Here is a 56484-nt window from a genome sequence, read left to right on the forward strand (position 1 = left end):
GAGTGCGCTGGACGTTTTCCATGATCTGCAGGCGCGTCGTTACTATGTGCAGAACCTTGATAACGAGGAAGCGGAGACTGTCGATTTTGCACAACCGGTGCCGGAGGATGCGTATTTCATGCCGTCGGCGTTGCGGCAGCGTGGGACGCGGTAATGACTGAAGTCTAAGTCCACCGCTGACAGAAAAAGCCCGAAGCCACTGATACATTTGGCTTCGGGTTTGTTCTGTTGAGCTAAAAATATCTGCTTTAAAGATATCTGTATTTGAGATAATTTTTCCGCATGTAGGGATACCAGAACCGAAAATTGTATGAGAGTGATCACAAAAGCGGCGGTTGCGCGGGCCATTGAGACTCATGGCCAGTGGAGAGATCCTCTCACCTTGTGGCTAACCATCTTCGACAGAGCATCGCTGCGTTTCGAGTCATTTGAGAAGCTTCGTCAAGACTGGACCAGCGCCTCAGGTTGGAACGTCGATCATATCCCTCACTCGAAGCTGAGGCTGACGAGCAAGAAAGGCCCGCTTGATATTTACGTTTTTGATATCAAGAAAAACGAGTGCCGTGTCATTACGTGGATCAATACGAAGACTGGCACTCTCTATATCAAGGACATTCTTCCCCATCCCGGATATGACAAATGGTGGAAGGGTGATGTCAAGTAGTTGGCCAGAATGAAATACGCTATTTATGTTTAACGAAAATACAGGTGATCTCAATGAAGCGTAATAAAGTCGAAGCGACAGGACTGGATTCCTTCATAGCCGATATTTCACCCATGCTTGAGGGACTGGGCGATCAGCTAGCGACTTTGTCCAAGTTGTTGTCTGCCTGCCATGATCCGATAAAAAATGATGACGATCTGCAAGTGCGAATGGCCCTGATTGATGAGCTTTATTCCCACGCAAACACCGAGGATCATGCTGCTGCACGGTTTGCGGAGTTTGTGGCTGATCGGGTTTATGAGTACGAGAGTGAAACGGTGTTGATTGCTTATTCGTCCCAATCTGAAGCGCTGACGTTTCTGCTGTCGGAAAGAGGCGTCAAACAGAAGGACTTGTCTGAGATCGCAACTCAGAGTGCTGTTTCAGAGATATTGAATAACAAGCGAAAAATGACCGTTGCCCAGATAAAGGGATTCGCCGAGTTCTTTAAAGTGCCGGTCGAGTTTTTTATGCACGGTGTGGTTTGACGTGAAGCGGTGACAGGCCTGACGCAATCGCGGGCAAGCCCGCTCCCACAGGTTATGAGTCGCACACAACATCTGTGAACGACTGAAAAACCTGTGGGAGCGGGCTTGCCCGCGATTGGTTTTTTGCTTTAGCGCTGTATGAGGATCAAACGCGGAAGTGGCTGACCATCTGCTGCAACTGACCACCCAAACGTGCCAGTTCAACACTCGACGCCGCCGTCTCATCACTCGCCGCTGCGGTCTGTTCCGACACGTCGCGTACGTTGATGATGCTGCGGCTGATCTCTTCAGCCACTGCACTTTGCTGTTCAGCCGCCGCGGCGATCTGCTGGTTCATCGACTGAATATTCGACACCGTGCGGGTGATGTTTTCCAGCGATGCACCGGCCTTGCGGGTCAGGGCGACGCTGCTGTCGGTCAGTGCGCGGCTGTTGCTCATCACCGCCGAAACCTGCTGGGTGCCGTTCTGCAGACCGGCGACCAGCCCTTCGATTTCTTCGGTGGATTTCTGCGTACGCTGGGCCAGGCCACGCACTTCGTCGGCAACCACGGCAAAACCACGACCGGCTTCACCGGCGCGCGCTGCTTCGATCGCTGCGTTGAGGGCCAGCAGGTTGGTCTGTTCGGCAACGGCCTTGATCACGTCCATGACGCTGCCGATCTTGTCGCTTTCCTGTTGCAGTACGCTCATGGCTTCGGTCGAACGCACCACTTCGCTGGCCAGACGTTCGATCTGAGCGATGGCTTCGTTGACCACTTTGTCGCCTTCACGGGCTTCGCCGTCAGCGGCGGCAGCCGCTTGCGAGGCTTCTTCGGCGTTGCGCGCGACTTCCTGCACGGTGGCAGTCATTTCGTGCATCGCGGTGGCGACCTGATCGGTCTCGATTTTCTGGCTGTTCACACCGGCGCTGGTTTGCTCGGTGACGGCGGACAACTCTTCGGCGGCGCTGGCGATCTGGGTGACGCCGTCGCGGATGCCGCTGATCAAGTCGCGCAAAGTCACGCCCATGCGCGCGATGCCTTGTTGCAGCACACCGAGTTCGTCGCGGCGGGTGACGGTGACATTTTGGGTCAGGTCGCCGCTGGCGATGCGCTCGACCACGGCCAGGGTTTCTTGCAGCGGACGGGTGATCTGACGGGTGATGATCACCGCAGCGATCACGCCAACCAACAACGCCAGCAAGGTGCTGATCAGCTGGAAGGTGCGCGCCTGGGCGCTCTCGATGTCACGACGGTCGAGCTGGATCTGGTACAGCTGCTCGCTCAGGGTCACGATGGTGGCGCCCTGATCAGTCATTTCCTTGCGGGCCTGCACGGCTTCGGAGTTGGCGTTTTTATACGCCATCAACGCGCTGCGGTAGTTGCCCAGCGCTGTCTCTAACTGGCGCAGAGCGTCCTGCTGAGAGTCAGCGAAATGCACATTCAGTTGCTTGAGGCTGGCGATTGCCACGTCGACTTGGCCGACTGCTTTCTGCTCGGTTTCGGCATTGGTGGTCGCGGTGTAGCCGCGCACTTCATAGCGCGCGAGGATGAACGCTTCCTTGGCCGTGGTGATCGCCTGGAACTGGGCGAAACGCTGTTCGCTCATGTCCATTTGCTGCACGCTTTTGCTGATCGATTCGATCAGGTTGTAGGCGGTCTGAGCATTGGTATTCATGGTGTCGCGCGCGCTGTTGCCGGTGCGATACGAATTGCGCATTTTGTTCAGCGAGGTCTGGTATTCAGCGATGGTCGCTGCCTGCTCCTTGAGCAGTTTGACGTTTTCCGGGCTCTTGAAGCTGTTGATCAGCTTTTGCTGTTGCGCGGCGAAACCTTCAAGGGTGGTCTGCACGTTCTGCGCGGCGGTTTCATCGCCATTGGTCAGCATGTATTGCAGGCGCACCACGCGCAGTTTGGTCAGACCGGCGTTGAGCTGGGTGATGTCGCTCATCCAGTTGCTACGGTCGATCAGGCCACCGAGGCTGGTCCAGCCTGTCAGGGCCAGCACGCAGGTCAGGGCCAGCACAAGGCCGAAGCCCAGGCCCAGTTTCATGTTCACGCTGATGTTGCCGAACCAGCTATTCATCAAAAATCCTCCAGAAACGTAAGGTTTCTTAGTCGTCAGTTAGGCTGGAAGATTGTTGTTTTTTTGAGCCAGCAAGGGTGTTAGCAGGTCTTTATCGGCCGCAAATGCGAGAGCTGAAAGGTTTTTGTCGGACAGAATTTGTAACAGACCAGCCCAAGACTTTTTTCACATGGGTTTCACCGGCTGCCGACGCCCGCCTCTGTACCTTCGCTGCATCGAATGACAAGTGATGCAGGCTGGCGAGGCGGCTTTTTGTGGAATTGAGACTGAGTCTGTTCGGCGTCAAATGCTCGATCGATCTGAGCGCTCTGGCGCGTTTTCGCAACACCTGGGTGGTATTGGCCGCTTTGGTGCTAGTGATCCCACTGACGTTGTGGTTGCTCGCCCCGGCGGCGATCCCTGATCTGGCGCATGGCAATGTGGCCGGGGCCCAGGCGTTGGTGACTGGCTGGGAAAAGGGCGAGATGATCGTGCTGGTGCGCCACGTCGAGCGCTGCGATCACTCCAAAGCGGCGTGCCTGAGTGGCAATGACGGCATCACCGACCGCTCGCGCAGTGTCGCGGTCGCGGTCGGTGCGCAGTACGAGCAACTGGGGCTGAACAATGCCGACATCTATAACAGCCCAATGGTGCGCACCGTGCAGACCGCCGGGTACATGTTCAACCGCGCCGCAGTGGGCGAAGACTGGTTGATCAGTTGCAAGGGCCGCATGTTGCAAGAGGCGCTCGCGCACAAAGTATCGGGTCGTAATCTGATTCTGGTGACCCACAGCGAATGCATGGCGCAAATCGAAAAAGACCTGAAAGTGCCGGCGTCCGATCCCGGCTATGGCTCGTCACTGTTTGTTTCTGCTGCCAGCCCGGCGGCTCCGAAAATGCTCGGCTTCATTGAAGCCTCTGACTGGCACACGGTGACTACCGAATGAATACTCGTTTTTACGCTTACAACTTCGGCATCCCGCTGGCCTGCGCAGCGTTGGTGTTCCTGATGTTCGACATGACCAACATCGACATCGCTTTCAGCAATCTGCTGTTCGATCCGCTGACCCAAACCTTCCCGCTCGACAAGATTCATTTCTTTGAAAAACTGACTCACAAGTGGGCGCGGATCATTCCGAACTGGACGGCGGAAATCGCCCTGATCGGCGCGATGTTGTCGGTGGTCTGGCCGTTGGTCACTCCGCAAAAGCGCCCGCGACTCGGGGCCTTTCTTGAGCGAAGTAAAGTTGCTCCGCTGCTGCGATTTGCCGCCGATCACCGTAGGGATTTTTTCTTCGTCGTTGTGGCGTTTGCCGTTTGCACCGGCGTGATTCATTTCCTCAAGGCGCACACCAGCGTTTACTGCCCGATCGAAACCACGCTGTACGGTGGGAAAATGGCTCACGTTGAGTGGTACAACAATTTTCAGCTGTTCCATGAAGCAGGCGAGGGGCGCTGCTGGCCGGGCGGACATGCGTCGGGCGGTTTCACCATGCTGGCGCTGTACTTCGTCGCACGGCGCTATCAGTGGCGGTTTTCCAGCGCGATTCTGTGGGGTTCGTTGTTGCTTGGTTTTGTGTATGGCACGACGCGGGTTCTGCAAGGCTGGCACTACATGTCCCACACGTTCTGGGCGGGAATCTTCGTTTGGTTGGCGTGTTTGCTGACGGCGTTGGCGTTTTATGGGCGGGCGCGGCTGGAGCGGCCGGTGTTGGAAAAGCATCAACAGCGAGTGCCCGCCAGCAACTTGGCAACTCCCTTGAGCAACGAATAACCCTGTGGCCAGGGGATTTATCCCCGATGGACTGCGCAGCAGTCCTTTCTTTTGAATCAAAAGAGGGGGCGCTGCGCACCCCATCGGGGATAAATCCCCTCGCCACAAAGGTTGTATTCAGTCTGCTTCAGTCGCTGACGAAGTAGTAAGCCTGACGCCCGACCATCATGGTCTTCAACACTTTCAGCGGTGCGGCAGGCTCGGTGTCCGCCGAGATCACCGCCACATTGGTGGCTGCCGCAGCGAGAAAGTCCCGCAACTGCGCCTCTGTATCCAGACCTTTAAGCACGCTCTGCGTATAGAACACACTCGCACCGCCCACCCGTTCATTGGCTTGAAACAACGCAACCTGATGACCGTCCGCTTGCAACGCTTGAATGTGTTCGGTCAGCGGCAGGAACGACAGGTGTTTATCGGCGTTCGGCAACGTCCACTGTGCGGCAGCGAGATAGCTGCCGATCACTACGGTAAGGACAGCAGCGGCCAGTGCCTGACGATGCCTCGCGATTCGGCTGACAAAACCCTGGGCGGATTCGTACGCTTTCAGCTTGTCGAACAACACCCCCGCAAACTCGGCCGCAATCACCGCTGCCGCCGGGGTCATCGACATCAGGTACACCGTGCGCTTGCTCGAAGCCAATGTCAGCATCACGAATTGCGCGACGATCCACAGGCTGAAAAACAGCAGATACCGGTTGGCCTTCAACTCTTTGCGGAAATGCCACAGCCCCAGATACACCAGAATATTCCACGGCAAAAACGCTTCCGGCAGTTTCGCCAAGTAGTAGTAGAACGGCTCGTAATGCCCGGCCTCGACGAACGATCCGCTGAACCGTCCGACGCTGTTGGTCAGCAACACCTCCTTCACCGCTTGCGCGCCGCCATGTTGATAGAGCACTGCGAGCCAGATCATCAGCGGAATCAGCCCGACCAGAGTCAGTAATCCTGGCCACAGCCAGTCAGCGACTTTCAGACGCTTGTCGAGCAGATTGTCGGCCAGCAGATAAGCAAAAATCACCACCCCCGGCATCGCCAGGCCCAGCACGCCTTTACTCAAGGTCGCAATGGCGATCCCGCCGACAAACAGCAGCGAGTTGCTCGTAGAGGATGCGCGCTGCGCCTGGAAAAACGCCAGCAACGCCGCCGTCACACCGAGAGCGAGCAGCGCATCCTCGCCGACCCCACGCACGTTGCTCCAATAACTGGCCATGGTCGCCAACAGCATCCCTGTTGTCCACGCAACGATGTTAGGCCGCCCGAAACGCCGCAACATGCCGAACAACAGCATCACGCTGAGCAGTCCGGCCACCGCCGACGCCAGTCGCACCGCCCAGGGTGAAACGCCAAACACGCGCATGGCGCCGGCGTCGAGCCACAGACTCAACGGGGGTTTTTCCAGAAAAGGCTCGCCGAACAGACGCGGCGTTACCCAGTCGTTGTCCAGGTGCATCTCCATCGCGATCCCGGCGACGCGGGCCTCGGTAGAGCCTTGCAACTGGTGATTGCCCAAGGCGAAAAAGAACAGCAGGGCGGCAAGCAGAAACAGCGAAGTGGCGGCACGCGACATGGCTTTCAGGCTACCGGAAGGGGCGAGAACCTTGAGCATACGTCGCCATTGCTGAACAAATCGTGAAGCTCAACCCAGTTGCCGCGACCAACGCTTTTCCGGCGTTTCGAACAGCGGATTGACCAACGCCGTCAGCACGTGATCCTGCCAGCGTCCGGCAATGTTCAGATACGCTTTGGCATAACCTTCACGCTCGAAACCCAGGCGCTCAAGCAAGCGCGCACTGCGGTCGTTGCCGGGAATGTAGTTGGCCATGATCCGGTGCAGATTCTGGCTGTCGAACATGTAGCCGATGCCGGCCTCCAGCGCTTCCTGCATCAAGCCTTGGCCCTGATGGGCTTCGTCGATGTGATAACCCAGATAACACGCCTGAAACGCCCCGCGAATAATCCCGCTGAAATTGCACGCGCCGATCATTTGCTCACCGTCCGGCGTCAGCAGGGCGAAGTGCATGGCCAGTCCTGCCTCGAAAGCACTGGCCTGGATGTCCAAACGTCGACGAATCTGTTCGGTGGAGAAATACTCCGTGGTGCGGATCGGCGACCAGGGCGCGAGGTGGCGCAGGTTGCGCTTGTAGAAATCACTTTCCAGCGCGGCCTGATCCGAGGCAAGAATCGCCAGCGTCAGGCGTTGGCAGGGCAGGGTCAGCAGCGGCATCGGGCGCTCCGGTCAGGGGTATCAAAGGACAGAATTGACCGACGCGGCGGAAAATACAAACCGCTCTATAAAATCTGGCCACCCGCGGCACATACAAATAACGATGATGCTCTGTAGGAGCTGCCGAAGGCTGCGATCTGTTGATCTTGTTTACAATCGAAAGATCGCAGCCTTCGGCAGCTCCTACATGAGAGGTTTGGGCGATGTTCAGGGAGTGGGGCATGGAGTTTGCGTTTACTGTCGGTACCGAGTCGCTGACGTTACGATCGCCGGATCCGGCGATGAGCAAGGCGTTCCAGCAAGCGCTGAACGCCAGTTATCCACAGCACGCAGAATTTCTCGCCTGGGCCCGACCGCACACCACTGAGGCGCAGGCGCTGGAATCGTTATCGCGTGCCCGTGATGACTTCAGCAGTGAAACCGGTGAGCGCCGGTTGTTCATCATCAGTGCGGACGGGCAATCCATTCTCGGCTGCATCGGCTTGAAACCGCGTCCGCGCCAGCGCTTTGTTGTCGGTTACTGGGCCAACACCGAGTATTCGGGCAAGGGTTACCTGTGCGCCGCCCTCACTCAATTGGTGAAGCGCTTGCCTGATTCAACGTTTTACCTGACCACCTCGTCGGCAAACACGCGTAGCCAGCGACTGGCCGAAGCGGCGGGTTTTGCGCGGGTCAGAGTTCACCCGCGAGCCCGCCGCTCACCCCGCCATGGCGTGCAGGACACCTACGTGTATCGCTTCGACGCCAAACGACAGGCAAAAAAAAGCCCGCAGGAGCGCGGGCGAACCGTAGTTTCTTGAATGAGCGAGTGGACTGTACAGGTTTGGTTGTGAAGGAGCTGTGAAGAAAAATTCATCTGCTCTGCCGCCGCAACTGCCCGGCGACGCGGCCTCGGAATGAATTCAGCGCTTGGTTTTTGCGTCTGCCGCATCACCTTTGGCAAGGCTTACCGACAGCGCGTAATTGGCCACTTCAGCACGCCGCGCCGCATTGCGCATCAGATAGACCTGCACCGTGTATTCGCCGTCGGCGGGCAATGGGCCGAGGAAGTGATTCCCCATGATCGAACCGTTGAACAACGCCGAATCTGCGCCTTTGGCATTGATGTTGAAGTAGGCGGAGGTTTTCGACGGTTTGAAATCGACCGTCAGAACCTGCCCGGCCCTGGCGTTGAACGTGTACTCCGCCGTTTGATTGCCCTTGATCGACTGTTTAATCACAACACTGCCGACACCAGCCTTGAAAGCGATGGGTTCTACCCGTGGAGCGGGAGTGTCCGCCGCGTGGGCGCACAGCGAAATCATTGCCACCATGACGGCGGCGATCCAGGTTTTCATGTTCAGCCTCATTGCTCTTTGATGTTTGCAGCATAGAGCCAGTAACGAGCGCTCGCCGGGCTGCGATGCGGATTAAATGTTGCTGGATTTGAGCGTGTACTTGAAGGGGTTTTCCCGCAGGCGGATGTTCAAGCCTTTCCAGCGATCCGATGAAGAAGCGGTCTTCACATAATTCCTACGCCAGTAAAGCTACCATCCGGCGCATGCACCTCGGGTCTGACAGGGCGATCTCATCATGAACATGAATGTGCTCTACGCATTGGCCGCCGCGGCGTTGTTTGGCGCGAGCACGCCATTGGCCAAGCTCTTGGGCATGAATGCTCCGCCCATTCTGTTGGCCGGCCTGCTCTATCTCGGCAGCGGTGTGGGCCTGACGATTGTGCGGTTTGTTCGCGATAAAGGCTGGCGCGCGCCAGCACTCGCCGTCGGCGAATGGCCTTGGTTGATCGGTGCGATCGTCTTTGGCGGTGTGCTGGCGCCCGTGGCGCTGATGTTCGGTCTGACTCGAACGGCGGGGGCGACCGCCTCGCTGATGCTCAATCTTGAGTCAGTGCTGACGGCGCTGCTGGCGTGGATCGTCTTCAAAGAGAATGCAGACCGGCGCATTGTGATCGGCATGATCGCAATCGTCTTGGGCGGCGTTGTTCTGTCCTGGCCGCAAGAGGCGGTTACGACTCAGGACTGGATCGGCCCTCTGGCCGTAGCTTTCGCCTGCCTGTGTTGGGCAATCGATAACAACCTGACGCGCAAAGTCTCGGCCTCGGACGCGCTGTTTATCGCCGGCAGCAAAGGCTTGGCGGCCGGCATGGTCAATTGCTCACTGGCCATGGCCATCGGCACACAATTGCCCACCACCGGCCCACTGATCTCAATCCTGCTGGTGGGCTTTCTCGGCTACGGCGTCAGCCTGGTACTGTTCGTACTCGCGCTTCGCGGACTCGGCAGCGCGCGTACTGGCGCGTATTTTTCAACGGCGCCATTTCTGGGGGCAGTCATCTCGATTCTGATACTGGGTGAGTCGGTCTCGGTGATGTTTTCGATCGCTGCGGCGTTGATGGCCCTTGGTGTGTGGATTCACCTGAGGGAGCACCATGCCCACGAACACCAGCATGAACCGCTCGAGCACCAACATCGCCATGTGCATGATGAACATCATCAGCATGAACATGCGTTTGAGTGGGACGGTTTGGAGCCGCATAGCCACGCGCATTCGCACGCGCCGATCCGTCATAGCCATGCGCATTTTCCGGATGTGCATCATCGGCATCGGCATTGATTGATGGGCCTGAAGGGCTGAGGAGAATTTCTCGGTAGCAGGTCGGTGCAGGATGGATGCGGTCGGTGGCTTTTGAGGCGCGTTATCCAAATCCCAGATACGAAAAAGCCCGCACTGGGCGGGCTTTTTCGTTGGGTTGGTGGAGCCGGGGGGATTTGAACCCCCGTCCGCCAGTACTCCGCTGTCGGTACTACATGCGTAGCCGTTTCTATTAAGTTAACCCTCAGCGACCCGAAGGGCAGGGTGCTTTGGGCGAGTTGTGTAAGTTTTAGCCGCTTCGTCCACAACGTACTGCACGGCGATTCTGTTCTATATGACAATCACTTTGGGTTTACAGACATCCCCTGGTGATTGCTGGACCCGAAGGTACCAGAAGCTCAGGGCTAAGGCTGCTTACGCAGCGAGAGCGAATTCCTGGCCGTAGTTTTCGTCATTGGCAACTATAAGTAGTTGCAACAGTGGATTTACGACTTCTGTTACCAAGTCGGCATGCACCTAAAGTTTCGCAACCGGCGTCGAATCCTAAACGGCCCCGAACTCATTGCTCAGTACATCTGTTTGAGCAACAAGCCTGTGCAGTGTACGTCAATCGGCCGGGAAGGCCAACCCGAAGGTTGGCTTCCGGGTGTGTCAGTTACGCGTTGGATTGCGGATCTGCATTTTCGTGATCATGCCGCTGGTGATTTCGACGCATTCCTTGTCATTCCCGGCAGCCTGCGCCTTGGTGGCGTCTTCGTGCGCGGTCTTGACGTTCTCCAGCGAGGTCTCCGGAATCGAAGGCGAGCTGGTGATAAAGTCTTTGATAACTTGAAGATTCCCGGCACACAGGTCTTTATCCGCCGCAAACACCGGCGACGCCAGAAGTGCACCAGCGATGAACAATCCAGCAATTGCAGAATGCTTCATGGGTATCTCCTTGAACGATGGGGGCTCGGTGCTGCCGGACGGTCTGGCGGCGATGCCGAGGTCATGACAGGCCACGTTAGTGTAGTGCCTGTTCAATCGACCGCCACGCTAAGCAGGAATTCGGTTTTTTTTACATTTAGTATGAAAACGCCATCTCGCCGAGATCACTTCTTGGTGTCGCCCGAGGCGTTCTGGATTTCCAGAATGGTGCGCTGGGTTTCCGCCAGGCAATCGTCGATCTTGCCTTGGGACTTGAGATCCTGGGCCTTTTGCACACTGGCTGAGACTCGTGCATTCAGATCGGGCGAGGTCTGATATTGCGATTTCGCGTTGTTGATCGTCTGCAGATTGGCTTCGCAGAGGCTGGTGGGCTTGTCGGCGGCAAACGAAGTGGAGGCCATCATCGAGGCAGTCACGAACAGACCAAGCAATACAGAACGTTTCATGGGTATCTCCTTGCGCTGAGGGATCCAGACTTCGCTGACCCTGAGCGCCGGTCACCGAAAGAAGGAACGGCCCCGAGTGTTCGGGGCCTGTTCTGTGGACTGCGGTCTTGCGCAAGGGTTCTGATTTTCTTCAGTTGGCCTTCGCCTGAGTGACTCGATCAACCAGATAAACCAGGCCGTGATAGTCGATTCCGCCGTGTTGCGTCAGGCCGATTTCGCAGGTGCGGCTGGTGGAAATACCTTCGCTGCAATGCTCCACCGCGTCCTTCAAGGTGCGCAGTGAATGGCTGTTCAACTCCGGCGTGGTGAAACCCTTGTCACCGGCAAATCCGCAGCAATGAATACCTTCCGGGATCACCACGGTTTTGCTGCACTTGCGCGCCAGATCGATCAACGCCTGGCTTTCGCCCAAGTGCTGAGTGCTGCAGGTTACGTGCACGGCAATCGGTGCGTCTTGCGGAGTGAAGTCGAGTCGATCGAGAAGGTGCGTACGGATGAAACGCACCGGGTCGTACAGATCCAGACGGGTTTCTCCTACGTCCTGCACCAGCCGCAAGGTGCACGGACTGGTGTCGCAGTAGATCGGATCGAGACCGCCGCGACTGGCGTGGAGCAAAGCGCTGATCAACTCCTGCCGCTTGTGTTCGGCTTGCTCGGCGTAGCCTTTTGAGGCGAAGGGCTGACCGCAGCAGAGGTTGTCCTGATTGTCCGGGAAGACCACTTGGTAACCGGCCTTTTCCAGCAGGCCACGGGTTTTGTCGTAGAGCGACATCTGCTCTTTATCCCCCGCCGCCGGCCCCATGACCCGTGATACACACGCGGCCAGATACACCACACGCGGGCGTTCGTCTGACACGCTCGGGCTGAAGCGAATGGCTTTCTCCGGCTGAGGCATCGCATTTGTCCACAGCGGCACCTGGCCTTTGGACAAGCGTGTCAGTGTTGCCGAAAGTTTCGCCAGACGCGGCGCGCCGAGCATCATCCGCGCACCGTTAGCCACGTGCAGAGTGAAGCGTGCGCCCTGCAGAGTCTTGGCGAAATTTCCTTCAATCCAGTCAGCGGTTTTCTGATGCGTTGCGTGTCGGCCACGGAGCTTTTTCACCAGCTCGCCGGTGTTGATGCCTACAGGACAACGTTGTGCGCAGAGACCGGTGGCGGCGCAGGTTTCGATGCCTTGGTATTCGTAGGCTTTTTCCAGTTCGGTGGTGTCGACGCCGGCACGTTTTTTCGCCTGAATATCGCGCCAGATCACGATGCGCTGACGCGGGCTCAGGGTCAGGCCCTTCGACGGGCAAACCGGTTCGCAGAAGCCGCACTCGATGCACTTATCGACAATCTCGTCGGCCGCCGGCAGCGGTTTCAGATGTTTGAGATGGATCTGTGGATCTTCGCTGAGCACCACGTCCGGATTGAGAATGCCATTCGGGTCGAGCAGACGTTTGAGCTGCCACATCAGTTGATAGGCGTCGCTGCCCCATTCCAGTTCCACGAACGGCGCCATGTTGCGCCCGGTGCCGTGTTCAGCTTTCAGCGAGCCGCCGAATTCCACCGCCACCAGTTGCGCGACGTCGTCCATGAACGCTTGATAGCGTGCGACTTCTTCCGGGTTGTTGAAGCCTTGGGTGAAGACAAAATGCAGATTGCCTTCCAGTGCATGTCCGAAAAGGATCGCTTCGTCGTAGGAATGTTTTTCGAACAGTTCGATCAAGCGATTTACGCCAATCGCCAATTGCTCGACCGGGAAGGTCACGTCTTCGATTATCACCGTGGTGCCGGTTTTGCGCACGGCGCCAACGGCGGGGAAGGTGTCCTTGCGGATCGCCCAAAGCTTGGCGTTTTCGGCAGGGTCTTCGCTGAAGTCGACCTGCTTCTCCACTGGGAAACCACTGAGCGAGGCCATGATCTGCGCCAGTTGTTCCTGCAACAAAGTGGAAGACGCGGCGCGGGATTCGATGAGCAATGCGCAGGCATTGTTCGACAGCTGTTGTACGAAAGCGGGCATACCCGGTTTGTCTTGCACCGAGCGCAGACTGCGGCGATCCAGCAGTTCTACGGCGGACACTGGTTGGCTTTTCAGCACGGTAACCGCGTTGCAGCAGGTTTCCACATCCGGGAAGACGATCAGCGCCGAGGCTTTGTTCGGGTGATCAATCACCGTGTCGTAAGTTACCGCGCTGATGAAGCCGAGCGTGCCTTCGGAGCCGACCAGCAGGTGGCTCAAGATATCCACAGGCTCATCGAAATCCACCAGGGCGTTGAGTGACAGGCCGGTGGTATTTTTCAGACGGTATTTGTGGCGGATTCGTGCAGCCAGTTCGGCGTTGGCGCGGGTCTCTCGGCCTAAAGTCGCCAAGCGTTCGAGCAGTTCGCCGTGGCTGGCGTGAAATGCCGCAACACTCGTCGCGTCTTCAGTATCCAGGCGCGTGCCATCGGCCAGCACCAGACGAATCCCGGCCAGCGTGTGATAAGTGTTTTGCGCAGTGCCGCAACACATGCCGCTGGCGTTGTTGGCAACGATGCCGCCGATTTTGCAGGCGTTGATCGACGCCGGATCCGGGCCGATCTTGCGCCCGAACGGCGCCAGCCACGCGTTGGCTTGCGCACCGATCACGCCCGGTTGCAGGCGGATTTGCGTACCTTGGCCACGAATCTCGCGAGCGTTCCAGTTATCCCCAAGCACAATCAGCACCGAGTCGCTGATTGCCTGACCTGACAGGCTGGTACCCGCCGCACGGAACGTCACCGGGACGTGGTCACGTTGAGCCAGTTTCAGCAGCGCAACCACTTCGTCTTCAGATTCAACGCGGATCACCAACTGCGGAATCAGCCGATAAAAACTCGCATCAGTGCCGAAGGCCAGCGTCGATAACGGATCATCAAAACGGCGCTCGGCCGGAATCAGTTGCTGCGCATCACGCAGGAAATTCACTGGCAGCGTCATTGGTCCTCCAGAATCAGCACCACGAGGTCTTTCGGGCCATGAGCGCCGTAGGCCAAGACTTGTTCAATGTCGGCGGTTTTTGAAGGGCCGGACACCAGCAACGCATTGGTCGGCATGCCTTGGGCCCATTCGAATTCCTGTTGAACCTGATAAAAGTTGTCGCGGATTTCGCTGGCCTTGAGCAGCGCGAAATGCACCGGCGGCACCAGACTCATTAGCCGTGGTTCTTCGCGGGTTGGCCACATGATCAGGCTGCCGGTGGCGGCGATGGCACCGAGGGTGCCGGTGAGGCTGGCCGGGGTGTCGTTGAACAGCTCGGCTTTCCATTCTTCCATCGGCCGATCGTAGGATTTCAGCGTCGGCAGATCAGGATTGTTCGCCCAGTGCTGTGCGATTTTCTGCCCGTGGCCAGTAGTCGGCGCGATCAACAGGCTCGGCAACTGACGATCGCGCAGCAATTGCGCGAGAAGCGCCGGCCATTCTTCGCCGGAGGTCAGGTGGATTTCGGTGTGCACCGCTTCCATCAATTTGCGCAGTTGTGGGATGCGTTGTTCGGCAGTGTAGGTGTAAGGCCGCGTCACCAGATCGACATCGAAGTCGTCGGCAATCGGCGTGGCGCCCGTCAGACTTTTGCGCAGTTTGCCGAGGATATTTTCTTTGGCGCTCATCAGCGATCTCCCTGTTTGGCCAGATGCTCGCGGGCCATGTCGTGCAGTGAGCGGGCGGCGGGTTTTGGCGCGCTGTGATTTTGCGTCCACGGGCCGACGTTGCTTGGCGTCAGTGCCCGCAGGCGCGTGGCGAAGAATCCGAACAATCGATACAAGGTTGGCGAGCTATTGAGCCTGGCCCAGGCGTTCCAGATAAAGCGTTCCTTGCGCGAATATTTGCTGCCCTGACCGCGCATCACTTGGTGCGGGCTGTCGGGGGCTTTGACGTTTTCTTCGCGCAGGCGCCGCAGGATCGCCGGAATAGGAATTTTTACCGGGCACACTTCGCCGCAGGCGCCGCACAGCGATGACGCGCTCGGGTGATCCGGGACTTTTGCCAGACCGACCATGTGCGGCGTGATGATTTTGCCAATCGGCCCCGGATACACCTCGCCATAAGTGTGACCACCGACGCGGGTGTATACCGGGCAATGGTTCATGCAGGCGCCGCAGCGGATGCAGTTCAAGGTCTGGCGCAATTCACTGTCGGCAAAGGCCTGGCTGCGACCGTTGTCGAGCAGTACCAGATGCACTTCCTGCGGTCCGTCGAGTTCGTGCTCCTTGCGCGGGCCGGAGATCATGTTGACGTAGGTCGTGATTGGTTGGCCGAGTGCCGAGCGGGTCAGCAGGGACAATAACGGCACCACGTCGCGCAGGTTTTCCACGACTTTTTCGATGCCGGTGACGGCGATGTGCACCGGCGGCACGGTGGTGGTCATGCGACCGTTGCCTTCGTTTTCCACCAGCAGCAGGGTGCCGGTTTCTGCCACGGCGAAGTTGACACCGGAGACGCCGATGTCCGCTTCGAAGAATTTCTGCCGCAATACTTTGCGACCGATTTGAATGAGTTGGTCAACGTCCTTGGTGTATTCCACGCCAAGTTTGTCGTGGAACAAGGACGCGACCTGACCGGCATTCTTGTGGATCGCCGGCATAATGATGTGTGAAGGCTTCTCGTGGTCGAGCTGGACGATGTATTCCCCCATGTCGGACTCCAGGCATTCAATGCCTTGAGCCTCGAGGAAATGGTTCATCTCCATCTCTTCGCTGACCATCGATTTGCCCTTGATCACTTGCCGCGCCTCGTGAGCGCGGATGATCGATAAGACGATGCCATTGGCCTCGTCCACCGTTTCCGCCCAGTGCACTGTCACACCGTTGCGGGTCAGGTTTGTTTCCAGTTGCTCGAGCAGCTCGGGCAACTTGGAGAGCGCGCGGGCTCTGATCGAGTTGCCCAGAGCACGCAAGTGTTCTCTTTCGTGGGCATCGCTGAAAGCAGCTGCCCGTTTGGTCATCAATGAATCCATCGCAGTACGGAAGTTGTTCCGCAACTGCTGATCACCCAAGGCGTTGTGCGCCCGGGTGCGGAAATCTTCTTCTACGGCGACCGTAGGGATAATCGCGGAAGTGCTCATTGCGCACCTCCGGTTCGTTGCCACAGAAAGCTGGCGAGATGTTGCCCGCGTAGCGTTTCTTTTTGTTTCTCCAATGCGCCGTTGATGTTCATCAAACAGCCACAATCGGCGCTCAAGACCTGATGCGCGCCGGATTCCTTCAGCGAACGGGTCTTGTCAGCCACCATCGCGCCGGAAATGTCTGGCATACGGACGCTGAATGTTCCGCCGAAGCCACAGCATTCGCTTTCGTGGTCATGGTTGACCCGTTCCACGTTGCTCAACTGCGCCAACAACTCGCGGCCGTGCAGGTGGGTGTTCATTTCGCGGCGTGCCGAACACGAAGTGTGCAGGGCGACTTTGACCGGTTCGCCGCTGTCCTTGAGCTGCACCTTGCAGACAAACAACAGGAACTCGGCCAGTTCGTAGGTGCGGGCCGCGAGGGCCTGAACCTGTTTCAACGTGTCCGGCTCGTCCTTGAACAAGTCGGCGTAATGTTCGCGCAGCATGCCGGCGCAGGAACCTGACGGCACCACCACCGGATAATCGCCGGCAAACAGCGCCAGTTGCGAGCGCGCTACCGTCCGTGCCTGCTCGGTGTAACCCGAGGTGTAGGCCGGTTGGCCGCAGCAGCTCTGCCCTTGCGGGTACTCGACCCGGATCCCTTCGCGCTCCAGCAAGTGGATCGCGTCCATCCCGGCCTCGGGGTAGAACAGGTCGACCACGCACGTGCCGAACAGGTACACCCGCGATGGTTTTTCGCTGGGGTATTGCCGAGGTTCGGGCAGTGGCGGTGCCACGCGGGTCGCGTTCGGCACAGCGTTGTAAAAAAGCTCGCTCATCAGGCGTGTCTCCGGGTGGGCCCGGTTATCCGTCTGTTGCGGCTGCTGAATATAGAGAACGTTGCTTTCAGCAGCCTTACAGACCGGGTGGTGAATTGCTGACGCCGGCATCACGAACCGGCGTCGGTTTTTTCTCTATTTCTTATCGGTTTAATGCACCAGCATGCCGGTCAACCAGTAGGCCTGAGCCAGAGTGATCAGACCGACAATCGTTGCAAAGAATAGGCTGTGCTTGAGGGTGAAGCGGAACAGATCCGATTCTTTGCCCACCAGGCCGGTCGCGGCGCAGGCCACGGCGATCGATTGTGGCGAGATCATCTTGCCGGTCACGCCGCCGCTGGTATTCGCTGCGACCAGCAGGGTGTCGTTGACGCCGATCTGGTGTGCCGTGGTCGCTTGCAGCGAACTGAACAGCGCGTTGGATGACGTATCGGAACCGGTGAGGAACACGCCCAGCCAGCCGAGAAACGGCGAGAAGAACGGAAACGCCGCGCCCGTACCGGCCAGCACCAGTGCCAAGGTCGACGACATGCCGGAATAGTTGGTGACGAAGGCAAATGCCAACACCATGCCGATGGACAGAATTGGCCAGCGCAGTTCGTAGAAGGTTTCTTTCAAAGTGGTAATACCAATTTTGAAATTGATCCTCAGCACCAGCATCGAGATCAGTGCGGAGAAGAAAATCGCCGTGCCGGTCGCGGAAATCGGATCGAGTTTGAACACCGCAGGGATGGCGGTCGGAGCAGCAACAATCGGTGCAGTTTTAATCACCAGTTGATCAAGGTGTGGAATCGCGAAGTTGAACACCCAGCTGTACATCGAGCCGCCCGCGGCGAACATCGCCTTGAAAGGTTTCAGCGTCCAGATGGTTACCAGCACGGTGAGGATCAGGAACGGCGACCAGGCCTTGAAAATTTCCCCGAGGCTGTAAGGCGAAGCCACAGTGGTGCGTTTCTGGCCGAAACCGCCGACGCTGGCGGTAATCGCTGCGCTCGACGTGGCGCCAGCGATTTGCGCGCCGGCGGTGCGTTTTGGCTGCCAGATTTTCAGGAACAGGGTAAGCGAGACCAGGCTGGCCAGCGCCGAGGTGATGTCCGGCAATTCCGGGCCGATGAAGTTGGACGTGAAGTACTGAGTGATGGCGAAACTCAAGCCGGCAACCAGTGCGGCCGGCCAGGTTTCACGCACGCCGCGCAGACCATCCATCATGAAAATCAACCAGAACGGCACGAACAACGACAGCAGCGGTAGTTGGCGGCCGGTCATGGCGCCGATCTTGAAGGCGTCGATGCCGGTGACTTGGCCTGCGACGATGATCGGAATCCCCAGTGCGCCGAACGCCACCGGTGCGGTGTTGGCGATCAGGCACAGGCCGGCGGCGTACAGCGGGTTGAAGCCCAGGCCGACGAGAAGTGCGGCGGTAATTGCCACTGGCGCGCCGAAACCGGCAGCACCTTCCAGGAACGCGCCGAAGCAAAAACCGATCAGCAGCACTTGCAGGCGCTGGTCGTCAGTAATCGATAACACCGAACTGCGAATGACCTCGAACTGACCACTTTTGACCGTCAGTTTGTAGAGGAATACTGCGGCGACAATGATCCAGGCAATCGGCCACAGACCGTAGGCGAACCCGTAACCGGCGGCGGCGAAGGCCATGTCGACCGGCATCTGGAACGCGAAGATCGCCACGGCAATCGACAGGGCGAGGGTGATGCTGCCGGCCACATGGCCTTTGAGGCGGAACACCGCCAGGGCGAGAAAAAAGAACACGATGGGAATGACGGCCGCGAGTGCGGACACGCCGAGACTGCCGAGCGGGCTATAGAGCTGTTGCCAGGTTTGCATATGGGGTGGCCCCTAATTGTTGTTGGTCAGGCACTGTCAGCGTTCTTGGATAATTGGTAAGACCAATTTACAATCGCTATTGGCTAGGGTAAAAGCCTTGATGTCGGTGTGTCAATTTGTCGCCCTAAAACTTTTGTCGAATCAGCGGTGCAGATCGCATCTGATCCGGTTTCGGCAAGTGGCGTCCGGTAGGTGTCGGCGAGGCGCCAATAGGCCAGAATAGAGAGCCCGGCGAGCGGTCGGGATCGTGGAGAAATGAGTTATGGGGTTTGATCAGATACGTCAGCGCCGTTTGTCTGACGATATTGTCGAGCGACTCGAGGGGATGATCCTTGAGGGCACGCTGAAGTCCGGTGAGCGGCTTCCGGCGGAGCGCACGCTGGCAGAACAATTCGGCGTATCACGGCCGTCGTTGCGAGAGGCGATTCAGAAGCTGGCAGCGAAAGGTCTGCTGGTCAGCCGTCAGGGCGGTGGCAACTATGTTGTCGAAAGCCTGGGCTCGACGTTCAGTGATCCGCTGCTGCAGCTGCTCGAAAGCAACCCCGAAGCGCAGCGCGATCTACTGGAGTTTCGGCATACTCTGGAGGCATCGTGCGCCTATTACGCCGCATTGCGCGCGACGGATGTCGATCGTGAGCGGTTGACCGCAGCCTTTGAAGAACTGCAGGACTGCTATTCGCGTCACGACGAGGTCGGTCGGGCGGAGGAGGGCGCGGCGGATGCGAAATTCCACCTGGCAATTGCCGAAGCGAGTCATAACGCGGTGTTGCTGCACACCATCCGTGGGCTGTTCGATCTGCTCAAGCGCAACGTGGTGACCAACATTGGCGGCATGTACAAGCAGCGCGCGGAAACCCGCGACATGCTGATCACCCAGCACCGGGAATTGTATCTGGCGATTATTGAAGGACGTGCGGAGCAGGCGCGCGAAGTCTCCAGTCGACATATTTTGTATGTGCAAGAAGTGCTGGAAGAGGTGCGGCAGGAAGTTCAGCGCATGGCTCGGGCGGAGCGGCGCAAGGGGATGTGATTTTTTCAAAGCAAAAGATCGCAGCCTGCGGCAGCTCCTACACAAGAATATGTATTTCCCTGTAGGAGCTGCCGAAGGCTGCGATCTTTGCTTTCAAAGGCGAAGACTAGTCTTCTTTGCCCTTGTTGCGCACCGCGCGCTGCAGTTCGCGACCGGCGTCGCGCTCGCGCTCGGTGTCACGCTTGTCGTATTCCTTCTTGCCCTTGCCCAGAGCGATCTCGCACTTGACCATGTGCTTGCTCCAGTACCAGGACAGGCAGACGCAGGCGTAACCCTTTTGCTGCACCATCGCTGCAAGCTTTTCCAGCTCGCGGCGGTTGAGCAGCAATTTGCGCGTGCGCACCGGGTCGGCGATGACGTGGGTGCTTGCGGTCATCAGAGGCGTGATGTGGCTGCCGAGCAGCCACGCTTCGCCATCCTTGAGCAGGACATAGCTGTCGACCAGCTGTAGCTTGCTTGCCCGCAGACTTTTTACTTCCCAGCCGGCCAGGACCAGACCAGCCTCGAACTTATGTTCGATGAAGTAATCGTGTCGCGCCTTTTTGTTCTGCGCGATGGTCCCTGTTGGGTGTTTCTTCTGTTTAGCCATAGGGGCGGCATTATATGGAGATAAACGGCTGTCGGCTACGGTGATGCTGCGTGCTTGAGCAGGTTGAGTGAATCCCGGACAATGCGGCCTCTTTTTCTAACGCTTGGGCGTGATAAACGATGTCGACAGACAAGGTTTCTGTCCACGGCAGTTGGGCTAGCCGCTGGGTATTCATACTCGCCGCGACCGGTTCGGCCGTGGGACTGGGTAGTATCTGGAAGTTCCCGTACATGGTCGGGGTCTACGGCGGCGGTGCATTTGTACTGATGTTTCTGGCGTGCATCGCGCTGATCGGCATCCCCGTCATGCTCGCTGAAACCCTGATCGGCCGGCGCGCCCGGCAAAGTCCGGCGAACGCCTTGAAGGTGCTGGCGCTGGAAGCCGGGCACTCGGGCAAGTGGTCGTGGGGCGCATTTGCCGGGATGATCACGGCATTGTTGATCCTGTCTTTCTATAGCGTGGTCGGCGGCTGGTCGCTGGACTACATCGTCGATATGGGGCGCGGTGACTTCCAGGGCGCGACAGCCGAGCAGGTCGGCGCTTATTTCGGCAATGTCATCTCCAATCCATGGCGCCTGACACTTTGGCACACGATTTTTATGCTGCTGTCAGCGTATGTGATCGCCAAAGGCGTGGTTGCCGGGCTTGAGCGCAGCTTGCGCATCATGATGCCGCTGTTGTTCGTGATGGTGCTGGTACTGCTGGGCTACAGCATGACCACCGGGCATTTCATGGAAGGCGTGCATTTCATGTTCGACTTCCACCCGGAAAAAGTCCTCGACGGCTTGCTGCCGGCGATGGGGCACGCGTTCTTCTCGCTGAGCGTCGGCGTCGGTTCGATCATGATCTACGGCGCTTACATGCCAAAAAACGCTTCGCTGTCCGGCACCGTTGTCGGCGTGGCGCTGCTCGATACCTTTGTTTCGCTGGTCGCCGGTCTGGCGTTGTTCCCGATCGTGTTTGCCGGAGGCCTGAATCCTAGCGAAGGACCTGGCCTGATGTTCGTCAGCCTGCCATTTGCGTTTGGTAATGTGGCGTTCGGTCAGTTAATGGGCGTGGTGTTCTTTGTGCTGGTGGCGATTGCAGCCTGGAGTTCGGCGATTTCCCTGCTGGAGCCGATGGTTGCCTATCTGGTTGAGCGCACGAAAGTCAGCCGCGCCTGGGTGACGTTCTGGTTGGCGTTCATCTGCTGGTTCGTCGGTCTGGGTACAGTGTTCTCCTTCAATATCTGGAAGGAAGCCAAATTTTTCGTGAACGAAGGCGGAGCGTTCCACCTCTACCAATGGGGTGCGCAGAGCGGTCTGGACTTCTTCGGCGTGATCGATTTCTTCACCTCGCGGATCATGTTGCCGCTCGGTGGCCTGTGTTTTGTATTGTTCGCCGGATGGGTGATGGGGCGTGAGGCGGTGCGTGACGAATTGTCGATCCGCAACCCGGCACTGTTTGCCCTGTCTTTGTTCTTGATGCGCTACGTGGCGCCTATCGGCATTGTTGTAGTGTTTGCCGCTCAGCTCTGGAAGTAACGCTTACATGACGACACATATTCAACGATCAGCACTGCTGCCGTACCCGGCGCAATTCCTCTATGACCTGGTCAACGACGTGGCGCGTTACCCGGAGTTTCTGCCGTGGTGCTCGGCCGCCGAGGTGCTGGAAAGCTCGCCCGAGCACATGCGCGCCAGCGTGGGGGTGGCGAAGGGCGGGCTCAGCCAGCATTTCGTCACGCGCAATACGTTGGTGCCAGGGCAGTCGATCGAGATGAACCTAGAAGAGGGGCCTTTCAATCAACTGCACGGCGTCTGGGTGTTCAAGGTGTTGAACGAAAAAGCCTGCAAGATCAGCCTGGACTTGTCGTTCGATTACGCCGGGCCGCTGGTGCGTGCCACATTGGGGCCGCTGTTCAATCAGGCCGCCAATACGCTGGTGGATGCGTTCTGCCAGCGTGCCAAGCAGATGCATGGTTAAGCCGGTGATCGAGATAGAAGTGGTGTATGCCGCGGTTGATCGTCAGGTTTTGCGCTCGGTCAGCGTGGCAGAGGGCGCGACAGTTCGGGCGGCAGTCGTTGCATCGGGGATTGGCGTAAAGTTTCCCGAGCTGGATCTGGCGCAATGCCCGTTGGGTATTTTCGGCAAAGTGGTTGCTGATCCGGATTCACAGGTGATTCGGGCGGGGGATCGCATCGAGATCTACCGCCCGTTACTCGCCGATCCGAAAGAGGTTCGGCGCCTGCGCGCGGCCAAAGCGGCCGAGGCTAAAGCCCGGAATCTTTAAGAGTATTAAACGCCAGGCAATAAAAAACCCGGAATTTCCGGGTTTTTTATTGCCTCGCCAATTACTGCGGCGAGGTGTCCAGCGGCTCTGGTGTTGGAACCGGAACGGTTTCCACACCATCGACATCCTTCTGGATCTGATCCAGCAAGGAACCTGGCTTGACCGGTTTTTCCGGTGCTGGCTTCTCGGCGTTTTCAGCAGGAGCGGTCACAGAAGTGCCACTGTCCTTGCCGAGAATGGCTTCATCACGGCTGACGCCCGGCATAAAGTCACCGGACAGGCTGACAAGCTGGTCGTTTGAGTTAAAAATAACGCTGACGCGTTCCTGTTGGCGTTCACCGCCACCCGGTTGCAGGCTGTACAGATAATCCCAGCGATCGGCATGGAACGTGTCGGCAAGCAGAGGGTTACCCATGATAAACCGTACTTGCGGCCGGGTCATTCCCGGGCGTAACTGGTCTATCATGTCCTGCGTGACGACATTGCCCTGCTGGATGTCGATTTTGTAAACCCCGGGGAATGAACAACCGGCGAGTGCGAGCAGTCCCACAAAGGTGAAACTGGTTAGCAAGAGCTTGGTGTTTTGCATCGGTGGGCGACTTCCACTATCTTGGCTGGGACAACGTAAACGCCGATCATACCCGCATTAAGAGAAGCTGCGAAGCAGCATCGCGAGAAAGCTGACCATGGTTGAAAATAGCGAACTACGCAAAGCCGGCCTCAAAGTGACCCTGCCACGGGTCAAGATCCTGCAAATGCTCGACTCTACCGAGCAGCGTCACATGAGTGCCGAAGACGTCTACAAGGCGTTGATGGAAGCTGGCGAGGACGTCGGTCTGGCCACGGTTTACCGTGTTCTGACCCAGTTCGAAGCAGCTGGCCTCGTGGTCCGTCACAACTTCGACGGCGGCCACGCGGTATTCGAACTGGCTGACGGTGGCCACCACGACCATATGGTCAACGTGGAAACCGGTGAAGTGATCGAGTTCTTCGACGAAGAAATCGAAAAACTTCAGAAGTCGATCGTCGAGAAGCATGGCTTTGAGATGGTTGATCACAACCTGGTGCTGTACGTCCGCAAGAAAAAGTAAGCATGTCACGCGAATTTCAGGTTCGCGAAACGAGCGAAGGCGACCCAAGGGTCGCCTTCGTGCTTTCTATTGTTTCTGAATCTTAAACTTTCGCGGTGACAACCATTTTTTTCGCGTGAGCCAGGGATTCCTTGGTCAGATCGATGCCGCCGAGCATGCGCGCCACCTCTTCTATACGGTCGTTCTTGCTGAGCTTGGATACGGCCGTGTGAGTTGCCTGTTCGCCACGGACTTTGTGCACGAACAGATGCTGATGCCCCTGCGCCGCCACTTGCGGCAAGTGCGTCACCGTCAGAACCTGGCCGCGATCACCCAGGCGACGTAGCAGTTGACCGACAATTTCAGCGGTCGGGCCACCAATCCCCACGTCCACTTCGTCGAAGACCAGCGTAGGCACGCGCGATGTCTGCGCCGTTATCACCTGAATCGCCAGACTGATCCGTGACAGCTCGCCTCCCGATGCCACTTTCGCCAGTGCTTTAAGCGGTTGACCTGGGTTGGCGCTGACCAGCAATTCAACCTGTTCCAGCCCATTCGGCAGCAGTTCGTCACTGCTGTTGGCGCGCAGTTCAATGGTAAATCGCCCGCCGGGCATGCCCAGGCGCTGAATCTCCTGCTCCACTGCACTGGCAAGACTGCCCGCCGCCTGATGGCGCAAATCGCTCAGCTCGCGGGCCTTCTCCTGATAATGACGAGCGTAGGACGCCAGTTCCTCACCCAAGCGCTCGATGGATTCATCGTTGGCGTTAAGGGTTTCGATTTCATCCAGCAGCTTCTGCTGCATTTCCGCGACTTCGGTTGGCTGGATTCGGTGTTTGCGCGCCAGCGTATAAATAGCGTCGAGACGTTCTTCGAGATATTGCAGGCGTGCCGGATCGGCATCGAAGTTGTCGAGGAAGCGGTTGAGTTCGCCGACCGCTTCTTCGACCTGGATTTGTGCGCTGGTGAGCAGGCTGCTGGCTTCGCCCAATGCACCGACGGAATTATTTACGCTCGACAGTCGATTAAGGCTGGCGGTCAGCGCGTTCAGGACATTGCCGGAGTCACTTTCGCTGCATTGTTCGACCACTTGTCGGCAGATGCCCAACAAGGTTTCGGCGTTGGTCAGGTTTTTGTGTTCCTGCTCCAGTTGCTCAAGCTCGTTATCGCCGAGGCCGAGGTTTTCCAGTTCTTCGAGCTGATAGCTGAGCAATTGATGGCGGGCGCGCTGTTCGTCGCCGGAATTGGAGAGACGCTCCAGTTCCTGACGAGTCTGGCGCCAGCGTTGGGCTGCAAGCTGCACTTGCCGGGCCAGATCGGTCGCGCCGGCGTATTCGTCGAGCAGGCGGCGATGGGTATCGGTTTTCAGCAGTGACTGGTGTTCGTGTTGGCTGTGGATATCGATCAGCAACTCGCCCAACGCTTTGAGATCGCCAAGCGGGCAGGGCGTGCCGTTGATGTAGCCGCGCGAACGGCCTTCGCTGGTGATGACCCGGCGCAGGATGCATGGGCCTTCGATGTCCAGATCGCGCTCGGCCAGCCAGGCGCTGGCTTCAGGGATGTCGACCAGATCGAAAGTTGCAAGGATGTCGGCCTTGTCGGCGCCCGGGCGAACCACGCCGCTGTCGGCGCGATCGCCCAGGGTCAGGCCGAGGGCGTCGAGCATGATCGACTTGCCGGCACCGGTTTCCCCTGTGATCACGCTCATCCCGCGATCAAGTTCGAGATCGAGATGTTCGACGATGGCGTAGTTATGTACGGACAGGTGCACCAGCATAAAGGCCGCTCCCAGGCTTTAGGTCTGGTTATTTATACAGTGTTTTGTTTCGGCCTGACAATGCCCTCGCTTAGCTCGATTTGCTTGAACCGCAAAACTTCTTAGTGCATCAGGGAATGAAAATGCGGCACTTTTTTGTAGGGTTAATGCGTGAAGGCCCTTGAAGCCTGATTTTGCGGCCCCATATATCGGGACAGAAGCGCGAGTCAGGCTCGCGGACGAAATTGAAAGGAGAATTCTATGGCTGATGAACAGACAGTAGATACGCAAAACCCAGATGCCCCTCAGGCGCCGGAAGGTTCGAGTGATGACCTGGCGACCCGTGTGCAAGTGCTCGAAGAGCAATTGGCCGCAGCGCAAGATCAATCTCTGCGCGTAGCTGCCGATCTGCAGAACGTCCGCCGCCGTGCCGAACTGGACGTCGAGAAGGCGCACAAATTCGCCCTGGAGAAATTCGCCGGCGACTTGTTGCCAATCGTCGACAGCCTGGAACGGGGCCTTGAGCTGTCGAGCCCGGACGACGAAAACATCCGTCCGATGCGCGAAGGCATCGAGCTGACGCTGAAAATGTTCCACGACACCCTCAAGCGTTATCAGCTTGAAGCGATCGATCCGCATGGCGAACCGTTCAACGCTGTTTACCATCAGGCGATGGCTGCACAAGAAAGCGCCGACGTAGAACCGAACAGCGTTCTGAAGGTGTTTCAGAAAGGCTACCAGCTCAACGGTCGCCTGTTGCGCCCGGCCATGGTTGTGGTCAGCAAGGCGCCTGCGCCAATTTCGCCTTCGATTGACGAGAAGGCTTGAAATTAGCCGCAAGGCCCCCATTTAGAAGTCAAGCGTTTAAGTGCTACCGCAGTCAGCCACCACTGCTGCGGCATCCAAATCCAAAGTTTCGGGAGAGTTAACATGGGCAAAATTATCGGTATCGACCTGGGGACCACCAACTCCTGCGTCTCCGTGCTGGAAAACGGCAAAGCAAAAGTTATTGAAAACGCTGAAGGCGCGCGTACCACGCCGTCGATCATCGCTTACGCCAACGATGGCGAAATTCTGGTAGGTCAGTCGGCCAAGCGTCAGGCTGTGACCAACCCGCACAACACTCTGTACGCAGTAAAGCGTCTGATCGGTCGTCGTTTCGACGAAGAAGTTGTGCAGAAAGACATCCAGATGGTCCCTTACAAGATCGTCAAGGCTGACAACAACGACGCTTGGGTTGAAGTGAACGGCCAGAAAATGGCGCCGCCACAAATCTCGGCTGAAATTCTGAAGAAAATGAAGAAGACCGCCGAAGACTACCTCGGCGAGCCAGTGACCGAAGCGGTGATCACCGTTCCGGCCTACTTCAACGACAGCCAGCGTCAGGCGACCAAAGACGCCGGCCGCATCGCCGGTCTGGACGTAAAACGTATCATCAACGAACCAACCGCAGCCGCTCTGGCTTACGGTATGGACAAGGCCAAGGGCGATCACACCGTGATCGTTTATGACCTGGGTGGCGGTACGTTCGACGTTTCCGTGATCGAGATCGCTGAAGTTGATGGCGAGCACCAGTTCGAAGTGTTGGCCACCAACGGTGACACGTTCCTCGGCGGTGAAGACTTTGACATTCGTCTGATCGACTACCTCGTTGACGAATTCAAGAAAGAAAGCGGCATGAACCTCAAAGGTGACCCGCTGGCCATGCAGCGCCTGAAAGAAGCCGCTGAGAAAGCCAAGATCGAGCTGTCTTCCGCTCAGTCGACCGACGTCAACCTGCCGTACATCACTGCAGACGCGACCGGTCCTAAGCACTTGAACGTGAAGATCTCGCGCGCCAAGCTCGAAGCGCTGGTTGAAGACCTGGTTCAACGCACCATCGAGCCTTGCCGCATCGCCATGAAAGACGCCGGTCTGGACGTTGGCGCGATCAACGACGTGATTCTGGTCGGTGGTCAGACCCGTATGCCGCTGGTACAGAAGCTGGTTACTGATTTCTTCGGTAAAGAAGCTCGTAAAGACGTTAACCCGGACGAAGCGGTTGCCATGGGTGCCGCGATTCAGGGTGCTGTTCTGGCCGGTGACGTGAAAGACGTTCTGCTGCTCGACGTCAGCCCGCTGACCCTGGGTATCGAAACCATGGGTGGCGTGATGACCGCGCTGATCGAGAAAAACACCACGATTCCTACCAAGAAATCGCAAGTGTTCTCGACTGCCGACGACAACCAGGGCGCTGTGACCATTCACGTGCTGCAGGGCGAGCGTAAGCAAGCCACTCAGAACAAGTCCCTGGGCAAGTTCGACCTGGCCGACATTCCACCAGCTCCACGTGGCGTGCCGCAGATCGAAGTGACCTTCGACATCGACGCTAACGGCATCCTGCACGTTGGCGCGAAAGACAAGGCTACCGGCAAGACTCAGTCGATCGTGATCAAGGCCAACTCCGGTCTGTCCGACGAAGAAATCGAGCGCATGGTGCGTGACGCCGAAGCCAACGCTGAGGAAGACCGCAAGTTCGAAGAGCTGGCCGCTGCCCGTAACCAGGGCGACGCACTGGTTCACTCGACTCGCAAAATGATCTCCGACGCGGGCGACAAGGTCACCGCTGAAGAGAAGACTGCGATCGAAGCTGCTGTGGTTGCACTGGAAGCCGCTGTCAAAGGCGACGACAAGGCTGCTATCGAAGCGAAGGTTGAAGAGCTGTCGAAAGTCTCCGCTCCGGTTGCTCAGAAGATGTATGCCGAACAGGCGCAGCCAGCTGATGGCGCAGCCCCGCAAGGCGAATCGGCTGAGAAGGCTGACGACGTTGTCGATGCAGAGTTCGAAGAAGTCAAAGACCACAAGTAAGTTGTTGGTCGGCCGGTTGACTGCCTTCGGGCAGTGACTGGTAGGATGTCGCCGCGCGGGAGCTAGCTCCCGCGTTGGCGTATCTGGAATACGCGAATTTTTACAGCATGCGACAACGTTCGGATGCTGGCGGTATAGCTGAAGATGCTCCTGCTTTTCACGCCGAAAGTACCGCAAGAAACAAAGACCAGGATCGTTGAATTGACGTGAGTTGGGTCCGGGCCTGTATTGGGGCTCAACGAGTTTGGCGATCCTCAGGAGGGGTTTGCCGGACGTCCTCAAGAGTGCAGAAGACTTATGGCAAAGCGTGACTATTACGAAGTGTTGGGTGTTGAGCGTGGCTCAAGCGATGCAGACCTGAAGAAGGCCTACCGCCGTCTCGCGATGAAGCACCACCCGGACCGTAATCCCGATGACAAAGCGTCGGAAGAACTGTTCAAAGAGGCCAACGAGGCCTATGAAGTGCTGTCCGATTCCAGCAAGCGTGCGGCTTACGACCAGTACGGTCATGCCGGCGTTGACCCAAGTATGGGTGGCGGCGGTGCCGGTTTCGGCGGTCAGAACTTCTCTGACATCTTTGGCGATGTCTTCAGTGATTTCTTCGGTGGCGGTCGCGGCGGTGGCCGTGGCGGCGCTCAGCGTGGCAGCGATCTGCGCTACACCCTGGAGCTGAATCTGGAAGAAGCGGTGCGCGGCACGTCGGTGAATATCCGCGTTCCGACACTGGTCAATTGCCAGCCGTGCGACGGTTCGGGTGCCAAGAAAGGCTCCTCGCCATCGACGTGCCCGACCTGTGGCGGCATCGGTCAGGTGCGCATGCAGCAAGGCTTCTTCTCGGTGCAGCAGACCTGCCCGCGCTGCCATGGCCAGGGCAAGATCATTTCCGATCCGTGCGATTCCTGCCACGGTGACGGTCGCGTTGAAGAGTACAAAACCCTGTCGGTCAAAGTACCGGCCGGCGTCGATACCGGCGACCGCATTCGTCTGTCCGGCGAAGGCGAAGCGGGTACGCAGGGCGGCCCGACGGGCGACCTGTACGTGGTCATCAACGTGCGCGAGCACGACATCTTCCAGCGTGACGGCAAGCATCTGTTCTGCGAAGTGCCGATCAGCTTCGTCGACGCAGCGCTGGGTGGCGAGCTGGAAATCCCGACCCTCGACGGTCGCGTCAAACTGAAAATCCCTGAAGGCACGCAGACCGGCAAGCAATTCCGTGTCCGTGGCAAAGGTGTTGCGCCGGTGCGTGGCGGCGGTGCGGGCGACTTGATGTGCCGTGTTGCGGTGGAAACGCCGGTCAACCTGAATCGTCGCCAGCGCGAACTGCTGGAAGAGTTCCGCGGCTCGCTGGCGGACGACAACAGCCATTCGCCGAAAACCACCGGTTGGTTTGACGGTGTGAAGCGCTTCTTCGGCGATCTGTAAGGAGTCGGCATGCGACGTATAGCTGTGATGGGCGCCGCCGGGCGCATGGGCAAGATTCTGGTCGAAGCCGTGCAGCAGCGCGCACCGCTGACCGGGCTGACCGCTGCGGTGGTTCGTCCCGGCAGCACGCTGATCGGCGTCGATGCCGGTGAGTTGGCGTCGCTGGGTCGTATCGGCGTGCCGCTGTCCGGTCATATCGAGGCTGTGGCTGAAGAGTTCGACGTATTGATCGACTTCACGCTGCCGGAAGTGATGCTGAAAAATCTGGCGTTCTGCCGCAAGGCAGGCAAGGCCATGGTCATCGGCACCACTGGGCTGGATGCGGCGCAAAAGCAGTTGCTGGTCGAGGCGGGCAAGGATATTCCGATCGTCTTCGCGGCCAACTTCAGCGTCGGCGTCAATCTGTCGCTGAAGCTGCTCGACATGGCGGCGCGGGTGTTGGGTGATGAGGCCGACATCGAAATCATCGAGGCTCATCACCGTCACAAGATCGATGCGCCGTCGGGTACGGCGTTGCGCATGGGTGAAGTGATTGCCAGTGCGCTGGATCGTGATCTGCAGAAAGTTGCGGTTTACGGTCGCGAGGGTCATACCGGCGCTCGTGAGCGCGAAACCATCGGCTTCGCTACCGTGCGTGGTGGTGATGTGGTGGGTGATCACACCGTGCTGTTTGCCTGCGAAGGTGAGCGTCTGGAGATCACGCACAAGGCGTCGAGCCGCATGACGTTCGCCAAGGGTGCGGTGCGTGCTGCGCTGTGGCTGGATGGTCGCGAGCCGGGTCTGTACGACATGCAAGACGTGCTCGACCTGCGTTGATTGATCGTTTGAATCCGGCGCAAACGCCCTGTTTGCGCTGGTTTTTCTCCGCCTGGCGACGTCCTGTCGCATTCTTCGGCCTTTTAGGCTCTTTAGCGGTGGACCAAAAAAGCCTTTTTCTGTAAGCTACAGCTTTAGTGTGTCCACTAAAAGCGCGCAGAATAATTCAGTGAAGAAGCGGGGTGACGTGTCCATACGTCACTCCGCTTTTTTACAACCTGCGATCGCCCTTTCATGCGTTATTTACGGGAGGTCTTCTTGACTAAGCCAGCCATACTTGCCCTTGCTGATGGCAGCATTTTTCGCGGCGAAGCCATTGGTGCCGACGGTCAAACCGTTGGTGAGGTGGTGTTCAACACCGCAATGACCGGCTATCAGGAAATCCTTACCGATCCTTCCTACGCCCAACAGATCGTTACCCTGACTTACCCGCACATCGGCAACACCGGCACCACGCCGGAAGATGCCGAGTCCGACCGCGTATGGTCCGCTGGCCTGGTCATCCGTGACCTGCCGCTGGTAGCGAGCAACTGGCGTAACACGATGTCTCTGTCCGACTACCTGAAAGCCAACAACGTTGTGGCCATCGCCGGTATCGACACCCGTCGCCTGACCCGCATCCTGCGTGAAAAAGGCGCTCAGAACGGCTGCATCATGGCCGGCGACAACATCTCCGAAGAGGCTGCAATCGCTGCTGCGCAAGGCTTCCCGGGCCTGAAGGGCATGGATCTGGCGAAAGTCGTCAGCACCAAGAAGCAATACGAATGGCGCTCGACTGTCTGGGATCTGAAGACCGACAGCCACGCGACCATCGACGCTTCCGAGCTGCCTTACCACGTGGTTGCCTACGACTACGGCGTCAAGGTCAACATCCTGCGCATGCTGGTCGAGCGCGGCTGCCGTGTCACCGTGGTGCCTGCTCAGACTCCAGCTGCCGACGTACTGGCACTGAAGCCGGACGGCGTGTTCCTGTCCAACGGCCCTGGTGATCCGGAGCCATGCGACTACGCGATCAAGGCGATCAAGGAAGTCCTGGAAACCGAGATTCCGGTGTTCGGCATCTGCCTCGGTCATCAACTGCTGGCTCTGGCCTCAGGCGCCAAGACCCTGAAAATGGGCCATGGCCACCACGGTGCCAACCACCCGGTGCAGGATCTGGACACTGGCGTTGTGATGATCACCAGCCAGAACCACGGTTTCGCGGTGGACGAAGAAACCCTGCCAGCCAACGTTCGTGCGATTCACAAATCGCTGTTCGACGGCACCCTGCAAGGCATCGAGCGCACCGACAAGAGTGCGTTCAGCTTCCAGGGTCACCCTGAAGCGAGCCCGGGCCCGAACGATGTCGCGCCACTGTTCGACCGCTTCATCAACGAGATGGCCAAGCGACGCTAAGCGTTCGCCTTGAGACTGTAGAGAGAAGCCCCTCGAGGGCGGCCCCGACAGCGGTGGCCCCCTCGGGACTTCAGAAATCGATCAAGACGGCTTGCCGACTGACCTGCGGATTTGAGTGACAAACCCATGCCAAAACGTACAGACATTAAAAGCATCCTGATTCTCGGCGCTGGCCCGATCGTTATCGGCCAGGCCTGCGAATTCGACTACTCCGGCGCCCAGGCCTGTAAAGCCCTGCGCGAAGAGGGCTACCGCGTCATCCTGGTGAACTCCAACCCAGCCACCATCATGACCGACCCGGACATGGCTGACGCCACGTACATCGAGCCGATCAAGTGGCAGACCGTTGCCAAGATCATCGAAAAAGAGCGTCCGGATGCGGTGCTGCCAACCATGGGCGGCCAGACCGCTCTGAACTGCGCCCTGGACCTGGAGCGCGAAGGCATTCTGGAGAAGTTCGGCGTAGAAATGATCGGCGCCAACGCCGACACCATCGACAAGGCTGAAGACCGTTCGCGTTTCGACAAGGCGATGAAATCCATCGGCCTGGCGTGCCCGCGCTCCGGTATCGCCCACAGCATGGAAGAAGCCAACGCGGTTCTCGAAACCCTCGGCTTCCCGTGCATCATCCGTCCGTCCTTCACCATGGGCGGCACCGGTGGTGGCATCGCGTACAACCGTGAAGAGTTCGAAGAAATCTGCGCCCGCGGTCTCGACCTGTCGCCGACCAAAGAGCTGCTGATCGACGAATCGCTGATCGGCTGGAAAGAATATGAAATGGAAGTTGTCCGCGACAAAAAGGACAACTGCATCATCGTCTGCTCGATCGAAAACTTCGACCCGATGGGCGTGCACACCGGTGACTCGATCACCGTGGCTCCTGCACAGACCCTGACCGACAAGGAATACCAGATCCTGCGTAATGCCTCCTTGGCGGTGCTGCGCGAGATCGGCGTCGAGACTGGCGGTTCCAACGTTCAATTCGGTATCTGCCCGGACACTGGCCGTATGGTCGTGATCGAAATGAACCCGCGCGTATCGCGTTCCTCGGCGCTGGCTTCGAAAGCCACCGGTTTCCCGATCGCCAAAGTTGCGGCCAAACTTGCTGTGGGCTACACCCTCGACGAACTGTCGAACGACATCACTGGCGGCAAAACCCCGGCGTCCTTCGAACCGTCGATCGACTACGTAGTGACCAAGTTGCCACGCTTCGCCTTCGAGAAATTCGCCAAGGCTGACGCACGTCTGACCACTCAGATGAAGTCGGTCGGTGAAGTCATGGCCATCGGCCGTACCTTCCAGGAATCTCTGCAGAAAGCTCTGCGCGGCCTGGAAGTTGGCGTTTGCGGTCTGGACGAGAAACTCGACCTGAGCAACCCGGAAAGCATGAGCGTGCTCAAGCGTGAACTGACCGTGCCGGGCGCCGAGCGCATCTGGTACGTGGCAGACGCTTTCCGCGCCGGCATGACCGTCGAAGAAATCTTCGCGATGAACATGATCGACCCTTGGTTCCTGGTACAGATCGAAGATCTGATCAAGGACGAAGAGAAGGTCAAGACCCTCGGTCTGTCCGCGATCGACCGCGACGTGATGTACAAGCTCAAGCGCAAAGGCTTCTCCGATCAGCGTCTGGCCAAGCTGCTGGGTGTGACCGAGAAGAACCTGCGGACTCACCGTCATAAGCTGGAAGTGTTCCCGGTCTACAAGCGCGTTGACACCTGCGCCGCCGAGTTCGCCACCGACACCGCTTACCTCTATTCGACTTACGAAGAAGAGTGCGAAGCCGCGCCCTCGGGTCGCGACAAGATCATGATTCTGGGCGGTGGCCCGAACCGTATCGGCCAAGGTATCGAGTTCGACTACTGCTGCGTTCACGCTGCCCTCGCACTGCGCGAAGACGGCTACGAAACCATCATGGTCAACTGCAACCCGGAAACTGTTTCCACTGACTACGACACCTCCGACCGTCTGTACTTCGAATCGGTAACCCTCGAAGACGTGCTGGAAATCTGCCGCGTCGAGAAGCCAAAAGGCGTGATCGTTCAGTACGGCGGCCAGACTCCGCTGAAACTGGCTCGCGCTCTGGAAGCCGCCGGCGTGCCAATCATCGGCACCAGTCCGGACGCGATCGACCGTGCCGAAGACCGTGAGCGTTTCCAGCAAATGGTTGAGCGCCTGAACCTGCGTCAGCCGCCAAACGCCACCGTACGCAGCGAAGACGAAGCAATTCGTGCCGCCAGCAAGATCGGTTATCCGTTGGTCGTACGCCCATCCTATGTACTGGGTGGCCGCGCGATGGAAATCGTTTACGAAGAAGAGGAGCTCAAGCGCTACCTGCGTGATGCGGTGAAAGTGTCCAACGACAGCCCGGTGCTGCTCGACCACTTCCTCAACTGCGCCATCGAAATGGACGTGGACGCGGTCTGCGACGGCAAAGACGTTGTCATCGGCGCAATCATGCAGCACATCGAGCAGGCTGGCGTTCACTCCGGTGACTCCGCGTGCTCGCTGCCGCCTTACTCGCTGCCTGTGCATATCCAGGACGAGATGCGCGAACAGGTCAAGAAAATGGCCCTGGAGCTGGGTGTTGTCGGTCTGATGAACGTACAGTTGGCGCTGCAAGGCGAAGACATCTACGTCATTGAAGTCAACCCGCGCGCTTCGCGTACCGTACCGTTCGTATCGAAGTGCATCGGTGTTTCCCTGGCCATGATCGCTGCCCGCGTGATGGCTGGTAAAACCCTGAAAGAAATTGGCTTCACCAAAGAAATCATCCCGAACTTCTACAGCGTGAAAGAGGCGGTCTTCCCGTTCGCCAAATTCCCTGGCGTTGACCCGATCCTCGGCCCAGAGATGAAGTCGACCGGTGAAGTGATGGGTGTGGGTGACACCTTTGGTGAAGCATTCGCCAAAGCCCAGATGGGCGCCAGCGAAGTGCTGCCGACCGGCGGTACTGCGTTCATCAGCGTACGTGACGACGACAAGCCACTGGTTGCAGGCGTGGCCCGTGATCTGATCAACTTGGGTTTCGAAGTGGTTGCCACCGCCGGGACTGCCAAGCTGATCGAAGCCGCAGGCCTGAAAGTGCGCCGTGTGAACAAGGTGACCGAGGGTCGTCCGCACGTGGTCGACATGATCAAGAATGACGAAGTCACCCTGATCATCAACACCACCGAAGGTCGTCAGTCGATCGCTGATTCGTACTCCATTCGTCGTAATGCCTTGCAGCACAAGATTTACTGCACCACCACCATTGCTGCTGGCGAAGCTATCTGTGAAGCGCTGAAGTTCGGTCCGGAAAAAACCGTGCGCCGCTTGCAGGATCTACACGCAGGATTGAAGGCATGATCAAATACCCAATGACCGTCCAGGGCGCTAAAGCCCTGGAAGAAGAACACACTCACCTGACCAAGGTCGTTCGTCCGAAGCTCAGCCAGGACATCGGTACGGCCCGCGAGTTGGGTGACTTGAAAGAAAACGCCGAATACCATGCCGCGCGCGAACAGCAGGGCATGGTCGAGGCGCGGATTCGTGACATCGAAGGCCGGATTCAGAATCAGGTCATCATTGACGTCACGACCATTCCTCATACTGGCAAGGTGATTTTCGGCACTACCGTCGAAATCGCCAATGTCGAGACTGATGAAAGCGTCACTTACCACATCGTGGGTGAGGATGAGGCTGACTTCAAACTCGGCAAGATTTCCGTCGGCTCGCCTTTGGCCCGTGCCTTGATCGGCAAGGAAGAGGGCGATGTAGTCGCCGTGAAAACGCCAAGTGGCGTGATCGAGTACGAGATTGTCGAAGTCCGTCACATCTGAAAGAAGGCGCCCGCTGCATGCGGGCGCCATGCTTTGGCAGCTGACCCAGATGTTGTGGGTCGGCGGTCTATGGTTGGTTCATCTCGGTTTGCAGCCGGTGCTGGTTCAGATTGAGTTGGCGCCGCTGTTGATCGATGAAATCTCAAGCATGTTTGAAGTGCTGGTGGTGGGATTCGCTGCCGCTTGTGTGGTTTTTCAGGCTTTGGTGCTGATACAGGCCGAGGGCCTTGCCAGTCTATGGCGAGATTTTCGCGGGCAGGTGCTGCTGATGGCGTTGTATGCGTGTGCGATGTTTGTCGCAGTGCGTGTCGGCTGGCCGGATGCGCAGCGCTGGCAGGTGTTCAGTTATCTGGTGCTGGGCTTTTCCGGGCTGGTGCTGGTGATGCAGCCGGTGCCGGGATGGAGTGGCAGGGTGCGCGAAGCACACCCTTGACCCTTTTCATCACTTGAAGCGATGAACGTTCGACAGCTGCTTGTTGACGCTGAAGTTCTTGCGGTAAACCAGTGCCATCTTACCGATGACCTGTACCAGATCCGCTTTGCCGGCCTTGCACAGTTCTGCAATGTGCGCCAGGCGCGATTCGCGATCGAGGATGTTGAGCTTGATTTTGATCAGCTCGTGATCCGCCAAAGCGCGTTCAAGTTCGGCTAGCACACCTTCAGTCAAACCGTTGTCAGCCACCGTCAAAACCGGTTTCAGGTGGTGACCAATGGATTTGTACTGTTTCTTCTGCTCTGGAGTGAGCGGCATAATCTGACCCTTTCGTCTGGATTCTGTAAAATGGCGGCCATTTTACCCGAGGGTTCGTGGATCCGCCCAATTAATCACGACCCTAATCACTGAGGTGCCCAATGGCGCGTTCCAAGACAAGCCTTGGTTGGCTGAAAAGACATGTCAACGATCCCTATGTGAAGCAAGCGCAGAAGGATGGCTACCGCTCGCGTGCGAGTTACAAGCTTCTGGAAGTCCAGGAGAAATACAAACTGATCCGTCCGGGCATGAGCGTTGTCGACCTGGGCGCCGCGCCCGGCGGCTGGTCGCAGGTCACCAGTCGTCTGATCGGCGGTCAGGGGCGCTTGATCGCTTCGGATATTCTGGAGATGGACAGCATCCCTGACGTGACCTTCATCCAGGGTGACTTCACTGAAGACGCGGTGCTCGCTCAGATCCTGGAGGCTGTGGGTAATTCGCAGGTGGACCTTGTGATTTCCGATATGGCCCCCAATATGAGTGGTACGCCTGAAGTGGATATGCCGAAAGCCATGTTCCTTTGCGAGCTGGCACTTGATTTGGCGGAGCGTATCCTCAAGCCGGGTGGTAATTTTGTGATCAAGATTTTTCAGGGTGAAGGGTTTGATGTTTACCTGAAGGACGCTCGCAAGAAGTTCGACAAGATCCAGATGATCAAGCCGGACTCCTCTCGTGGCTCCTCCCGCGAGCAATACATGCTGGCTTGGGGCTACCGCGGTCGTAGTGAATAAAACGAGTTTTTTTGGCAGGGTGATAGGTTTTTAGTATTTCGCCCGGCCAGCATTAACGAATATTGTGTAGAAAGTGTTTCACAAAGGGTTACAGACGGCGCCTGCCAGAGCTGTAGGTAATGTAGTAAGTTAGGCCGGTGAATATCATGCGAAGCGCGCGCCAGTAGCGGAGCTTGCTTCAGAGGGTAGTTAATTGAACGATATGGCAAAGAATCTGATCCTGTGGTTGATCATCGCGGCTGTCCTGGTGACGGTGATGAACAACTTCTCCAGCCCTAACGAGCCGCAGACCCTCAACTATTCCGACTTCATCCAGCAGGTCAAGGATGGCAAGGTCGAGCGCGTAGCCGTTGATGGCTATGTGATTACCGGTAAGCGTAACGACGGCGACAGCTTCAAGACCATTCGTCCGGCAATCCAGGACAATGGCCTGATCGGCGATCTGGTCGACAACCACGTTGTGGTCGAAGGCAAGCAGCCTGAGCAGCAAAGCATCTGGACCCAGCTTCTGGTGGCCAGCTTCCCGATCCTGGTGATCATCGCAGTGTTCATGTTCTTCATGCGCCAGATGCAGGGTGGTGCAGGCGGCAAGGGCGGGCCGATGAGCTTTGGCAAGAGCAAGGCGCGCCTGCTCTCCGAAGATCAGGTGAAAACCACATTGGCTGACGTTGCCGGTTGCGACGAAGCCAAGGAAGAGGTCGGCGAGCTGGTTGAATTCCTCCGTGATCCGGGCAAGTTCCAGCGTCTGGGCGGTCGTATTCCACGCGGCGTACTGATGGTCGGTCCTCCGGGTACCGGTAAAACCTTGCTCGCCAAGGCAATTGCCGGCGAAGCAAAAGTGCCGTTCTTCACCATTTCCGGTTCCGATTTCGTCGAAATGTTCGTCGGCGTGGGTGCTAGCCGTGTTCGTGACATGTTCGAGCAGGCGAAGAAGCACGCGCCTTGCATCATCTTCATCGACGAAATCGACGCCGTCGGTCGCCACCGTGGCGCCGGCATGGGTGGCGGTCACGACGAGCGTGAGCAGACCCTCAACCAGTTGCTGGTTGAGATGGACGGCTTCGAGATGAATGACGGCATCATTGTTATCGCTGCAACCAACCGTCCTGACGTACTCGACCCTGCGCTGTTGCGTCCGGGCCGTTTCGACCGTCAGGTTGTGGTGGGGCTGCCGGATATCCGTGGTCGCGAGCAGATTCTCAAGGTTCACATGCGCAAAGTGCCAATGGGTGACGACGTTGCTCCGGCCGTGATCGCGCGTGGTACTCCGGGTTTCTCCGGTGCTGACCTGGCTAACTTGGTCAACGAAGCGTCGCTGTTCGCTGCACGCAGCGGCAAGCGCATCGTTGAAATGAAAGAATTCGAACTGGCGAAAGACAAGATCATGATGGGCGCCGAGCGCAAATCGATGGTCATGTCCGAGAAGGAAAAGCAGAACACTGCTTATCACGAAGCTGGCCACGCCATCGTGGGTCGCGTCGTGCCTGAGCATGATCCGGTTTACAAAGTGTCGATCATCCCGCGCGGTCGTGCTTTGGGTGTGACCATGTTCCTGCCGGAAGAAGATCGCTACAGCTTGTCCAAGCGCGCTCTGATCAGTCAGATCTGCTCGCTGTACGGCGGTCGTATCGCTGAAGAAATGACCCTGGGTTTCGACGGTGTGACCACCGGTGCTTCCAACGACATCATGCGTGCCAGTCAGATTGCACGGAACATGGTGACCAAGTGGGGCCTGTCGGAAAAACTCGGTCCATTGATGTACGCCGAAGAAGAGGGTGAAGTATTCCTCGGTCGTGGCGGTGGTGGTCAGGCTGCCAGCTTCTCGGGTGAGACAGCCAAGCTGATCGACTCCGAAGTACGCAGCATCATTGACCAGTGTTATGGCACCGCCAAGCAGATCCTTACGGATAACCGCGACAAGCTCGATGCAATGGCTGACGCCCTGATGAAGTACGAGACGATCGATGCCGAGCAGATCGACGACATCATGGCCGGTCGTACGCCTCGCGAACCGCGCGATTGGTCGGGTGGCACTGGTACGCCACCGCCACCTGTGGTTCAGGACGAGCGTCCGCAAACACCGATTGGCGGTCCGGCTGCTGACGTTTAAGGTTTGAAATGACTTCTGTTCAGTCCCTGACCCGGTTGCCTTGCGGCAACCGGGTTCTTGATTTGGCCCAGACGCATGTCATGGGCATTCTCAATGTCACTCCCGATTCCTTCTCTGATGGCGGCAAATACAGCCAGCTCGATGCGGCGTTGCGCCATGCCGAAGCCATGGTTGCGGCCGGTGCCACGCTGATTGATGTGGGTGGCGAGTCGACCCGGCCTGGCGCGCGGGCGGTATCGCCGCTCGAAGAGCTGGAGCGCGTTGCGCCCATCGTCGAGCTGATCAATCGCGAGCTCGACGTCATTATCTCGGTTGATACTTCGACGCCTGCCGTGATGCGCGAAACCGCGCGGCTGGGCGCTGGTTTGATCAATGATGTGCGGTCGTTGCAGCGTGATGGTGCGCTGGATGCGGCGGCGGCTACAGGTTTGCCGGTTTGCCTGATGCATATGCTGGGTGAGCCCGGCGACATGCAGGACAATCCGCAGTATGAGGATGTCACCCGGGAAGTGGGCGAGTTTCTCGCAGAGCGGATGTCGGCGTGTGCACTGGCGGGTATTCCTGCTGAGCGCATCATTCTCGACCCCGGTTTCGGCTTCGCCAAAACCCTGCAGCACAATCTCAGCTTGTTCAAGCATATGGAAGCCCTGCATGCGTTCGGTCGACCTTTGCTGGTCGGCGTTTCGCGAAAAAGTATGATCGGGCATGCCCTGAATCGCCCGGTTGGCGAGCGCCTTTTCGGTGGCCTGGCCCTGGCAGCGCTGGCATCTGTCAAAGGCGCGCGTATATTGCGCGTCCATGATGTTGCGCAGACGGTAGACGTGGTGCGAATGATCGCGGCCGTGGAATCAGCCGAATAAGAATGATGGAGCACTTATGAGCAAAAAATACTTTGGTACCGACGGCATTCGTGGTCGCGTCGGTGTATACCCGATTACTCCTGACTTCATGCTCAAGCTCGGTTGGGCCGCAGGCATGGCGTTTCGCAAGATGGGCGCCTGCAAGGTGCTTGTCGGCAAGGACACGCGAATTTCCGGCTACATGTTCGAGTCTGCACTTGAGGCGGGGCTGACCTCGGCGGGTGCCGATGTGATGTTGCTGGGGCCGATGCCGACGCCGGCCATTGCCTATCTGTCGCGAACTTTCCAGGCGGAAGCAGGGATCGTTATCAGTGCTTCACACAATCCGCACGACGATAACGGCATCAAATTCTTCTCCGGCAAAGGTACCAAGTTGCCGGATGAGCTGGAACTGATGATCGAAGAGTTGCTGGATGCGCCGATGACGGTGGTTGAGTCGAGCAAAATCGGCAAAGTGTCGCGCATCAACGATGCCTCGGGTCGCTACATCGAGTTCTGCAAGAGCAGCGTGCCAACCGGCACCAGCTTTTCCGGGCTCAAGATCGTTATCGATTGCGCGCATGGTGCAACCTACAAGGTGGCGCCAAGCGTCTTCCGGGAGTTGGGCGCAGAAGTTGTCGTCTTGTCTGCCCAGCCCAATGGGCTGAACATCAACGATAACTGCGGCTCGACCCACATGGGCCAGTTGCAGGCGGCTGTACTCGCAGAGCACGCTGATCTGGGGATCGCCTTTGACGGCGATGGCGATCGGGTTCTCATGGTCGATCACACTGGCGCCATTGTTGATGGAGACGAGTTGTTGTTCATCATCGCTCGCGATCTGCATGAGCGCGGTAAGCTGCAGGGCGGCGTGGTTGGCACCCTGATGAGTAACCTCGGCCTGGAGTTGGCGCTGGCGGATCTTTCGATTCCGTTCATTCGTGCCAACGTCGGCGACCGTTATGTGATCGCGGAGTTGCTTGAGCGTAATTGGCTGGTCGGCGGTGAGAATTCGGGGCATATCGTTTGCTTCAACCACACCACTACCGGTGATGCGATCATCGCCGCGTTGCAGGTGTTGATGGCGCTGAAGACTCGCAATGAAGGTTTGGCGCAATCGCGTCAGGCGCTGCGCAAGTGCCCTCAGGTGCTGATCAACGTACGTTTTGCTGGTGGCAATAGCCCGCTGGAGCATCCGGCTGTCAAGGAAGCCAGTGCGCGAGTCACTCAGGCAATGGCGGGTCGCGGTCGTGTTCTTTTGCGCAAGTCCGGCACAGAGCCTCTGGTGCGTGTAATGGTCGAAGGCGAGGACGAAGCGCAGGTTCGCGGCTATGCCGAAGAACTGGCAAAACTGGTAACTGAAGTTTCTGCCTGATACGGCTTGCAAGGCATGATTGTGTTGGGTAACATCTGCGCCCACTTTGACCGACGAGGTACAGCATGCGTCGCCCTATGGTAGCTGGTAACTGGAAGATGCACGGTACCCGCGCCAGCGTCGCTGAGCTGATCAACGGCCTTCGTCATCTGGCCTTGCCAAGCGGTGTTGATGTCGCGGTATTCCCGCCTTGCTTGTATATCAACCAAGTGGTTGATGGCTTGAAAGGTAAATCGATTTCGGTCGGTGCGCAGAATTCTGCGGTGGAATCCATGCAAGGTGCATTGACCGGTGAGATTGCACCGAGTCAGTTGGTGGATGCAGGTTGTTCCCTTGTGCTTGTCGGGCACTCCGAACGCCGCCAGATTATGGGTGAGCGAGACGGGATGCTGAATCGCAAGTTCGCAGCTGCACAGGCATGTGGCTTGATTCCGGTGTTGTGTGTAGGGGAAACCCTTGAACAGCGCGAAGCTGGAAAAACTCTTGAGGTTGTCGGGCGTCAGCTGGGCAGCATCATCGAGGAGCTGGGTGTAGGTGCTTTTGCCAAGGCAGTCATCGCTTACGAGCCGGTCTGGGCTATTGGTACCGGACTGACTGCAACGCCGCAGCAAGCTCAGGATGTGCATAAAGCCATTCGCGAGCAGCTGGCGGCAGAGAATTCTGAAGTCGCACGAGGTGTGCGGCTTCTATACGGCGGCAGCGTGAAGGCGGCCAATGCGGTCGAACTGTTCGGCATGCCGGATATCGATGGGGGGCTCATTGGTGGAGCTTCCCTGAATGCAGATGAGTTCGGTGCGATCTGTCGCGCCGCGGGAAACTGAAAAAATGCTGGAAACAGTCGTAGTCGTTTTTCATCTGCTGGGTGCATTGGGCGTAGTTGCTCTGGTTTTGCTGCAGCAGGGTAAGGGTGCGGACGCTGGCGCGTCTTTCGGAGCAGGTGCTTCAAATACTGTGTTCGGAAGCCAAGGTTCCTCTACCTTTCTTAGTAAGTTTACTGCTATACTTGCCGCCGGTTTCTTCATAACCAGCTTGGGGTTAGGTTACTTTGCTAAAGAGAAGGCTCACCAGCTGACTCAAGCAGGTCTCCCAAACCCAGCAGTGTTGGAAGTACCTAAGCAACAACAACCGGCTTCTGATGATGTCCCGGTGCTTCAAGAGCAAAAGTCGGCTACTCCAGCGACTGACGTACCTCCAGCTCAAGAGCAGAAGTAAGAAGGGTTTCAAACGTAGTTTTGCCGAGGTGGTGGAATTGGTAGACACGCAACCTTGAGGTGGTTGTGCCCATAGGGTGTAGGGGTTCGAGTCCCCTTCTCGGTACCAATTAGTCAGGAGAGCCCGCTGTTGCGGGCTTTCTTGCAGGTGGAAGGTTACATTGACCCTATAAGGGATCGGTCGTATACTTCCGCCCCAGCTTTGTCGCGGGGTGGAGCAGTCTGGTAGCTCGTCGGGCTCATAACCCGAAGGTCGTCGGTTCAAATCCGGCCCCCGCAACCAGTTTAAGGAGCCCCTTTTAAGGGGCTTTTTGTTAGCTGGACACTTTCAACGCCGCTGTTCGACGGCGTTTCAAGGATGGGCGTTTCGCCCATTTTTTTATTTTGCAAAGCATGCACATATCATGCACTAGGGGGTTCAGGTGTCGAGCAAGCTAGAAGAGTTGCAGGCCTTGCTGGCCCCGGTGGTCGTGGCCCTGGGCTATGAATGCTGGGGTATCGAGTTTTCGGCTCAGGGTCGTCACTCGATGTTGCGCGTTTATATCGATAAAGAGGGTGGCGTGCTGGTGGACGATTGCGCCATTGTCAGCCGTCAGATCAGTGGTGTCCTGGATGTTGAAGATCCAATCACCGTTGAATACACCCTTGAAGTTTCCTCGCCTGGCATGGAGCGCCCACTGTTCACTATTGAGCAGTTCGCCCAGTTTGTCGGTGAACAAGTGAAGATCAAGCTGCGCTCGCCTTTCGAAGGTCGACGCAACTTTCAGGGCCTTCTGCGCGGTGTAGAAGAACAGGATGTCGTGGTGCAGGTAGACGACCATGAATTCCTGTTGCCGATCGATATGATCGACAAGGCCAACATTATTCCCAGTTTTGACTGAGACGCGGATCCCGCGGATCCAATGGCTTGCGAAAGGCGAGGCGTACGATGAGCAAAGAAGTACTGCTGGTTGTTGAGTCGGTATCCAATGAAAAGGGCGTACCGGCAAGCGTAATTTTTGAAGCGCTGGAGCTGGCTTTGGCCACTGCTACCAAAAAGCGTTTTGAAGACGAAGTTGACCTGCGTGTGGAAATTAACCGCCACACCGGGGCATACGAAACTTTCCGTCGCTGGACGGTCGTTGAAGAGAATGATCTCGACGATCCGGCCATCGAAACCTGGCCGAGCAAGGTTGCCGAAACGCATCCGGGTGCCAACGTTGGCGACGTCGTTGAAGAAAAGATCGAATCCATCGAGTTCGGCCGCATTGCTGCACAGACTGCCAAGCAGGTCATCGTGCAGAAAGTGCGTGAAGCCGAGCGCGCTCAAGTGGTCGATGCTTATCGCGAGCGCCTGGGAGAAATTATCTCCGGCACCGTGAAAAAGGTCACCCGCGACAACGTGATCGTCGATCTGGGTAACAACGCTGAAGCGTTGCTGGCCCGTGAAGACATCATTTCTCGCGAAACTTTCCGTGTTGGCGTGCGTTTGCGTGCGCTGCTCAAGGAAATCCGCACCGAGAACCGCGGCCCGCAGCTGATCCTGTCGCGTACCGCGCCGGAAATGCTGATCGAGCTGTTCCGCATCGAAGTGCCGGAAATTGCTGAAGGCCTGATCGAAGTCATGGCTGCGTCCCGCGATCCGGGTTCGCGTGCCAAGATCGCCGTCCGCTCCAAGGACAAGCGCATTGACCCACAAGGTGCTTGCATCGGTATGCGCGGTTCGCGCGTCCAGGCAGTGTCGGGTGAGTTGGGCGGTGAGCGTGTTGATATCGTTCTTTGGGACGACAACCCGGCTCAGTTCGTAATCAACGCCATGTCCCCGGCCGAGGTTGCGGCAATTATCGTTGACGAAGATGCCCATGCAATGGACATCGCCGTTGGCGCAGACAATCTGGCTCAGGCCATCGGTCGCGGTGGTCAGAACGTGCGTCTGGCTAGCCAGTTGACTGGCTGGACCCTGAACGTGATGACCGAATCGGACATCCAGGCTAAGCAGCAAGCAGAAACCGGCGACATCCTGCGCAACTTCATCGACGAGCTGGAAGTCGACGAAGACCTGGCGCAGGTGCTGGTAGATGAAGGCTTCACCAGCCTGGAAGAGATTGCCTACGTACCGTTGGAAGAAATGCTCAACATCGACGGCTTTGACGAAGATACCGTCAACGAGCTTCGCGCTCGTGCCAAGGATCGTTTGTTGACCAAAGCCATCGCTACTGAGGAAAAGCTGGCAGACGCCCATCCGGCCGAAGACCTGCTCTCGCTTGAGGGTATGGACAAGGATTTGGCGATGGAACTGGCGGTGCGCGGCGTAATTACCCGCGAAGACCTGGCCGAGCAGTCTATTGACGACCTGCTCGACATCGACGGCATTGACGATGATCGTGCCGGCAAGTTGATCATGGCCGCCCGAGCCCACTGGTTCGAGTAATTAGGCGCGGCCTGAGGAGAGAAGTGCATGACGCAAGTCACGGTGAAACAACTGGCCGATGAGGTCAAAACACCGGTAGAGCGCCTGTTGCAGCAGATGCGTGAGGCAGGTCTGCCGCACACCGCCGCCGAAGAAAATGTGACTGACAGTGAGAAGCAGTCCCTGCTGACTCACTTGAAAAGCAGCCACAAGGCGAAAGTGGAAGAACCACGCAAGATCACGCTGCAGCGTAAAACCACCAGCACCCTGCGTGTTGCTGGCAGCAAGAGCATCAGCGTTGAAGTCCGCAAAAAGAAAGTTTTCGTACAGCGCAGCCCGGAAGAAATCGAAGCCGAGCGCAAGCGTGAACTGGATGAGCGTCGCGCAGTAGAAAATGCTGCCCGTCAGAAGGCTGAAGAAGAAGCCAAGCAACGCGCCGAAGTAGAAGCGCGTAACCAGCCTGCTGCTGCGCAGAACGCTAACAGCGCTGCCGTTGCAGCGCCGGTTGCCGCTGCAGAACCTGTACGCGAAAGCGCACCGGTCGCTGCCGCTGCTCCAGCTCCGTCTGCTGAAGTTCGCAACAAGCAGAACGAACAGCGCCGTCCGGACAAGCCACGTGCCGACGATAACAATCGTCGCAGCGGTGGCGGTGATGGCGAGCGCAAAAACGCTCCGCATCGCGCCTCGGTCAAAGAAAAAGCGCCGGCTCCACGTGTGGCGCCACGCACTACCGACGAAGAAAGCGATGGCTTCCGTCGTGGTGGTCGCGGCAAGGCCAAGCTGAAGAAGCGCAACGCTCACGGTTTCCAGAGCCCAACCGGCCCTGTCGTGCGTGATGTGCAGATCGGCGAGACCATCACTGTTGGCGATCTCGCCAATCAGATGTCGGTCAAGGCTGCTGAAATCATCAAGTTCATGTTCAAACTGGGTACTCCAGCGACCATCAACCAGGTGCTTGATCAGGAAACTGCTCAACTGGTAGCCGAAGAACTGGGCCACAAAGTGACCCTGGTCAGCGACACCGCCCTGGAAGATTCCCTGGCCGAGTCCCTGAAGTTTGAAGGTGAGTCGTTCTCCCGTGCACCAGTCGTGACCGTAATGGGCCACGTTGACCACGGTAAAACGTCCCTGCTCGACTACATCCGTCGTGCCAAGGTAGCTGCTGGCGAAGCCGGTGGTATCACCCAGCACATCGGTGCATACCACGTTGAAACCGAACGCGGCATGGTCACCTTCCTCGACACCCCGGGTCACGCTGCGTTTACCGCAATGCGTGCTCGTGGTGCCAAGGCGACTGACATCGTGATCCTGGTAGTTGCAGCGGACGACGGCGTGATGCCGCAGACCATTGAAGCTGTTCAGCACGCGGTAGCGGCTGGCGTTCCACTGGTTGTAGCGGTGAACAAAATCGACAAGCCGGGCGCCGATCTCGATCGCATCCGTAGCGAACTGTCGGTTCACGGCGTGACGTCTGAAGAGTGGGGCGGTGATACGCCGTTCGTACCGGTTTCGGCGAAAGTCGGTACTGGCGTGGACGAGCTGCTGGAAGCCGTTCTGCTGCAAGCTGAAGTTCTCGAACTGAAGGCAACTCCATCGGCTCCTGGCCGTGGTGTTGTGGTTGAATCGCGTCTCGACAAAGGTCGTGGCCCGGTTGCAACCGTTCTGGTTCAAGACGGTACCCTGCGCCAAGGTGACATGGTCCTGGTCGGTTCGAACTATGGTCGTGTTCGCGCCATGCTCGACGAGAACGGCAAGCCAATCAAAGAAGCCGGTCCTTCCATCCCCGTCGAGATCCTCGGCCTGGACGGTACCCCGGACGCTGGCGACGAGATGAGCGTAGTTGCTGACGAGAAGAAGGCCCGTGAAGTGGCTCTGTTCCGTCAAGGCAAGTTCCGCGAAGTCAAACTGGCTCGCGCTCACGCCGGCAAGCTGGAAAATATCTTCGAAAACATGGGTCAGGCCGAGAAGAAGACGCTCAACATCGTCCTCAAATCCGACGTCCGTGGTTCGCTGGAAGCGTTGAACGGTGCCTTGAATGGCCTGGGCAACGACGAAGTACAAGTGCGCGTAGTCGGCGGCGGTGTCGGTGGTATCACCGAGTCCGACGCTAACCTGGCACTGGCTTCCAACGCTGTACTGTTCGGCTTCAACGTGCGTGCCGATGCTGGCGCACGCAAGATCGTCGAGCAGGAAGGTCTGGATATGCGTTACTACAACGTGATCTACGACATCATCGAAGACGTCAAGAAAGCCCTGACCGGCATGCTCGGCAGCGATGTTCGCGAGAACATCCTGGGTGTGGCCGAAGTGCGTGACGTGTTCCGTTCGCCGAAGTTTGGCGCGATCGCTGGTTGCATGGTGATCGAAGGTGTTGTGCACCGTAACCGTCCGATCCGTGTACTGCGTGAAGACATCGTTATCTTCGAAGGCGAGCTGGAATCCCTGCGCCGCTTCAAGGATGACGCTTCCGAAGTACGTGCCGGCATGGAATGCGGTATCGGCGTGAAGAGCTACAACGACGTCAAAGTCGGCGACAAGATCGAAGTCTTCGAGAAGGTTCAGGTTGCTCGCAGCCTCTAACTCGCGCACTTCAGGAGCCGTGATGGTCGGCCGCACTCAAGGGTGTGGCGCATCACCCGGACTCTAAACGCAACGCCCGGTCTGGCTTTTGTCAGGCCGGGCGTTTGCCGCTTTCAGACCTGGCGGGTTTCACCGCCTGGCAGTAACAGGTAACAAAATCATGGCAAAAGAATACAGCCGTACCCAACGTATCGGCGATCAGATGCAGCGCGAGCTGGCCCAACTGATCCGTCGTGAAGTCAAAGATCCACGTGTGGGTCTGGTCACCATTACCGCTGTGGAAGTCAGCCGTGACGTCGGTCACGCAAAGATTTTCATCACCGTGATGGGGCAGGACAACGCTGAAGACATCGCGCAAAGCATCAAGGTGCTCAATTCCGCCGCAGGTTTCCTGCGTATGCAACTGGCCCGCGAAATGAAGCTGCGCAGCGTGCCGCAACTGCACTTCCACTACGACGAATCCGTCGTTCGTGGTGCGCATTTGTCGGCGCTGATCGAGCGTGCGGTGGCTGAAGACAATCAGCATCCGGTCGCTGCTGAACCTGAAGACACCAAGGAGTAATTCGGTGGCTCAGGTCAAACGTATCCGTCGTAACGTCAGCGGCATCATCCTGCTCGACAAGCCGCTGGGGTTCACCTCCAACGCCGCGTTGCAGAAGGTTCGCTGGTTGCTCAACGCCGAGAAGGCCGGTCACACCGGCAGCCTCGATCCGCTGGCCACTGGCGTCTTGCCGCTGTGCTTTGGCGAGGCGACCAAGTTCTCGCAATACCTGCTCGATTCCGACAAGGCTTATGAAACCCTCGCGCAACTGGGAAAGACCACCACCACGGCGGATGCCGAAGGTGAGGTTTTGCAGGAGCGCCCGGTGACCGTTGGTCGCGCCGATGTCGAAGCGGCATTGCCGAAATTTCGTGGGCAAATCAGTCAGATACCGCCGATGTACTCGGCACTCAAGCGTGATGGCCAGCCGCTGTACAAGTTGGCTCGTGCAGGCGAAGTAGTGGAGCGTGAACCGCGTTCTGTTACTATTGCGCGCTTGGAATTACTGGCCTTCGAAGGTGATACTGCGCGCCTTGCGGTGGATTGCAGCAAAGGCACCTATATTCGCACCCTGGTGGAGGATATCGGTGAGCAACTCGGTTGTGGTGCGTACGTCGCTGAATTGCGCCGTACCCAGGCCGGGCCTTTCACCCTGGCGCAGACCGTGACCCTCGAAGAGCTTGAAGCGGTACATGCCGAAGGCGGCAACGAAGCGGTGGATCGCTTCCTGATGCCATCGGACAGCGGCCTGCAGGATTGGCCGTTGCTGCACTTCTCCGAAGCGAGCGCGTTCTACTGGCTCAACGGCCAGCCGGTACGTGCCCCGGATGCTCCGAAGTTCGGCATGGTGCGGGTACAGGATCACAATGGTCGCTTCATCGGTATCGGTGAAGTGAGCGAAGACGGGCGCATCGCGCCACGTCGTTTGATTCGGTCAGAATGACCGGAACCGGCCTGTGTCACAGCAGGTCGGCGAGTGTGGCTGTTAACAGGCACGGTCACGACTCATTTATAGATACAGGGATTTGTCCCTGGCCTGTTGAAGCTGTTTCCCTGAAACAGTTTCCTGATAAAAGGATTGCCTCATGGCTCTCGACGTTCAAGAAAAAGCTCAAATCGTTGCTGACTACCAGCAAGCTGTTGGTGACACTGGTTCGCCAGAGGTGCAAGTTGCACTGCTGACCCACAACATCAACAAGCTGCAAGGTCACTTCAAGGCCAACGGTAAAGATCACCACTCCCGTCGTGGTCTGATCCGCATGGTAAACCAGCGTCGCAAGCTGCTGGACTACCTGAAAGGCAAGGATCTGGGTCGTTATCAGACTCTGATCGGTCGCCTGGGTCTGCGTCGCTAATCAGCGATTGCGCTATGAGGTTGGTTGTCTGTCGGACGTCTGCGGTTTACCGCCGGCGGCTTGCAGGCTCCCAGCCTCAAGTTTTATCTGGATACACGTTTTACCCTGGACAGGCGTTGGGCCGATTCCCGACATTGCCCAAGAATTCGCAAGAAACCAGTTCCCCCAAGAGCCACAAAGAAGGTAGGACACCGTGAACCCGGTAATCAAAAAATTCCAGTTCGGTCAATCGACCGTTACCCTCGAGACTGGCCGTATCGCCCGTCAGGCCTCCGGCGCAGTATTGGTCACCGTTGACGACGACGTCAGCGTATTGGTGACTGTAGTCGGTGCAAAACAAGCTGATCCAGGCAAGGGCTTCTTCCCTCTGTCGGTTCACTACCAGGAAAAGACTTACGCTGCCGGTAAGATCCCTGGCGGTTTCTTCAAGCGTGAAGGCCGTCCTTCCGAGAAAGAAACCCTGACTTCCCGACTGATCGACCGTCCGATCCGTCCGCTGTTCCCAGAAGGCTTCATGAACGAAGTGCAGGTTGTCTGCACCGTCGTTTCCACCAGCAAGAAGACCGATCCGGACATCGCTGCGATGATCGGTACCTCGGCTGCCCTGGCTATCTCGGGCATCCCGTTTGACGGCCCGATCGGCGCTGCTCGCGTTGCTTTCCACGAAAGCACCGGCTACCTGCTGAACCCGACTTACGAGCAACAAGCTGCTTCGAGCCTGGACATGGTCGTTGCCGGTACTTCCGACGCCGTCCTGATGGTTGAATCGGAAGCCAAAGAGCTGACCGAAGACCAGATGCTGGGCGCGGTACTGTTTGCTCACGACGAGTTCCAGGTGGTGATCAACGCCGTCAAAGAACTGGCCGCTGAAGCTGCCAAGCCAACCTGGAACTGGGCTCCTGCTCCAGAAGCCACCGAACTGCTGGGCGCTATCCGTGCCGAGTTCGGCGACGCGATCTCCCAGGCTTACACCATCACCATCAAGGCCGACCGTTACGCTCGCCTGGGTGAGCTGAAGGATCAGGTGGTTGCCAAGCTGTCCGGTGAAGAAGGCCAGCCTTCGTCCAGCGAAGTCAAAGCTGCTTTCGGCGAAATCGAATACCGCACCGTTCGCGAAAACATCGTAAACGGCAAGCCACGTATCGACGGTCGCGACACCAAAACCGTACGTCCGCTGAACATCGAAGTCGGCGTTCTGCCGAAGACTCACGGTTCGGCGCTGTTCACCCGTGGTGAAACCCAGGCTCTGGTAGTCGCGACTCTGGGCACTGCCCGTGACGCACAGCTGCTGGACACCCTGGAAGGCGAGAAAAAAGACCCGTTCATGCTGCACTACAACTTCCCTCCGTTCTCGGTGGGCGAGTGTGGTCGCATGGGTGGCGCTGGTCGTCGTGAAATCGGCCACGGCCGTCTGGCCCGTCGTTCGGTTTCGGCCATGCTGCCAGCCGCTGACGTGTTCCCGTACACCATCCGTGTGGTTTCGGAAATCACCGAATCCAACGGTTCGAGCTCGATGGCTTCCGTTTGCGGCGCTTCCCTGGCCTTGATGGACGCTGGCGTGCCGATGAAGGCGCCGGTTGCCGGTATCGCCATGGGTCTGGTTAAAGAAGGCGAGAAATTCGCCGTCCTGACCGACATCCTCGGTGACGAAGACCACCTGGGCGACATGGACTTCAAAGTAGCCGGTACCGCCAAAGGCGTTACTGCGCTGCAGATGGACATCAAGATCAAAGGCATCACCGAAGAAATCATGGAGATCGCTCTGGGCCAAGCCCTGGAAGCGCGCCTGAACATCCTCGGTCAGATGAACCAGATCATCGGCCAGTCGCGTACCGAACTGTCGGCCAACGCTCCGACCATGATCGCGATGAAAATCGACACCGACAAGATCCGTGACGTTATCGGTAAAGGTGGCGCGACCATCCGTGCGATCTGCGAAGAAACCAAGGCTTCGATCGACATCGAAGACGACGGTTCGATCAAGATCTTCGGCGAAACCAAGGAAGCTGCTGAAGCTGCACGTCAGCGCGTTCTGGGCATCACCGCTGAAGCCGAGATCGGCAAGATCTACGTGGGCAAGGTTGAGCGCATCGTCGACTTCGGCGCATTCGTCAACATCCTGCCGGGCAAGGACGGTCTGGTGCACATCTCGATGCTGAGCGACGCTCGCGTAGAGAAAGTGACCGATATCCTGAAAGAAGGCCAGGAAGTGGAAGTGCTGGTACTGGACGTGGACAACCGCGGCCGTATCAAGCTGTCCATCAAAGACGTGGCAGCTGCAAAGGCTTCGGGCGTTTAATTACCCCAAGGCGTTAGCGCAATGAAAATGCCCCGCCGTGAAAACGGCGGGGCATTTTTTTTGTCTGGCATAAAGCAATTGTGGCGAGGGGATTTATCCCCGTTCGGCTGCGCAGCAGTCGTAAAACCAGACACTGCGGACTGCCTGAAACACCGAGGTGTTGGATTCACGGCCGCTGCGCTGCCGAACGGGGATAAATCCCCTCGCCACAAATGGGAGTTTCAAGAGATAACCATCAGGCAACCCACAAATTTGCCGCAGCACACGACCGGTGCTAGGTTTAGCCCACCGCCCGTGTAGCTCAGCCGGTAGAGCAGCGCACTCGTAACGCGAAGGTCGCAGGTTCGATTCCTGTCTCGGGCACCAACCTCTTTATTTCACCTTGCGGCTCAGGTCCTCGACGGTACGTTTGAGCTGATCCATGGCCCGATCCTGATCATTGATCTTCTGTTTCAGATTGGAAATCTCGCTGCTGCTCGAGCTTGAGCTCGAACCGCTGTTGCGCTTGAGGTCTTCGACCTGACGACCGAGCGTGTCCAGCTCACGATCCTGTTCCTTGATCTTGTTCTTCAGGTCATCGATGTCCCTGCTGCTGGAGTTTGAGCTCGAACCGCCGCTGCGCTTGAGGTCTTCGATCTGGCGCGATTGCTCGCTGATCGTGTCACGCATTTTTTTCAGTTCATCGATGCTGATATCGCTTCTGATCACTACGTCTTTGCCGTAATCGTTGTGAATCAGCGAAACCTTGTCGCCGTAGGACGGGCTGCTGGAGCTCAGCTCAACCGCCATCGCGCTGGCGGGAAGCGCCAGAACGGCAAGCAGCGTGGTAGCGGACACAACAGAAGAGATTTTTGAAAAGCTGCGCATCACTGGTTTTCCTTGTGAACAGCGAAGATGAGTGCCGAACTGGCACATCGCTATGACTGGAAAAGTGCATTTATGTTCCGCAGGTCAACTTTTTGTGCGAGAGATGTAAAGAGCCGTGTAATTCGTCATGCAAACGTCCTATATTCGGTGCCTGCATGAGCATCGCTTAGCAGTTTTCAGATGATCCCGAATGGTTCCGAAGGCCGGACAAATCCGCGTCAGAGAGATCCTTGATGATCCAGATCCATCCTCCATTCTTACGATCAACGAGAACGCCATGACCGAACTAACTCAAGAGCAACGTCACGAACAAGCGCTGGAAAAGTACATTCTGGACGTACCGGACCTGAAGGACGAGATCAAGGACCTGAGTCCTGATGATCAAAAAGATCAGATTCAGTGGGCCTTCGAAGACGAAGCCGAAGCTCAGGGCCTGCAGCCGTGGGAGCTGACGCTCAAGTACACGAGCACGCCGGAGGAGTTCGAGGCGCAGCGCCTCGTGCTGCACAAAGAGGCGGCCGAAGTACTGGGTGTCGAGTGGGATGAGTACTGCGAGATGAACAATCTGGTGGTCTGAAACAAAAACGCCAGCCTCAACCGGGCTGGCGTTTTTTATTGCGCGAAGCCTCAGAGGCTCAAGCGCATCGACAGATCGACGGCTTTGACATCCTTGGTCATCGCGCCGATCGAGATGTAATCCACCCCGGTTTCAGCGATTGGCAACAGCGTGCTCTCGTTGATGCCACCACTGGCCTCCAGTTTCGCCTTGCCGCCGTTCAGGCGCACGGCTTCGCGCATGTCATCCAGGCTCAGTTCGTCGAGCATGATGATGTCGGCGCCGGCCGCCAGCGCTTCCTTCAGTTCTTCCAGGCTTTCCACTTCGATTTCCACCGGTTTGCCCGGCGCGATCTTGTGCGCGGCGGCAATGGCTTGCGGGATGCCGCCGCTGGCTGCGATGTGGTTTTCCTTGATCAGGAAGGCGTCGTACAGACCGATGCGGTGGTTGTGGCAGCCACCGCAGGTTACTGCGTATTTCTGCGCCAGGCGCAGGCCCGGCAGGGTTTTACGGGTATCGAGCAGCTTGACGTCAGTAGCGCCGACGAAGTCTGCGAGGTACTGCGCGCGCGTGGCCACACCTGACAGCAGTTGCAGGAAGTTCAGCGCACTGCGCTCACCGGTCAGCAGCGAGCGCGCCGGGCCTTCCAGATGAAACAGCGGCTGATTGGGTTTGACCCGCTCGCCATCGACCACTTGCCAATGCACCGCGACGCGCGGATCGAGCTGACGGAACACCGCATCGACCCACGCGGTGCCGCAGATGACGGCTTCGTCACGAGTGATGATGGTGGCTTTGGCCAGGCGTTCGGCCGGGATCAGTTGCGCGGTGATGTCGCCGCTGCCGACGTCTTCGAGTAACGCACGGCGCACGTTGGCTTCGATTTCGGCGGTCAAATCGGCGAGACGTAGATTCGGCATAACGGGCTCCACAAACAAAGTGGTTCGATTATAGGGGCATGGCATCGGCCAACCCAAGGCGAGAACTCGCGTGCTTGACTGCATCCGGTCGAATTTCTTTGAGCAAACACCCGGCGAGCGTGGTCTGTGCAAGGTACCGGTACCTAGGGGAAACCCTGACGGCTATAGATTCGGGGACATCTTTTGCAAGATAATCCGCCTTGCATTTGACGTCATAGCTTTGACGTAAAGGCTGCATCTTCCGAATGACGCCGAGAGGCGCGAGGCTGATTGCAATCAGGCTCGTTCCACCGTTACTGCGCTGACAGACAGGACGCGATCGTGAGCGCGAGCAGGCTCACTCCTACACAGGGAATCGTGTTGCCGCAGCGCACTCGATGTTTCTGCCAAAAAGAATCACCGTTTCAGGAGGCTTGGATGCACAACGACGGGAAAGTAGTGCCTTTGCACAAGGCCGCTACCGATCAGGCGAATCACTCGCCGCTCGCCCGCCTGCCTGTGATTCTGCTTCAGGTTCGCGACAAGGCCGCGCAGCAGCTGCGCCATGGATTGCAGGAGCTGTTTGATAACGCCGATGACACGCTGTTTGAAATGGCTGATCGTGCGCGGAATGATGTCGAGCAGAACATCTTTTTCGAGGCCATGCGCGACCTGCGCCTCAAGCGCAAAAATATCGAGCGGGGCTTTCTCGAGCTGTTTTTCGAGGCCTTCGTCAGCCTCACCCAATACGACTCCACGCACAACGCGCTGCCGCGCACGCTGATGTTCGAAGAGTCGGCGCCGCGCACCGATGACATGGAGCGCAGCGTGGCGGTCGAGACCATGGTCGGTCGTGTGCTCAAGCGGGACGGCTTCGCGCTCGATCAATTGACCACGCGGCTCAACGCCTTGCTCGGCAATACCCTCGACGATCAGCACAACCCGCTCGGCCCGGCGATGCTCTGCGAGTACTTCTTGCAGGCCGGGCGCAATCTGGGCGTGGAGATCAAGGTCAAGCTGATCCTGCTCAAGTTGTTCGAGCGCTATGTGCTCGCCGACACCGAACAGCTTTACGCGCAGGCCAACCAGCTCCTGCTCGCCACCGGTGTGCTTCCGGCGTTGAAGCCAGCACCGACGCGGCGCGCCATTGATCGCGCGGCTGCCAGCGTCTACAGCGAAGAAAGTCACGAGCCGACGCCCGCTGACGAAAGCGTGCAGGAGGTCTTCGCCGCACTGCAGGAGTTGCTGTTGCATGTGCGCGGCAGCGTTGCTCCGACGCTGGAGCCAAGTGGCGCCACCCAACCGATCACCACGCGCGATTTGCTGCGTCTGCTTTCGCATTTGCAGCAATACGTGCCCGCACTCGCCGCGCAGGACGACTTCGATCTGCGCAATCAGCTGGAACAACTGCTGACGCGGGTCAGCGTCAGAAGCGGCAAGTCGCGGATTGTCGGCGGGGCAGATGAAGATGTGATCAACCTGATCGCCATGGTCTTCGATTGCATTCTCGACGATCGCAACGTGCCGGATTCGCTGAAGGCGCTGATCGCCCGTTTGCAGATTCCGATGCTCAAGGTCGCGGTGCTCGACAAAAGCTTTTTCAGCCGCAGCAGTCATCCGGCGCGGCGCCTGCTCAACGAAATTGCCGACGCGGCCATGGGCTGGGGCGATTGCGACAGTGAGGCGCGCGACAGTTTGTATGTGCGCATCGAACAAGTGGTGCAACGCCTGCTGACCGATTTTGTCGATGACCCGGCGATTTTTTCCGAGTTGCTCGCCGACTTCCTCGCATTCACCAGCGATGAACGCCGCCGCAGTGAATTGCTTGAGCAGCGTTTGCGCGATGCCGAAGAGGGACGCGCAAAAACCGAGTTGGCCCGGCGCCGGGTCGAGCAGGCGTTGAATCAGGCCTTGCTGGGTAAAGTCCTGCCGCCAGCGGTGGTGACCTTCGTCCAGAATGCCTGGAGCAAAGTGCTGCTGCTGACCTGCCTCAAACATGGCGATCAGTCCGCCGAGTGGCAGGCCGATGTGCAGAC

The 56484-nt window shown here is 57.9% G+C and carries 52 protein-coding genes, 3 tRNA genes, 1 other RNA gene and 1 pseudogene (2 of these 57 running past the window's edge); 38 read left to right on the forward strand and 19 right to left on the reverse strand.

Annotation, left to right across the window (positions count from 1 at the left end; all coding sequences use genetic code 11):
- The 3 genes from ACQ4MY_RS00225 to ACQ4MY_RS00235 all read left to right on the forward strand — a co-directional run.
- Positions 1-154: the 3' portion of a DUF1329 domain-containing protein gene (locus ACQ4MY_RS00225; protein ID WP_440093095.1), read on the forward strand. 1220 nt of this gene lie to the left of the window's left edge; only the last 154 of its 1374 coding nucleotides appear in the window; its start codon lies beyond the left edge, outside the window; the stop codon is at positions 152-154.
- 156 nt (positions 155-310) lie between these two features.
- Entirely contained in the window at positions 311-664 is a 354-nt protein-coding gene (locus tag ACQ4MY_RS00230) for a type II toxin-antitoxin system HigB family toxin (RefSeq protein WP_440093097.1), read from the forward strand.
- 53 nt (positions 665-717) lie between these two features.
- Complete coding sequence (locus tag ACQ4MY_RS00235) at positions 718-1191, forward strand: helix-turn-helix domain-containing protein (RefSeq protein ID WP_440093099.1); 474 nt, start codon at positions 718-720, stop codon at positions 1189-1191.
- 145 nt (positions 1192-1336) lie between these two features.
- Here the strand turns inward: ACQ4MY_RS00235 and ACQ4MY_RS00240 are convergent, their stop codons facing one another.
- Together ACQ4MY_RS00240 and ACQ4MY_RS00245 are read right to left on the reverse strand one after the other, a co-directional pair.
- Positions 1337-2200 (reverse strand): methyl-accepting chemotaxis protein, encoded by an 864-nt coding sequence (locus tag ACQ4MY_RS00240; protein WP_371924523.1) that lies wholly within the window; start codon positions 2198-2200, stop codon positions 1337-1339.
- A pseudogene (locus tag ACQ4MY_RS00245) lies at positions 2195-3256 on the reverse strand (methyl-accepting chemotaxis protein); the annotation flags it as partial. The pseudogene ACQ4MY_RS00245 and the gene ACQ4MY_RS00240, both read right to left, overlap by 6 nt.
- A gap of 254 nt (positions 3257-3510) precedes the next feature.
- Between ACQ4MY_RS00245 and ACQ4MY_RS00250 the strand changes: the two are divergent.
- Positions 3511-4182, forward strand: a complete 672-nt coding sequence (locus tag ACQ4MY_RS00250; protein WP_440093100.1) for a histidine phosphatase family protein — start codon at positions 3511-3513, stop codon at positions 4180-4182.
- Positions 4179-5009 (forward strand): phosphatase PAP2 family protein, encoded by an 831-nt coding sequence (locus ACQ4MY_RS00255; RefSeq protein WP_440093101.1) that lies wholly within the window; start codon positions 4179-4181, stop codon positions 5007-5009. The genes ACQ4MY_RS00250 and ACQ4MY_RS00255 overlap by 4 nt, the downstream gene beginning before the upstream one ends.
- Positions 5010-5136: 127 nt before the next feature.
- On the opposite strand, the gene ACQ4MY_RS00260 is transcribed toward ACQ4MY_RS00255, so the two are convergent.
- Entirely contained in the window at positions 5137-6615 is a 1479-nt protein-coding gene (locus tag ACQ4MY_RS00260) for an ArnT family glycosyltransferase (RefSeq protein ID WP_440093103.1), read from the reverse strand.
- A 30-nt stretch (positions 6616-6645) separates the two neighbouring features.
- Positions 6646-7233: a ribosomal protein S5-alanine N-acetyltransferase gene (rimJ, locus tag ACQ4MY_RS00265; protein WP_440093105.1), complete on the reverse strand. Its 588-nt coding sequence runs from the start codon at positions 7231-7233 to the stop codon at positions 6646-6648.
- A gap of 221 nt (positions 7234-7454) precedes the next feature.
- Between rimJ and ACQ4MY_RS00270 the strand changes: the two genes are divergently transcribed.
- Entirely contained in the window at positions 7455-8033 is a 579-nt protein-coding gene (locus ACQ4MY_RS00270; protein ID WP_440093106.1) for a GNAT family N-acetyltransferase, read from the forward strand.
- Between the two features lie 102 nt (positions 8034-8135).
- On the opposite strand, the gene ACQ4MY_RS00275 is transcribed toward ACQ4MY_RS00270, so the two are convergent.
- A complete protein-coding gene (locus ACQ4MY_RS00275; protein WP_440093108.1) occupies positions 8136-8570 on the reverse strand; it encodes a hypothetical protein in 435 nt (144 codons plus the stop codon).
- A 235-nt stretch (positions 8571-8805) separates the two neighbouring features.
- Here ACQ4MY_RS00275 and ACQ4MY_RS00280 point away from each other — a divergent pair, with 235 nt between their 5' ends.
- Complete coding sequence (locus ACQ4MY_RS00280; protein ID WP_440093110.1) at positions 8806-9846, forward strand: EamA family transporter; 1041 nt, start codon at positions 8806-8808, stop codon at positions 9844-9846.
- A 137-nt stretch (positions 9847-9983) separates the two neighbouring features.
- Here the strand turns inward: ACQ4MY_RS00280 and ssrA are convergent.
- The 8 genes from ssrA to ACQ4MY_RS00320 form a co-directional block, all read right to left on the reverse strand.
- Positions 9984-10380, reverse strand: a transfer-messenger RNA (tmRNA) gene (ssrA, locus tag ACQ4MY_RS00285).
- A 96-nt stretch (positions 10381-10476) separates the two neighbouring features.
- On the reverse strand, positions 10477-10752 hold the full coding sequence (locus ACQ4MY_RS00290) for a hypothetical protein (protein WP_008088282.1): 276 nt from the start codon (positions 10750-10752) through the stop codon (positions 10477-10479).
- Positions 10753-10916: 164 nt separating this feature from the next.
- Positions 10917-11198: a hypothetical protein gene (locus ACQ4MY_RS00295; RefSeq protein ID WP_008088284.1), complete on the reverse strand. Its 282-nt coding sequence runs from the start codon at positions 11196-11198 to the stop codon at positions 10917-10919.
- 130 nt (positions 11199-11328) lie between these two features.
- Complete coding sequence (locus ACQ4MY_RS00300) at positions 11329-14139, reverse strand: FAD-binding and (Fe-S)-binding domain-containing protein (RefSeq protein WP_440093112.1); 2811 nt, start codon at positions 14137-14139, stop codon at positions 11329-11331.
- Positions 14136-14807 (reverse strand): LutC/YkgG family protein, encoded by a 672-nt coding sequence (locus ACQ4MY_RS00305; protein WP_440093113.1) that lies wholly within the window; start codon positions 14805-14807, stop codon positions 14136-14138. The genes ACQ4MY_RS00300 and ACQ4MY_RS00305 overlap by 4 nt, the downstream gene beginning before the upstream one ends.
- Entirely contained in the window at positions 14807-16261 is a 1455-nt protein-coding gene (locus tag ACQ4MY_RS00310; RefSeq protein WP_158830195.1) for a LutB/LldF family L-lactate oxidation iron-sulfur protein, read from the reverse strand. The genes ACQ4MY_RS00305 and ACQ4MY_RS00310 overlap by 1 nt, the downstream gene beginning before the upstream one ends.
- On the reverse strand, positions 16258-17082 hold the full coding sequence (locus tag ACQ4MY_RS00315; protein ID WP_158830196.1) for a (Fe-S)-binding protein: 825 nt from the start codon (positions 17080-17082) through the stop codon (positions 16258-16260). Before ACQ4MY_RS00315 ends, ACQ4MY_RS00310 begins: the two co-directional genes overlap by 4 nt.
- A 150-nt stretch (positions 17083-17232) precedes the next feature.
- Positions 17233-18927, reverse strand: a complete 1695-nt coding sequence (locus ACQ4MY_RS00320) for a lactate permease LctP family transporter (RefSeq protein WP_440093116.1) — start codon at positions 18925-18927, stop codon at positions 17233-17235.
- 262 nt (positions 18928-19189) lie between these two features.
- On the opposite strand from ACQ4MY_RS00320, the gene ACQ4MY_RS00325 reads away from it, so the two are divergent.
- Positions 19190-19957: an FCD domain-containing protein gene (locus ACQ4MY_RS00325; protein ID WP_008088295.1), complete on the forward strand. Its 768-nt coding sequence runs from the start codon at positions 19190-19192 to the stop codon at positions 19955-19957.
- A 106-nt stretch (positions 19958-20063) separates the two neighbouring features.
- On the opposite strand, the gene smpB is transcribed toward ACQ4MY_RS00325, so the two are convergent.
- On the reverse strand, positions 20064-20546 hold the full coding sequence (smpB, locus tag ACQ4MY_RS00330; protein ID WP_008088297.1) for an SsrA-binding protein SmpB: 483 nt from the start codon (positions 20544-20546) through the stop codon (positions 20064-20066).
- Between the two features lie 119 nt (positions 20547-20665).
- Here smpB and ACQ4MY_RS00335 point away from each other — a divergent pair, with 119 nt between their 5' ends.
- Genes ACQ4MY_RS00335 through ACQ4MY_RS00345 form a run of 3 tightly spaced genes read left to right on the forward strand, consistent with a single transcriptional unit; the run spans position 20666 to position 22818 of the window.
- Positions 20666-22069, forward strand: coding sequence for a sodium-dependent transporter (locus ACQ4MY_RS00335; protein WP_158830198.1), 1404 nt, complete (start codon positions 20666-20668; stop codon positions 22067-22069).
- A 7-nt stretch (positions 22070-22076) separates the two neighbouring features.
- Entirely contained in the window at positions 22077-22511 is a 435-nt protein-coding gene (locus ACQ4MY_RS00340) for a type II toxin-antitoxin system RatA family toxin (protein ID WP_008088301.1), read from the forward strand.
- Positions 22504-22818 (forward strand): RnfH family protein, encoded by a 315-nt coding sequence (locus ACQ4MY_RS00345; protein WP_440093119.1) that lies wholly within the window; start codon positions 22504-22506, stop codon positions 22816-22818. The genes ACQ4MY_RS00340 and ACQ4MY_RS00345 overlap by 8 nt, the downstream gene beginning before the upstream one ends.
- Positions 22819-22879: 61 nt before the next feature.
- Here the strand turns inward: ACQ4MY_RS00345 and ACQ4MY_RS00350 are convergent, their stop codons facing one another.
- Positions 22880-23407 (reverse strand): outer membrane protein assembly factor BamE, encoded by a 528-nt coding sequence (locus ACQ4MY_RS00350; RefSeq protein ID WP_008088307.1) that lies wholly within the window; start codon positions 23405-23407, stop codon positions 22880-22882.
- A 97-nt stretch (positions 23408-23504) separates the two neighbouring features.
- Between ACQ4MY_RS00350 and fur the strand changes: the two genes are divergently transcribed.
- On the forward strand, positions 23505-23909 hold the full coding sequence (gene fur / locus ACQ4MY_RS00355) for a ferric iron uptake transcriptional regulator (RefSeq protein WP_008088309.1): 405 nt from the start codon (positions 23505-23507) through the stop codon (positions 23907-23909).
- 82 nt (positions 23910-23991) lie between these two features.
- On the opposite strand, the gene recN is transcribed toward fur, so the two are convergent.
- Complete coding sequence (recN, locus tag ACQ4MY_RS00360; RefSeq protein WP_008088311.1) at positions 23992-25665, reverse strand: DNA repair protein RecN; 1674 nt, start codon at positions 25663-25665, stop codon at positions 23992-23994.
- A gap of 240 nt (positions 25666-25905) precedes the next feature.
- Here recN and grpE point away from each other — a divergent pair, with 240 nt between their 5' ends.
- The 8 genes from grpE (at position 25906) to ACQ4MY_RS00400 (ending at position 36378) form a co-directional block, all read left to right on the forward strand.
- Positions 25906-26472, forward strand: a complete 567-nt coding sequence (gene grpE, locus ACQ4MY_RS00365) for a nucleotide exchange factor GrpE (RefSeq protein WP_440093121.1) — start codon at positions 25906-25908, stop codon at positions 26470-26472.
- 102 nt (positions 26473-26574) lie between these two features.
- Positions 26575-28491 (forward strand): molecular chaperone DnaK, encoded by a 1917-nt coding sequence (gene dnaK, locus ACQ4MY_RS00370; RefSeq protein ID WP_008088314.1) that lies wholly within the window; start codon positions 26575-26577, stop codon positions 28489-28491.
- A 297-nt stretch (positions 28492-28788) separates the two neighbouring features.
- The gene (dnaJ, locus tag ACQ4MY_RS00375; protein ID WP_008088315.1) at positions 28789-29913 is read left to right on the forward strand and encodes a molecular chaperone DnaJ; all 1125 of its coding nucleotides are present in this window, start codon (positions 28789-28791) and stop codon (positions 29911-29913) included.
- Between the two features lie 9 nt (positions 29914-29922).
- Positions 29923-30729, forward strand: a complete 807-nt coding sequence (dapB, locus tag ACQ4MY_RS00380) for a 4-hydroxy-tetrahydrodipicolinate reductase (protein ID WP_008088318.1) — start codon at positions 29923-29925, stop codon at positions 30727-30729.
- A 258-nt stretch (positions 30730-30987) separates the two neighbouring features.
- Positions 30988-32124: a glutamine-hydrolyzing carbamoyl-phosphate synthase small subunit gene (gene carA, locus ACQ4MY_RS00385; RefSeq protein WP_122595209.1), complete on the forward strand. Its 1137-nt coding sequence runs from the start codon at positions 30988-30990 to the stop codon at positions 32122-32124.
- Between the two features lie 126 nt (positions 32125-32250).
- Positions 32251-35472, forward strand: coding sequence for a carbamoyl-phosphate synthase large subunit (gene carB, locus ACQ4MY_RS00390; RefSeq protein WP_008088320.1), 3222 nt, complete (start codon positions 32251-32253; stop codon positions 35470-35472).
- Positions 35469-35945 (forward strand): transcription elongation factor GreA, encoded by a 477-nt coding sequence (greA, locus tag ACQ4MY_RS00395; RefSeq protein WP_008088322.1) that lies wholly within the window; start codon positions 35469-35471, stop codon positions 35943-35945. The genes carB and greA overlap by 4 nt, the downstream gene beginning before the upstream one ends.
- Before the next feature lie 28 nt (positions 35946-35973).
- Positions 35974-36378 (forward strand): hypothetical protein, encoded by a 405-nt coding sequence (locus ACQ4MY_RS00400; protein WP_008088324.1) that lies wholly within the window; start codon positions 35974-35976, stop codon positions 36376-36378.
- Positions 36379-36387: 9 nt separating this feature from the next.
- On the opposite strand, the gene ACQ4MY_RS00405 is transcribed toward ACQ4MY_RS00400, so the two are convergent.
- Entirely contained in the window at positions 36388-36696 is a 309-nt protein-coding gene (locus ACQ4MY_RS00405) for a YhbY family RNA-binding protein (RefSeq protein WP_008088326.1), read from the reverse strand.
- A 101-nt stretch (positions 36697-36797) separates the two neighbouring features.
- On the opposite strand from ACQ4MY_RS00405, the gene rlmE reads away from it, so the two are divergent.
- The 16 genes from rlmE (at position 36798) to ACQ4MY_RS00485 (ending at position 52492) form a co-directional block, all read left to right on the forward strand.
- Positions 36798-37427 carry a 23S rRNA (uridine(2552)-2'-O)-methyltransferase RlmE gene (gene rlmE, locus ACQ4MY_RS00410; protein ID WP_008088328.1) on the forward strand — a complete coding sequence of 210 codons (630 nt, stop codon included), beginning with the start codon at positions 36798-36800 and terminating at the stop codon, positions 37425-37427.
- Between the two features lie 202 nt (positions 37428-37629).
- Entirely contained in the window at positions 37630-39537 is a 1908-nt protein-coding gene (gene ftsH / locus ACQ4MY_RS00415; protein WP_045123343.1) for an ATP-dependent zinc metalloprotease FtsH, read from the forward strand.
- A gap of 8 nt (positions 39538-39545) precedes the next feature.
- Positions 39546-40397 (forward strand): dihydropteroate synthase, encoded by an 852-nt coding sequence (gene folP, locus ACQ4MY_RS00420; RefSeq protein WP_008088332.1) that lies wholly within the window; start codon positions 39546-39548, stop codon positions 40395-40397.
- 16 nt (positions 40398-40413) lie between these two features.
- Entirely contained in the window at positions 40414-41751 is a 1338-nt protein-coding gene (gene glmM, locus ACQ4MY_RS00425) for a phosphoglucosamine mutase (RefSeq protein ID WP_008088334.1), read from the forward strand.
- 65 nt (positions 41752-41816) lie between these two features.
- On the forward strand, positions 41817-42572 hold the full coding sequence (gene tpiA / locus ACQ4MY_RS00430) for a triose-phosphate isomerase (RefSeq protein WP_053117032.1): 756 nt from the start codon (positions 41817-41819) through the stop codon (positions 42570-42572).
- 4 nt (positions 42573-42576) lie between these two features.
- Complete coding sequence (secG, locus tag ACQ4MY_RS00435; protein ID WP_016986497.1) at positions 42577-42963, forward strand: preprotein translocase subunit SecG; 387 nt, start codon at positions 42577-42579, stop codon at positions 42961-42963.
- Positions 42964-42985: 22 nt separating this feature from the next.
- Positions 42986-43071: transfer RNA gene (locus ACQ4MY_RS00440), tRNA-Leu, on the forward strand.
- A gap of 97 nt (positions 43072-43168) precedes the next feature.
- Positions 43169-43245: transfer RNA gene (locus ACQ4MY_RS00445), tRNA-Met, on the forward strand.
- A gap of 139 nt (positions 43246-43384) precedes the next feature.
- On the forward strand, positions 43385-43843 hold the full coding sequence (rimP, locus tag ACQ4MY_RS00450) for a ribosome maturation factor RimP (RefSeq protein ID WP_008088338.1): 459 nt from the start codon (positions 43385-43387) through the stop codon (positions 43841-43843).
- Positions 43844-43890: 47 nt separating this feature from the next.
- Positions 43891-45372, forward strand: coding sequence for a transcription termination factor NusA (nusA, locus tag ACQ4MY_RS00455; protein ID WP_008088341.1), 1482 nt, complete (start codon positions 43891-43893; stop codon positions 45370-45372).
- Between the two features lie 27 nt (positions 45373-45399).
- Entirely contained in the window at positions 45400-47931 is a 2532-nt protein-coding gene (infB, locus tag ACQ4MY_RS00460) for a translation initiation factor IF-2 (RefSeq protein WP_008088343.1), read from the forward strand.
- Between the two features lie 160 nt (positions 47932-48091).
- Entirely contained in the window at positions 48092-48493 is a 402-nt protein-coding gene (rbfA, locus tag ACQ4MY_RS00465; protein WP_008088344.1) for a 30S ribosome-binding factor RbfA, read from the forward strand.
- 4 nt (positions 48494-48497) lie between these two features.
- Positions 48498-49415: a tRNA pseudouridine(55) synthase TruB gene (gene truB, locus ACQ4MY_RS00470; protein WP_008088346.1), complete on the forward strand. Its 918-nt coding sequence runs from the start codon at positions 48498-48500 to the stop codon at positions 49413-49415.
- Positions 49416-49557: 142 nt separating this feature from the next.
- Positions 49558-49827 carry a 30S ribosomal protein S15 gene (gene rpsO / locus ACQ4MY_RS00475; RefSeq protein ID WP_003177875.1) on the forward strand — a complete coding sequence of 90 codons (270 nt, stop codon included), beginning with the start codon at positions 49558-49560 and terminating at the stop codon, positions 49825-49827.
- A gap of 193 nt (positions 49828-50020) precedes the next feature.
- A complete protein-coding gene (pnp, locus tag ACQ4MY_RS00480) occupies positions 50021-52126 on the forward strand; it encodes a polyribonucleotide nucleotidyltransferase (protein ID WP_008088348.1) in 2106 nt (701 codons plus the stop codon).
- 290 nt (positions 52127-52416) lie between these two features.
- Positions 52417-52492, forward strand: a tRNA-Thr gene (locus tag ACQ4MY_RS00485).
- Positions 52493-52498: 6 nt separating this feature from the next.
- On the opposite strand, the gene ACQ4MY_RS00490 is transcribed toward ACQ4MY_RS00485, so the two are convergent.
- The gene (locus ACQ4MY_RS00490; RefSeq protein ID WP_440093133.1) at positions 52499-52993 is read right to left on the reverse strand and encodes a hypothetical protein; all 495 of its coding nucleotides are present in this window, start codon (positions 52991-52993) and stop codon (positions 52499-52501) included.
- A 277-nt stretch (positions 52994-53270) separates the two neighbouring features.
- On the opposite strand from ACQ4MY_RS00490, the gene ACQ4MY_RS00495 reads away from it, so the two are divergent.
- Complete coding sequence (locus tag ACQ4MY_RS00495) at positions 53271-53570, forward strand: DUF6388 family protein (RefSeq protein WP_008088353.1); 300 nt, start codon at positions 53271-53273, stop codon at positions 53568-53570.
- 50 nt (positions 53571-53620) lie between these two features.
- On the opposite strand, the gene nadC is transcribed toward ACQ4MY_RS00495, so the two are convergent.
- A complete protein-coding gene (nadC, locus tag ACQ4MY_RS00500) occupies positions 53621-54469 on the reverse strand; it encodes a carboxylating nicotinate-nucleotide diphosphorylase (RefSeq protein ID WP_008088355.1) in 849 nt (282 codons plus the stop codon).
- A 417-nt stretch (positions 54470-54886) separates the two neighbouring features.
- Here nadC and ACQ4MY_RS00505 point away from each other — a divergent pair, with 417 nt between their 5' ends.
- Positions 54887-56484: the 5' portion of a DUF1631 domain-containing protein gene (locus ACQ4MY_RS00505; RefSeq protein WP_440093136.1), read on the forward strand. It continues 583 nt past the right edge of the window; only the first 1598 of its 2181 coding nucleotides appear in the window; the start codon lies at positions 54887-54889; its stop codon lies beyond the right edge, outside the window.

It is taken from the genome of Pseudomonas sp. SM4 (assembly GCF_051913165.1).
Lineage (GTDB): Bacteria > Pseudomonadota > Gammaproteobacteria > Pseudomonadales > Pseudomonadaceae > Aquipseudomonas.

Bases quoted from the DNA above. Each gene is read 5' to 3' on its own strand.
- nusA (WP_008088341.1), top strand. From the start codon at position 43,891: ATGAGCAAAGAAGTACTGCTGGTTGTTGAGTCGGTATCCAATGAAAAG.
- greA (WP_008088322.1), top strand. From the start codon at position 35,469: ATGATCAAATACCCAATGACCGTCCAGGGCGCTAAAGCCCTGGAAGAA.
- dnaJ (WP_008088315.1), top strand. From the start codon at position 28,789: ATGGCAAAGCGTGACTATTACGAAGTGTTGGGTGTTGAGCGTGGCTCA.
- ACQ4MY_RS00350 (WP_008088307.1), bottom strand. From the start codon at position 23,407: ATGCAAAACACCAAGCTCTTGCTAACCAGTTTCACCTTTGTGGGACTG.
- ACQ4MY_RS00270 (WP_440093106.1), top strand. From the start codon at position 7,455: ATGGAGTTTGCGTTTACTGTCGGTACCGAGTCGCTGACGTTACGATCG.
- nadC (WP_008088355.1), bottom strand. From the start codon at position 54,469: ATGCCGAATCTACGTCTCGCCGATTTGACCGCCGAAATCGAAGCCAAC.
- fur (WP_008088309.1), top strand. From the start codon at position 23,505: ATGGTTGAAAATAGCGAACTACGCAAAGCCGGCCTCAAAGTGACCCTG.
- ACQ4MY_RS00275 (WP_440093108.1), bottom strand. From the start codon at position 8,570: ATGAAAACCTGGATCGCCGCCGTCATGGTGGCAATGATTTCGCTGTGC.
- ACQ4MY_RS00240 (WP_371924523.1), bottom strand. From the start codon at position 2,200: ATGGGCGTGACTTTGCGCGACTTGATCAGCGGCATCCGCGACGGCGTC.
- grpE (WP_440093121.1), top strand. From the start codon at position 25,906: ATGGCTGATGAACAGACAGTAGATACGCAAAACCCAGATGCCCCTCAG.
- ACQ4MY_RS00325 (WP_008088295.1), top strand. From the start codon at position 19,190: ATGGGGTTTGATCAGATACGTCAGCGCCGTTTGTCTGACGATATTGTC.
- ACQ4MY_RS00400 (WP_008088324.1), top strand. From the start codon at position 35,974: ATGCTTTGGCAGCTGACCCAGATGTTGTGGGTCGGCGGTCTATGGTTG.
- tpiA (WP_053117032.1), top strand. From the start codon at position 41,817: ATGCGTCGCCCTATGGTAGCTGGTAACTGGAAGATGCACGGTACCCGC.
- smpB (WP_008088297.1), bottom strand. From the start codon at position 20,546: ATGGCTAAACAGAAGAAACACCCAACAGGGACCATCGCGCAGAACAAA.
- ACQ4MY_RS00310 (WP_158830195.1), bottom strand. From the start codon at position 16,261: ATGAGCACTTCCGCGATTATCCCTACGGTCGCCGTAGAAGAAGATTTC.
- ACQ4MY_RS00235 (WP_440093099.1), top strand. From the start codon at position 718: ATGAAGCGTAATAAAGTCGAAGCGACAGGACTGGATTCCTTCATAGCC.
- dapB (WP_008088318.1), top strand. From the start codon at position 29,923: ATGCGACGTATAGCTGTGATGGGCGCCGCCGGGCGCATGGGCAAGATT.
- ftsH (WP_045123343.1), top strand. From the start codon at position 37,630: ATGGCAAAGAATCTGATCCTGTGGTTGATCATCGCGGCTGTCCTGGTG.
- carB (WP_008088320.1), top strand. From the start codon at position 32,251: ATGCCAAAACGTACAGACATTAAAAGCATCCTGATTCTCGGCGCTGGC.
- secG (WP_016986497.1), top strand. From the start codon at position 42,577: ATGCTGGAAACAGTCGTAGTCGTTTTTCATCTGCTGGGTGCATTGGGC.
- ACQ4MY_RS00335 (WP_158830198.1), top strand. From the start codon at position 20,666: ATGTCGACAGACAAGGTTTCTGTCCACGGCAGTTGGGCTAGCCGCTGG.
- ACQ4MY_RS00260 (WP_440093103.1), bottom strand. From the start codon at position 6,615: ATGCTCAAGGTTCTCGCCCCTTCCGGTAGCCTGAAAGCCATGTCGCGT.
- ACQ4MY_RS00305 (WP_440093113.1), bottom strand. From the start codon at position 14,807: ATGAGCGCCAAAGAAAATATCCTCGGCAAACTGCGCAAAAGTCTGACG.
- ACQ4MY_RS00290 (WP_008088282.1), bottom strand. From the start codon at position 10,752: ATGAAGCATTCTGCAATTGCTGGATTGTTCATCGCTGGTGCACTTCTG.
- infB (WP_008088343.1), top strand. From the start codon at position 45,400: ATGACGCAAGTCACGGTGAAACAACTGGCCGATGAGGTCAAAACACCG.
- ACQ4MY_RS00300 (WP_440093112.1), bottom strand. From the start codon at position 14,139: ATGACGCTGCCAGTGAATTTCCTGCGTGATGCGCAGCAACTGATTCCG.
- ACQ4MY_RS00280 (WP_440093110.1), top strand. From the start codon at position 8,806: ATGAACATGAATGTGCTCTACGCATTGGCCGCCGCGGCGTTGTTTGGC.
- rpsO (WP_003177875.1), top strand. From the start codon at position 49,558: ATGGCTCTCGACGTTCAAGAAAAAGCTCAAATCGTTGCTGACTACCAG.
- dnaK (WP_008088314.1), top strand. From the start codon at position 26,575: ATGGGCAAAATTATCGGTATCGACCTGGGGACCACCAACTCCTGCGTC.
- ACQ4MY_RS00320 (WP_440093116.1), bottom strand. From the start codon at position 18,927: ATGCAAACCTGGCAACAGCTCTATAGCCCGCTCGGCAGTCTCGGCGTG.
- ACQ4MY_RS00230 (WP_440093097.1), top strand. From the start codon at position 311: ATGAGAGTGATCACAAAAGCGGCGGTTGCGCGGGCCATTGAGACTCAT.
- ACQ4MY_RS00315 (WP_158830196.1), bottom strand. From the start codon at position 17,082: ATGAGCGAGCTTTTTTACAACGCTGTGCCGAACGCGACCCGCGTGGCA.
- ACQ4MY_RS00495 (WP_008088353.1), top strand. From the start codon at position 53,271: ATGACCGAACTAACTCAAGAGCAACGTCACGAACAAGCGCTGGAAAAG.
- ACQ4MY_RS00490 (WP_440093133.1), bottom strand. From the start codon at position 52,993: ATGCGCAGCTTTTCAAAAATCTCTTCTGTTGTGTCCGCTACCACGCTG.
- ACQ4MY_RS00340 (WP_008088301.1), top strand. From the start codon at position 22,077: ATGACGACACATATTCAACGATCAGCACTGCTGCCGTACCCGGCGCAA.
- ACQ4MY_RS00405 (WP_008088326.1), bottom strand. From the start codon at position 36,696: ATGCCGCTCACTCCAGAGCAGAAGAAACAGTACAAATCCATTGGTCAC.
- ACQ4MY_RS00295 (WP_008088284.1), bottom strand. From the start codon at position 11,198: ATGAAACGTTCTGTATTGCTTGGTCTGTTCGTGACTGCCTCGATGATG.
- recN (WP_008088311.1), bottom strand. From the start codon at position 25,665: ATGCTGGTGCACCTGTCCGTACATAACTACGCCATCGTCGAACATCTC.
- rlmE (WP_008088328.1), top strand. From the start codon at position 36,798: ATGGCGCGTTCCAAGACAAGCCTTGGTTGGCTGAAAAGACATGTCAAC.
- rimJ (WP_440093105.1), bottom strand. From the start codon at position 7,233: ATGCCGCTGCTGACCCTGCCCTGCCAACGCCTGACGCTGGCGATTCTT.
- ACQ4MY_RS00255 (WP_440093101.1), top strand. From the start codon at position 4,179: ATGAATACTCGTTTTTACGCTTACAACTTCGGCATCCCGCTGGCCTGC.
- glmM (WP_008088334.1), top strand. From the start codon at position 40,414: ATGAGCAAAAAATACTTTGGTACCGACGGCATTCGTGGTCGCGTCGGT.
- folP (WP_008088332.1), top strand. From the start codon at position 39,546: ATGACTTCTGTTCAGTCCCTGACCCGGTTGCCTTGCGGCAACCGGGTT.
- ACQ4MY_RS00345 (WP_440093119.1), top strand. From the start codon at position 22,504: ATGGTTAAGCCGGTGATCGAGATAGAAGTGGTGTATGCCGCGGTTGAT.
- rbfA (WP_008088344.1), top strand. From the start codon at position 48,092: ATGGCAAAAGAATACAGCCGTACCCAACGTATCGGCGATCAGATGCAG.